This is a genomic window from Mycoplasma bradburyae (assembly GCF_024338845.1).
GTDB lineage: Bacteria > Bacillota_I > Bacilli_A > Mycoplasmatales > Mycoplasmoidaceae > Mycoplasmoides > Mycoplasmoides bradburyae.
In genome coordinates this window covers 807,399-865,069 of the sequence record NZ_CP101414.1, presented here as the reverse complement: position 1 = coordinate 865,069, position 57,671 = coordinate 807,399, and the positions used below count along the sequence as shown (strand labels likewise).

64 protein-coding genes and 1 rRNA gene (2 of these 65 cut by a window edge) are annotated in these 57,671 nt (G+C 28.3%); 53 read left to right on the top strand and 12 right to left on the bottom strand.

Annotated features, from left to right (window positions below):
• Nucleotides 1–651, top strand: partial view of a beta-phosphoglucomutase gene (pgmB, locus tag NMG68_RS03475; RefSeq protein ID WP_255034579.1) — the 3' portion only. Its footprint begins 15 nt before the window's first position; only the last 651 of its 666 coding nucleotides appear in the window; its start codon lies off the left edge, out of view; its stop codon occupies nt 649–651.
• A gap of 566 nt (nt 652–1,217) precedes the next feature.
• On the opposite strand, the gene dcm is transcribed toward pgmB, so the two are convergent.
• Nucleotides 1,218–2,399, bottom strand: a complete 1,182-nt coding sequence (dcm, locus tag NMG68_RS03470) for a DNA (cytosine-5-)-methyltransferase (protein ID WP_255034578.1) — start codon at nt 2,397–2,399, stop codon at nt 1,218–1,220.
• A gap of 79 nt (nt 2,400–2,478) precedes the next feature.
• Between dcm and NMG68_RS03465 the strand changes: the two genes are divergently transcribed.
• The 5 genes from NMG68_RS03465 (at nt 2,479) to NMG68_RS03445 (ending at nt 7,993) form a co-directional block, all read left to right on the top strand.
• Complete coding sequence (locus NMG68_RS03465) at nt 2,479–2,613, top strand: hypothetical protein (protein ID WP_255034577.1); 135 nt, start codon at nt 2,479–2,481, stop codon at nt 2,611–2,613.
• A gap of 182 nt (nt 2,614–2,795) precedes the next feature.
• The gene (locus tag NMG68_RS03460) at nt 2,796–2,975 is read left to right on the top strand and encodes a PDDEXK family nuclease (RefSeq protein ID WP_255034576.1); all 180 of its coding nucleotides are present in this window, start codon (nt 2,796–2,798) and stop codon (nt 2,973–2,975) included.
• A 5-nt stretch (nt 2,976–2,980) separates the two neighbouring features.
• Complete coding sequence (locus tag NMG68_RS03455) at nt 2,981–3,409, top strand: type II restriction endonuclease (protein ID WP_255034575.1); 429 nt, start codon at nt 2,981–2,983, stop codon at nt 3,407–3,409.
• Nucleotides 3,410–3,929: 520 nt separating this feature from the next.
• Nucleotides 3,930–5,780 (top strand): hypothetical protein, encoded by a 1,851-nt coding sequence (locus tag NMG68_RS03450; protein WP_255034574.1) that lies wholly within the window; start codon nt 3,930–3,932, stop codon nt 5,778–5,780.
• Nucleotides 5,781–5,992: 212 nt separating this feature from the next.
• A complete protein-coding gene (locus NMG68_RS03445; protein ID WP_255034572.1) occupies nt 5,993–7,993 on the top strand; it encodes a hypothetical protein in 2,001 nt (666 codons plus the stop codon).
• A 170-nt stretch (nt 7,994–8,163) separates the two neighbouring features.
• Here the strand turns inward: NMG68_RS03445 and NMG68_RS03440 are convergent, their stop codons facing one another.
• Entirely contained in the window at nt 8,164–8,715 is a 552-nt protein-coding gene (locus NMG68_RS03440) for a DJ-1/PfpI family protein (protein WP_255034571.1), read from the bottom strand.
• A gap of 90 nt (nt 8,716–8,805) precedes the next feature.
• Here NMG68_RS03440 and NMG68_RS03435 point away from each other — a divergent pair, with 90 nt between their 5' ends.
• The 7 genes from NMG68_RS03435 to NMG68_RS03405 all read left to right on the top strand — a co-directional run bounded on the left by NMG68_RS03435 (nt 8,806) and on the right by NMG68_RS03405 (nt 14,980).
• Nucleotides 8,806–9,450 carry a hypothetical protein gene (locus NMG68_RS03435; protein WP_255034570.1) on the top strand — a complete coding sequence of 215 codons (645 nt, stop codon included), beginning with the start codon at nt 8,806–8,808 and terminating at the stop codon, nt 9,448–9,450.
• Nucleotides 9,450–10,127: a (d)CMP kinase gene (gene cmk / locus NMG68_RS03430; RefSeq protein ID WP_255034569.1), complete on the top strand. Its 678-nt coding sequence runs from the start codon at nt 9,450–9,452 to the stop codon at nt 10,125–10,127. Before NMG68_RS03435 ends, cmk begins: the two co-directional genes overlap by 1 nt.
• Nucleotides 10,120–11,490, top strand: a complete 1,371-nt coding sequence (gene der, locus NMG68_RS03425; RefSeq protein ID WP_255034568.1) for a ribosome biogenesis GTPase Der — start codon at nt 10,120–10,122, stop codon at nt 11,488–11,490. The genes cmk and der overlap by 8 nt, the downstream gene beginning before the upstream one ends.
• Before the next feature lie 48 nt (nt 11,491–11,538).
• Nucleotides 11,539–13,275, top strand: coding sequence for a methionine--tRNA ligase (metG, locus tag NMG68_RS03420; RefSeq protein WP_255034567.1), 1,737 nt, complete (start codon nt 11,539–11,541; stop codon nt 13,273–13,275).
• A gap of 216 nt (nt 13,276–13,491) precedes the next feature.
• Nucleotides 13,492–13,956, top strand: a complete 465-nt coding sequence (locus NMG68_RS03415) for an RpiB/LacA/LacB family sugar-phosphate isomerase (RefSeq protein WP_255034566.1) — start codon at nt 13,492–13,494, stop codon at nt 13,954–13,956.
• A complete protein-coding gene (locus NMG68_RS03410; RefSeq protein WP_255034565.1) occupies nt 13,943–14,431 on the top strand; it encodes a hypothetical protein in 489 nt (162 codons plus the stop codon). The genes NMG68_RS03415 and NMG68_RS03410 overlap by 14 nt, the downstream gene beginning before the upstream one ends.
• 45 nt (nt 14,432–14,476) lie before the next feature.
• Nucleotides 14,477–14,980 (top strand): Holliday junction resolvase RecU, encoded by a 504-nt coding sequence (locus NMG68_RS03405; RefSeq protein WP_255034564.1) that lies wholly within the window; start codon nt 14,477–14,479, stop codon nt 14,978–14,980.
• Here the strand turns inward: NMG68_RS03405 and NMG68_RS03400 are convergent.
• A complete protein-coding gene (locus NMG68_RS03400; RefSeq protein ID WP_255034563.1) occupies nt 14,977–15,348 on the bottom strand; it encodes an HU family DNA-binding protein in 372 nt (123 codons plus the stop codon). The two genes, NMG68_RS03405 and NMG68_RS03400, sit on opposite strands and share 4 nt — an antisense overlap.
• A 134-nt stretch (nt 15,349–15,482) precedes the next feature.
• Here NMG68_RS03400 and NMG68_RS03395 point away from each other — a divergent pair, with 134 nt between their 5' ends.
• The 6 genes from NMG68_RS03395 to NMG68_RS03370 all read left to right on the top strand — a co-directional run bounded on the left by NMG68_RS03395 (nt 15,483) and on the right by NMG68_RS03370 (nt 17,644).
• A complete protein-coding gene (locus NMG68_RS03395) occupies nt 15,483–15,932 on the top strand; it encodes a DUF1951 domain-containing protein (protein WP_255034562.1) in 450 nt (149 codons plus the stop codon).
• Nucleotides 15,933–15,935: 3 nt separating this feature from the next.
• Nucleotides 15,936–16,163: a YqaE/Pmp3 family membrane protein gene (locus tag NMG68_RS03390; protein WP_255034561.1), complete on the top strand. Its 228-nt coding sequence runs from the start codon at nt 15,936–15,938 to the stop codon at nt 16,161–16,163.
• A gap of 179 nt (nt 16,164–16,342) precedes the next feature.
• A complete protein-coding gene (gene rplJ / locus NMG68_RS03385) occupies nt 16,343–16,831 on the top strand; it encodes a 50S ribosomal protein L10 (RefSeq protein ID WP_255034560.1) in 489 nt (162 codons plus the stop codon).
• A 32-nt stretch (nt 16,832–16,863) separates the two neighbouring features.
• Complete coding sequence (gene rplL / locus NMG68_RS03380; protein ID WP_255034559.1) at nt 16,864–17,229, top strand: 50S ribosomal protein L7/L12; 366 nt, start codon at nt 16,864–16,866, stop codon at nt 17,227–17,229.
• A gap of 50 nt (nt 17,230–17,279) precedes the next feature.
• Nucleotides 17,280–17,453, top strand: a complete 174-nt coding sequence (rpmF, locus tag NMG68_RS03375) for a 50S ribosomal protein L32 (RefSeq protein WP_255034558.1) — start codon at nt 17,280–17,282, stop codon at nt 17,451–17,453.
• On the top strand, nt 17,453–17,644 hold the full coding sequence (locus tag NMG68_RS03370; RefSeq protein WP_255034557.1) for a hypothetical protein: 192 nt from the start codon (nt 17,453–17,455) through the stop codon (nt 17,642–17,644). The genes rpmF and NMG68_RS03370 overlap by 1 nt, the downstream gene beginning before the upstream one ends.
• A 328-nt stretch (nt 17,645–17,972) precedes the next feature.
• On the opposite strand, the gene NMG68_RS03365 is transcribed toward NMG68_RS03370, so the two are convergent.
• Nucleotides 17,973–20,081, bottom strand: coding sequence for an MATE family efflux transporter (locus NMG68_RS03365; protein ID WP_255034556.1), 2,109 nt, complete (start codon nt 20,079–20,081; stop codon nt 17,973–17,975).
• 9 nt (nt 20,082–20,090) lie between these two features.
• The gene (locus NMG68_RS03360) at nt 20,091–21,263 is read right to left on the bottom strand and encodes a hypothetical protein (protein ID WP_255034555.1); all 1,173 of its coding nucleotides are present in this window, start codon (nt 21,261–21,263) and stop codon (nt 20,091–20,093) included.
• 403 nt (nt 21,264–21,666) lie between these two features.
• Here NMG68_RS03360 and NMG68_RS03350 point away from each other — a divergent pair, with 403 nt between their 5' ends.
• From NMG68_RS03350 to NMG68_RS03320, 7 genes are all read left to right on the top strand, one after another.
• Entirely contained in the window at nt 21,667–22,839 is a 1,173-nt protein-coding gene (locus tag NMG68_RS03350) for a DnaJ domain-containing protein (RefSeq protein WP_272404098.1), read from the top strand.
• A 191-nt stretch (nt 22,840–23,030) separates the two neighbouring features.
• A complete protein-coding gene (locus NMG68_RS03345) occupies nt 23,031–23,768 on the top strand; it encodes a hypothetical protein (protein ID WP_255034554.1) in 738 nt (245 codons plus the stop codon).
• Nucleotides 23,768–24,526, top strand: coding sequence for a hypothetical protein (locus tag NMG68_RS03340; protein ID WP_255034553.1), 759 nt, complete (start codon nt 23,768–23,770; stop codon nt 24,524–24,526). Before NMG68_RS03345 ends, NMG68_RS03340 begins: the two co-directional genes overlap by 1 nt.
• 678 nt (nt 24,527–25,204) lie before the next feature.
• Entirely contained in the window at nt 25,205–25,954 is a 750-nt protein-coding gene (locus NMG68_RS03335; RefSeq protein WP_255034552.1) for a hypothetical protein, read from the top strand.
• 3 nt (nt 25,955–25,957) lie between these two features.
• Complete coding sequence (locus NMG68_RS03330) at nt 25,958–26,746, top strand: hypothetical protein (protein ID WP_255034551.1); 789 nt, start codon at nt 25,958–25,960, stop codon at nt 26,744–26,746.
• A gap of 148 nt (nt 26,747–26,894) precedes the next feature.
• Nucleotides 26,895–27,638 carry a hypothetical protein gene (locus NMG68_RS03325; RefSeq protein WP_255034550.1) on the top strand — a complete coding sequence of 248 codons (744 nt, stop codon included), beginning with the start codon at nt 26,895–26,897 and terminating at the stop codon, nt 27,636–27,638.
• A gap of 12 nt (nt 27,639–27,650) precedes the next feature.
• Entirely contained in the window at nt 27,651–28,382 is a 732-nt protein-coding gene (locus NMG68_RS03320) for a hypothetical protein (protein ID WP_255034549.1), read from the top strand.
• A 163-nt stretch (nt 28,383–28,545) separates the two neighbouring features.
• On the opposite strand, the gene NMG68_RS03315 is transcribed toward NMG68_RS03320, so the two are convergent.
• The 3 genes from NMG68_RS03315 to NMG68_RS03305 are packed head-to-tail and all read right to left on the bottom strand — an operon-like array spanning nt 28,546 to nt 31,842.
• Nucleotides 28,546–29,592 carry a hypothetical protein gene (locus tag NMG68_RS03315; RefSeq protein ID WP_255034548.1) on the bottom strand — a complete coding sequence of 349 codons (1,047 nt, stop codon included), beginning with the start codon at nt 29,590–29,592 and terminating at the stop codon, nt 28,546–28,548.
• Nucleotides 29,593–29,621: 29 nt separating this feature from the next.
• Entirely contained in the window at nt 29,622–30,779 is a 1,158-nt protein-coding gene (locus NMG68_RS03310; RefSeq protein WP_255034547.1) for a hypothetical protein, read from the bottom strand.
• A complete protein-coding gene (locus NMG68_RS03305) occupies nt 30,769–31,842 on the bottom strand; it encodes a hypothetical protein (RefSeq protein ID WP_255034546.1) in 1,074 nt (357 codons plus the stop codon). Before NMG68_RS03305 ends, NMG68_RS03310 begins: the two co-directional genes overlap by 11 nt.
• Nucleotides 31,843–32,074: 232 nt before the next feature.
• Here NMG68_RS03305 and NMG68_RS03300 point away from each other — a divergent pair, with 232 nt between their 5' ends.
• The 5 genes from NMG68_RS03300 to NMG68_RS03280 all read left to right on the top strand — a co-directional run bounded on the left by NMG68_RS03300 (nt 32,075) and on the right by NMG68_RS03280 (nt 35,283).
• Nucleotides 32,075–33,151, top strand: coding sequence for a hypothetical protein (locus NMG68_RS03300; RefSeq protein ID WP_255034545.1), 1,077 nt, complete (start codon nt 32,075–32,077; stop codon nt 33,149–33,151).
• 121 nt (nt 33,152–33,272) lie between these two features.
• A complete protein-coding gene (gene rpmG / locus NMG68_RS03295) occupies nt 33,273–33,419 on the top strand; it encodes a 50S ribosomal protein L33 (RefSeq protein ID WP_222926288.1) in 147 nt (48 codons plus the stop codon).
• 12 nt (nt 33,420–33,431) lie between these two features.
• Nucleotides 33,432–33,806 carry a preprotein translocase subunit SecE gene (gene secE, locus NMG68_RS03290; protein WP_255034544.1) on the top strand — a complete coding sequence of 125 codons (375 nt, stop codon included), beginning with the start codon at nt 33,432–33,434 and terminating at the stop codon, nt 33,804–33,806.
• 53 nt (nt 33,807–33,859) lie between these two features.
• Entirely contained in the window at nt 33,860–34,663 is an 804-nt protein-coding gene (gene nusG / locus NMG68_RS03285; protein WP_255034543.1) for a transcription termination/antitermination protein NusG, read from the top strand.
• A 14-nt stretch (nt 34,664–34,677) separates the two neighbouring features.
• Nucleotides 34,678–35,283: a hypothetical protein gene (locus NMG68_RS03280; RefSeq protein ID WP_255034542.1), complete on the top strand. Its 606-nt coding sequence runs from the start codon at nt 34,678–34,680 to the stop codon at nt 35,281–35,283.
• 41 nt (nt 35,284–35,324) lie between these two features.
• Here the strand turns inward: NMG68_RS03280 and NMG68_RS03275 are convergent, their stop codons facing one another.
• Genes NMG68_RS03275 through mnmG form a run of 3 tightly spaced genes read right to left on the bottom strand, consistent with a single transcriptional unit; the run spans nt 35,325 to nt 38,596 of the window.
• Nucleotides 35,325–36,053 carry a ParA family protein gene (locus tag NMG68_RS03275; protein ID WP_255034541.1) on the bottom strand — a complete coding sequence of 243 codons (729 nt, stop codon included), beginning with the start codon at nt 36,051–36,053 and terminating at the stop codon, nt 35,325–35,327.
• A complete protein-coding gene (rsmG, locus tag NMG68_RS03270; protein ID WP_255034540.1) occupies nt 36,040–36,768 on the bottom strand; it encodes a 16S rRNA (guanine(527)-N(7))-methyltransferase RsmG in 729 nt (242 codons plus the stop codon). The genes NMG68_RS03275 and rsmG overlap by 14 nt, the downstream gene beginning before the upstream one ends.
• The gene (gene mnmG / locus NMG68_RS03265; protein WP_255034539.1) at nt 36,761–38,596 is read right to left on the bottom strand and encodes a tRNA uridine-5-carboxymethylaminomethyl(34) synthesis enzyme MnmG; all 1,836 of its coding nucleotides are present in this window, start codon (nt 38,594–38,596) and stop codon (nt 36,761–36,763) included. Before mnmG ends, rsmG begins: the two co-directional genes overlap by 8 nt.
• A gap of 294 nt (nt 38,597–38,890) precedes the next feature.
• Between mnmG and NMG68_RS03260 the strand changes: the two genes are divergently transcribed.
• Nucleotides 38,891–40,483, top strand: coding sequence for an MFS transporter (locus NMG68_RS03260; RefSeq protein ID WP_255034538.1), 1,593 nt, complete (start codon nt 38,891–38,893; stop codon nt 40,481–40,483).
• A 65-nt stretch (nt 40,484–40,548) separates the two neighbouring features.
• Here NMG68_RS03260 and def read toward each other — a convergent pair whose 3' ends face one another.
• Nucleotides 40,549–41,139, bottom strand: coding sequence for a peptide deformylase (gene def, locus NMG68_RS03255; protein ID WP_255034537.1), 591 nt, complete (start codon nt 41,137–41,139; stop codon nt 40,549–40,551).
• 105 nt (nt 41,140–41,244) lie between these two features.
• Between def and gmk the strand changes: the two genes are divergently transcribed.
• The 21 genes from gmk to pta form a co-directional block, all read left to right on the top strand.
• On the top strand, nt 41,245–41,814 hold the full coding sequence (gmk, locus tag NMG68_RS03250) for a guanylate kinase (protein ID WP_255034536.1): 570 nt from the start codon (nt 41,245–41,247) through the stop codon (nt 41,812–41,814).
• On the top strand, nt 41,814–42,608 hold the full coding sequence (locus NMG68_RS03245; protein WP_255034535.1) for a PP2C family serine/threonine-protein phosphatase: 795 nt from the start codon (nt 41,814–41,816) through the stop codon (nt 42,606–42,608). Before gmk ends, NMG68_RS03245 begins: the two co-directional genes overlap by 1 nt.
• On the top strand, nt 42,601–43,848 hold the full coding sequence (locus tag NMG68_RS03240) for a serine/threonine protein kinase (protein ID WP_255034534.1): 1,248 nt from the start codon (nt 42,601–42,603) through the stop codon (nt 43,846–43,848). The genes NMG68_RS03245 and NMG68_RS03240 overlap by 8 nt, the downstream gene beginning before the upstream one ends.
• Complete coding sequence (gene rsgA / locus NMG68_RS03235; RefSeq protein WP_255034533.1) at nt 43,848–44,672, top strand: ribosome small subunit-dependent GTPase A; 825 nt, start codon at nt 43,848–43,850, stop codon at nt 44,670–44,672. Before NMG68_RS03240 ends, rsgA begins: the two co-directional genes overlap by 1 nt.
• Nucleotides 44,673–44,705: 33 nt before the next feature.
• On the top strand, nt 44,706–45,992 hold the full coding sequence (locus tag NMG68_RS03230) for a glucose-6-phosphate isomerase (RefSeq protein WP_255034532.1): 1,287 nt from the start codon (nt 44,706–44,708) through the stop codon (nt 45,990–45,992).
• A complete protein-coding gene (locus NMG68_RS03225; protein ID WP_255034531.1) occupies nt 45,992–46,657 on the top strand; it encodes a ribulose-phosphate 3-epimerase in 666 nt (221 codons plus the stop codon). Before NMG68_RS03230 ends, NMG68_RS03225 begins: the two co-directional genes overlap by 1 nt.
• A gap of 117 nt (nt 46,658–46,774) precedes the next feature.
• Complete coding sequence (gene topA, locus NMG68_RS03220) at nt 46,775–48,928, top strand: type I DNA topoisomerase (RefSeq protein ID WP_255034530.1); 2,154 nt, start codon at nt 46,775–46,777, stop codon at nt 48,926–48,928.
• Between the two features lie 55 nt (nt 48,929–48,983).
• Nucleotides 48,984–49,286 (top strand): thioredoxin, encoded by a 303-nt coding sequence (gene trxA, locus NMG68_RS03215; protein ID WP_255034529.1) that lies wholly within the window; start codon nt 48,984–48,986, stop codon nt 49,284–49,286.
• Between the two features lie 155 nt (nt 49,287–49,441).
• Nucleotides 49,442–50,958 (top strand): 16S ribosomal RNA (locus NMG68_RS03210).
• Nucleotides 50,959–51,366: 408 nt separating this feature from the next.
• The gene (infA, locus tag NMG68_RS03205; protein WP_255034528.1) at nt 51,367–51,579 is read left to right on the top strand and encodes a translation initiation factor IF-1; all 213 of its coding nucleotides are present in this window, start codon (nt 51,367–51,369) and stop codon (nt 51,577–51,579) included.
• A gap of 13 nt (nt 51,580–51,592) precedes the next feature.
• On the top strand, nt 51,593–51,706 hold the full coding sequence (gene rpmJ, locus NMG68_RS03200; RefSeq protein ID WP_011113890.1) for a 50S ribosomal protein L36: 114 nt from the start codon (nt 51,593–51,595) through the stop codon (nt 51,704–51,706).
• Between the two features lie 3 nt (nt 51,707–51,709).
• Nucleotides 51,710–52,084, top strand: a complete 375-nt coding sequence (gene rpsM / locus NMG68_RS03195; RefSeq protein WP_255034527.1) for a 30S ribosomal protein S13 — start codon at nt 51,710–51,712, stop codon at nt 52,082–52,084.
• A 9-nt stretch (nt 52,085–52,093) separates the two neighbouring features.
• The gene (rpsK, locus tag NMG68_RS03190) at nt 52,094–52,459 is read left to right on the top strand and encodes a 30S ribosomal protein S11 (protein ID WP_255034526.1); all 366 of its coding nucleotides are present in this window, start codon (nt 52,094–52,096) and stop codon (nt 52,457–52,459) included.
• An 18-nt stretch (nt 52,460–52,477) separates the two neighbouring features.
• Nucleotides 52,478–53,455 carry a DNA-directed RNA polymerase subunit alpha gene (locus NMG68_RS03185; protein ID WP_255034524.1) on the top strand — a complete coding sequence of 326 codons (978 nt, stop codon included), beginning with the start codon at nt 52,478–52,480 and terminating at the stop codon, nt 53,453–53,455.
• An 8-nt stretch (nt 53,456–53,463) separates the two neighbouring features.
• Nucleotides 53,464–53,937: a 50S ribosomal protein L17 gene (gene rplQ / locus NMG68_RS03180; RefSeq protein ID WP_319023166.1), complete on the top strand. Its 474-nt coding sequence runs from the start codon at nt 53,464–53,466 to the stop codon at nt 53,935–53,937.
• A 55-nt stretch (nt 53,938–53,992) separates the two neighbouring features.
• Nucleotides 53,993–54,253 (top strand): 30S ribosomal protein S16, encoded by a 261-nt coding sequence (rpsP, locus tag NMG68_RS03175; RefSeq protein WP_255034523.1) that lies wholly within the window; start codon nt 53,993–53,995, stop codon nt 54,251–54,253.
• A 3-nt stretch (nt 54,254–54,256) separates the two neighbouring features.
• Nucleotides 54,257–54,961: a tRNA (guanosine(37)-N1)-methyltransferase TrmD gene (trmD, locus tag NMG68_RS03170; RefSeq protein WP_255034522.1), complete on the top strand. Its 705-nt coding sequence runs from the start codon at nt 54,257–54,259 to the stop codon at nt 54,959–54,961.
• A 5-nt stretch (nt 54,962–54,966) separates the two neighbouring features.
• Nucleotides 54,967–55,335, top strand: a complete 369-nt coding sequence (gene rplS / locus NMG68_RS03165; RefSeq protein ID WP_255034521.1) for a 50S ribosomal protein L19 — start codon at nt 54,967–54,969, stop codon at nt 55,333–55,335.
• Between the two features lie 35 nt (nt 55,336–55,370).
• Nucleotides 55,371–56,657: a YitT family protein gene (locus NMG68_RS03160; RefSeq protein ID WP_255034520.1), complete on the top strand. Its 1,287-nt coding sequence runs from the start codon at nt 55,371–55,373 to the stop codon at nt 56,655–56,657.
• A 6-nt stretch (nt 56,658–56,663) separates the two neighbouring features.
• Nucleotides 56,664–57,488, top strand: a complete 825-nt coding sequence (gene ylqF / locus NMG68_RS03155; protein WP_255034519.1) for a ribosome biogenesis GTPase YlqF — start codon at nt 56,664–56,666, stop codon at nt 57,486–57,488.
• 28 nt (nt 57,489–57,516) lie between these two features.
• Nucleotides 57,517–57,671, top strand: partial view of a phosphate acetyltransferase gene (gene pta, locus NMG68_RS03150; protein ID WP_255034518.1) — the start only. Its footprint extends 829 nt past the window's final position; 155 of the gene's 984 nt are visible here — the first part of the coding sequence; it begins with the start codon at nt 57,517–57,519; the stop codon falls past the right edge of the window.

The following is a 57,671-nucleotide window of genomic DNA, read 5'->3' as shown; positions in this document are numbered from 1 at the left end:
ATATTTGATCTAGATGGCGTAATAACAGATACTGCTAAATTGCATTATCTAGCGTGACAAGAGATTGTAAAAAAACTAAATATATCTTATTCTGAAGAAGAAAATGATAAACTAAGAGGTTTACCTAGATTAGATACTCTTAAAGCGATTCTTAAATTAAAGAAGATTAATCATTCTTTAAATGAAGATCAATTAATCGATCTTTGTAATCAGAAGAATGATTTGTACAAAGAATTATTAAAAAAAGCGATTAATAAAGATTCTGTTTTACCTGGGATTAGTGAATTGTTGCATAAAGCAAAACAAAACGGTATTAAGCTAGCAGTTGCTTCTAGTAGCTATAACGCACCAGTAATACTAGAAAAATTAGAATTAATTGGATTGTTCGATTATATAGTAAATCCTGGTGAAATTAAGAATGGAAAACCTGCACCTGATATTTATATAAAAGCGGCTCAAGGGTTAAATGTTGAAATTGATGAATGTATTGGGTTTGAAGATGCGATATCAGGTCTTGAAGCTATTAAATCTTCTAATATGAAAGCTGTAGTGATAACTCATGACAGTTTAGAAGATTTTTCTAAGGCAGATTTAATCTATAAAAAAACAAACGAATTAGAGTTTCATACGATCATAAATTACTTCAAATAATGAAAATAAAATTGTGCGTTAATAGCACAATTTTTTATTATTTTTACCGTTGATTTTGTTTATATTGAAATATTTATTTTTATTAAATTTTTTCTAAATTTAAAGACCATCTTAAATGGTAGTTGAAAACCGTCACAAATTTTTCAAAAATAAAGTAAAGAATTTTTTAAAAATATTCAAAAAATTGATTTAACTATCAAAATTAATTGCAAAACAGTTCTAATTAATCCTTAGAAACAACTATGACAGAGAATATAGTTAGCTAAATTGGAATCTTTTTAATGAATATAAAACATTTTCAAATGAAGTTTTTAATCATCGATTACATCATATCCTTAGTTATTTTTCTAAATTGATAAGTTATGTAAAAATCAGCATTTTTTCGATAAAATGGAATATTATCAATTATTTTATTTGCTTTTTTGTTTACTTTCTTGATATAGAAAAATAAAAACAAAACATTATTGAAATTATGTTTGATACGTTTGTTAAACATTTGTATTTAAATATTAAAAAATAGCATCGTGTTAAAGCGCGATGCTATTTTTCTTAATTAAGAATGATGCTTATTTTTTATTATTATTTTGATCTAGAATGGATAGAATTTCTTTTGCTATGGCGTTGATAACGCGAACGCAAACAGAATTACCAAATTGCTTATATGCTTGCGTATCGCTAACCGGAATAATAAATTCTTCAGGAAAGCCTTGTAACCTAGCAGCTTCTCTAGGAGTTATTTTACGAGGGTTTTTATTTTTTTGTTTAATAAGTATTTCGCTGCCATCCTTATAATATCTAGAAGATAATGTATTTGTATATTTATCGTTAGCAGAATATGTAGTATAGCCAAATCCATTCCCTTTAATTTTATGTTCTTCTTTTCTGCGTTTATGACCGTCTCACAATTTATCAGATAAAGTGTATTTATCATTTATATTCTTTTCTAAAATATCACCCAATTTTGTTTCTTCATTAGTGGGTTGTGGCATTGTAAATTCTTGATAATTATGAACTTGCTTTTTATCAAATCCTACAATGTATATCCTCTCACGGTTTTGTGGAACGCCAAAATCTCTAGCTTTTAAAACTTTATGTACAACATAATAATCTAGCTCATTCAATGTTTTTAAAATGACCTGGAAGGTTTTCTTTTTGTCGTGATTTATAAGATTTTTAACATTTTCTAGAAGAAAAGCCTTAGGTCTTCTATATTCAAGAATTCTTGCTATTTCAAAAAATAATGTTCCTCTTGTATCATTAAAACCTAACTTTTTTCCTGCTTGACTAAATGCTTGACAAGGAAAACCGGCAACTAAAATATCGTGCTTAGGTATATCTTTGTTATTGATTTTAGTAATATCTCCGAAAGGCTGATCTCCAAAATTAGCTTTATAAGTTTTAATAGCAAATTTATCTATTTCGCTAGAAAAAATCGATTTAACTTTATTGGTTAATTGAAAACCTAAACGTGTTCCGCCAATACCTGAAAATAAATCTATCATTGTGTATCTAGCGTTTTTTGGATTTTTAAAAATAACCTCTTCAGGAAAAGATAAAATAGCTTTTAATTCTGAAGATGTTGGTTTACTTTCACCTTTTTCTCAATTTCTTATATCTCTATCTCCATATTTATTTAATCCAATTGCATCAGCTAGTTCTTTTTGAGTCATATTTAATTTTTCTCTCTTTTCTTTTATAAGGCGAGAGCTGTCTAATGAACTAGATTTATTTAGATATATTTTAGCCATACTATGGTTATATTAAAATTGAATAGAGATTAAATTATCCTAATAATAACACAAATTAATAATTTAATTTGAGGTCAAAATGATAATAGATATAGAAGAATTTAAGGCTTTAATTAAGAGAAAAAGAAATGAATATTTCATATCGCCATATGATTTAATTTACGAAGTTTTTGTTAATTTTGGATATCACTTAAAAGAAAAACTTATTTCATAGAACAAGCTAGTGAAATAATCGAAAATATAAGAAAAAACTCTTGAAATATATACCATCCATTAGAAAAACGATTCACTATAGATATTTTAAAAAGTTTATGTGATGAAAATGAGATCAATAAAATGACACCAATAAATGCGATATCTCATTTTATAGCTGATTTTACCGAGCATATATACATATTGACTCTATCTAATACACAAAGTAGAAGATCGCGTGCAGGTAATGAATTTGAAGCAATTATTGAATTGATATTTATGGGAGCTGAAATACCTATGGATAGTCAAGGGAATATAGGTAAAAATATTTTTATTGAAAAAGAGTTAGGGAAACTAGTAGATATAGTTTGCCTGGGGTCATAGAATATATGATTAATAAAAGAAATACAATATTGATAAGCGCTAAAACTACATTAAGAGAAAGATGACAAGAAGTACCTGAAGAAATGATGAGAACAGGTGCTAGAGAAATGTTTTTAGTAACTTTAGATGAGCAAATAAGTGAATCTGTATTAGATAATTTATACCAGAGTAATATAAATGTAGTTACGACAAGAAATATCAAAAACGAAAGATATAAAAACAATCATAGAGTTTTAACTTTTGAAGAGCTTTTAGGTGTTTATGATGCTAACAAAAAATGTTGGGATAATTATTTTCATAACGCAGAAGAAAAAGAATTAATTAGTAACAATATTAAAAAACAAATTTTAAAACACGAAAACAAAGAATTTATTAAAAAATATTATCAAAAAAGACTTAGTGAAATTGATAAAAAATACGGTAAAAATGGCTAATTTTATTAAAAAAAATTTTACGAAGTATTATTTATTTAGCATTTAGTTTTTGATGTTTAGATATATTAATGCAGACTATTATTAGCCGCATTTTCTTTATTTATTAATTTGCGTATTTTTGAATACAAAATTCTATATAATTCGTTTTATAAAATTGAATTCATTAATCCTTTCAAATAGAGTAAACTTAAGCAATTTCATATACAAATCAGAATTTATATATTAGAATTAATAGATAGCTTTTGTTATATACAAGCTTAATTTTCATTAATATAAACTTGTTTATTAACAATTTAAAGAGTCATATATCTATATAAATACTATTAATATATATGAGTACTCTTAATCTAAGAAAACAACATTAAATACATATAAAATATTAGAATTAACATAATAATCTAGATATATTATGTTAGGTTCTAAATCTGATTATTAAAACGTTGTTTTAAGTTAGTAATCTAAAAATTACTAACCCTCTGCGTTGTAAAATGCGCAATAAAAAGAATGGTGGAATATAAATATGAAACGACATAATAAGAAACGCTTATTTACAACATTATTTGCATGTACATTACTAACAGGAACTATTTTAAGCTCTTGTAAAGATGAAGATATTAAAGCTCATAAAAATTCGAAAGAAACTACTGTAAAAACGGGAAATGGTTCAACTATAGAATCTAACGGATCTGATAATAGCTCAAATAATCAAACTAGTAATAGCCAAGATTCAAATAGTAATTCAAATACGAATGCATCAAATAATACAACTACCTCAACAGATATTAGCGTAAATAATAATGCAAGTTCAAATGCTGGATCTGTTACTGAATACAAAGAACCTGAAGTTGATATTCCAGAAACCGCTATACCTGAACCTGTAATTCCAGTACCGGTTGTAACTCCTACCGAAAACAAACCTTTAACAGAAAAAGAGATGTATATTAATAAGTATAATGCGCTTATTAAGAAAGTTGAGTTGTTCATATCTCGAATTCCTGGTGGTCAAGGAATAAGAGATAGTTATAAAATGGCTTTAGAACCATCAGTTTTAAAACCATTAAGAGATCAAGTAGAATCAATGAATAATAATTTTGATTCAGTTAAGAAAAGCGGCAAATTAGATTCTACATACCAACAAAAATTAAGTTATGTTAAAGTTTTTGCGAATGCGATGCGAATCAATTTTGATGAACTAGAAGAAGGAAAACTTACTGATTACGAAATTGAGGAAGCTAGAAGTGAAGAATACATTAAACTTCTAAATAATCAAAAATCGCAAATTCAAAACGCAAAATTTATACGCTTAATTGATGATAATGTTAAATCAATTCGCGACACTGTATCAGCAACACCTTCAGCTCCAACTTTAAAATCTTATAACGATAAGGACGGTGCTATTTATAATACTTTTGCTGATACATATAAAGCTGTTCAAAAACATATTGAAGAACGAAAAATAATCAAACAACGTATTGCTGAAAAGACAGCTGAATTTGATAGAGCTACAACACCTTCAACATTTAGTTGAGTTAATTACTCTGATAACAACAAAATTTTTGATCTGTCACCTTTAATGTATGAAAATATTGATGTTGGTGATTATTATGAACCAAGCGAAAATAATTTATCATACGATATGGTATTTAAAAACGCTAATTTAAAATCTGTAATTAACAAATATATCAATCTTTTCAGAGAAGAAATTAAGCAAGGTCGTGGAGAATATGACGCTAATTTAAACGCAAGAATAGAATTACAGGCAGGTGATATAAATACTCTTAAACCGTTAATTGCGTTTAATGATAAGTATGTTGAAACTCAGATTAAAAAATGAAATAAACTTCGTAAAAAACTTCATTTACCTGAATTGATTAATGCTAGCACTATTTTTGATGAAGAAGATAAAGCTAAGCTGATTTTACAAGGTATTCTAGGTTACACTAGAGGTAACTTTATAAGAAATAAAGAAGTTAGAAATGACGGTAAGATGTTATCTACTGGACACAGTTATAATGTCGCTACTCGTGAAACGGTTCAAAAACACAAACTAACATATGGTGAAAACTATTACGGATCATATAACTCACCATTATTATCACGCCCAGATTATGGACTTACAAGTGAATTCGTAAGTACGGTGTTATTCAAAAATGTATTAGGTGAAAGACATGCTTACGCTAAATACGGATTAGACGATGCGAGCAAAATTCGTGAATGAGGTCATTTATTAGGTGCGTTAGATAATAAATTTAAATACTTCTATGCTGTAATTATCGCAGAAGATGAAGGTGCTGATCCAAGCTTCAAAGAGTATAACCGCTATAGAGTTAATATTAATGATATGTTATTCTCTGTTGCCAGAAACCACTAAAACTAACAATGCAGTTTTAGCTAGAATAACAAATCATAAAAGTATTTTTAGTTTTCAAATCTAAAAATTAAATCACAATAAAATAATTAAAATCTAGATCAACTTATTAAAGTTAGTAATAACTTTATTACAACGGTCTAGATTTTTTAATATACTTAATATAAGTTTATAAATGCTTTTTGTTAGTTGATTAGTTGCTTTAAGGAGATGAAATGAAATTTAAAAAACGATCATTGTTAAGCGTTTTATTATTAATAAGTTCAACTACACTTACAGCATCATGTTTTTACGATAAAACTAAAGTAATCAAAAGAGAAGAAAATACCTATAAAGACGAATCTAACCTTAAAGAAGGAATGGTTAAAGAAGAAGATAAAAAAGAAGAAACTGAGAAAAATATACAAGAAAAAAATCCTTCAGATGATCAATCATCAATGAATGAAACAGAAGAAGTTGATCCAACAGAAAATAACAATGATCAAGAGGCTCTAGAAAATGAAAAAGCTAAAAACAAAGTTGTTGAAATAGAGAAAAATACCGATATTAACACCCAAACAACTAAAGAGAAACTTAAGGCTTTTAGTGATGAAATTGTAGATTCAGCTAAAAACGAATATCCATCAGTTTTTATTGGAAGAAATGCTTCGCAATATTTAATCTCTAGTTCTAATGCAATGCTTGCTCAGTTGGAATTAAGTAAAAATGATAAACAACCTTATAATGATATTATCTACATAATTGATACTGTTGTAAATGATTACGGGAAAACATTAAAAAATGAAAAACAAAGATTTAACTATAATGAGTTGCTAAAAACATATGGCGATACTGCTTTATTAAATGAAAATAATGAATTGACAAATATAGAAGACGGAAGATTAAGGGTAGTAGATAAACAAATATATTTAGACAACACAAAGAAAGGTTCAAACTATAGTGTATTCCCTAGAAGCATAGAAGAACTTAAAACTTATCTAAAAGGTTATATAGATAAAGTAAAATTATTTGATTTTTATATCCCTGACATATCATTTATAGATATTAATTATCCAATAAGAAATTGAATAATTACCCATGCTAACAAGATTGTTATATTAAGTGATGGTAACGCTCAACCATATAAATTTATTAATAATGATTACATACCTTGAGCTAAAAGACAAAGTAATCATTATTCTAAAGAAGAACTAACAGAATTTTGAGATAAAGGGATTAAAACTAAGAAATTAGATATCAATTTTAGATATTTTTATACACTTGAAGATAAGTTTAAAATTTTTAATTTAATCGGTGATTATTCGCAATATTTTAATAAAGAACTCGATTTGAATGATACGAGTTGAGCTAATTTAGATATTAAAACTTATCCGCTTAATTTTAAAGATTTTGCTAACAGCATTTCTGAATTAGATATTAGTAAATACTACGAAGAATATAGCACTCTTTTTCATTTAAAAGATAAAACAATTTTAGACTTTATAACTTATGGAAAAGATAATTATGATCCTAACAAAGAGAATCTAATCTTTATTGGTTCTAGTTTATTTAGAAAAGATGCTTCCAGCAAATGAAGATTAAGATTAGAATTTCCTACTGTTGCTACACGTGAGGTTCATAATTATATAGAAAAAATTCATGAATTGTACCCTCCTGAAAGATATAATTATTTTTACAAACTTCATCCAGTTTATAAAAATGAAGATGCGGTGAAATACATTCAATTATTAAATAACAGTAAGGAAAATAAAGGTATAATTCTAGATCCATCGGTTTCTTGGGAAAATATGCTAGCAATAGATTTAAATAACATTAGTTCTAATAAATCTGTATTCTTCAAAAGCGATGAGTTTAATAAGGATTCTGTTAAAACAAAATTATACGGTTTACAAGCAACAACTACAGTTCTATTAACAACTATAGCAATGCTACAAGAGTATTTCAATATTGATATGGAAGAAACCTTACATTTTGTAGATCTTAATAATTTCCCTATTCCTGAATCGTTTCATTTAATTCGTAGAGATAACTTCTTTTATGATAAAAAGAAAGGATATAATGCTAATTACGAAGAAATGATAAAAATTTATAAATACTTTGTATTTTCGCATAACTTCCCTTCAATTAAATCAATACCATCTATGAGCGAATTCCTTAAAAAAGAAGTAAAGAAAGATGAAATGAAAATGGATAGCGAGATAGAAATGCCTAAATAATTTTGTTGATAAAATATCTTAATTTTAAGTTTTATATCAAATCTGATTACAATTTTATTTTCTAAGAAAACGAAATCGTTTTATTTATACATAAAAAACCACCGAATTTACCGGTGGTTTTTATATTTTTAATTTCTTGGTAAGAATATATTTCTACTTTTCTAAATTAACTAAGCAACGCCTGTTAATTTAGCTCTTAGTTCATCGCTAAATTCTTTTGAGAATAATACTTCTAGAGTATAGAATGCTAATTCTAAAGTTGTCAATGAACATCTTGCTGTTATCAACTTATTCGAACAATTAAGTTGGGTATTAAAATCTTTAATACGATTAGCGCCATTCATTGTACCGTCACTTCAAGAAATGTATTTATCATCCTTATTAAGGATATTGTTTTCACTTAAAGCATTGGGTGCGTCACAAATAGCAATTACTCATTTATTGTTTTGAACGAATTCCTTAACACATTCAAGACCTTTTTGATTAGATCTTAAATGGATAGCTCCAACACCACCAGGTACATAAATAGCATCATAATCATTAACGTTAAATGATTTAATTGTTTTAATATGAGCTACATTAAATTGACCTACAACACTGTCTTGGTTATCAGGTGAGTAATAATCAATTTTAGAGAATTTATTACTAGCAGTAAGAATTGAAGCAAAGCTTACTAATTCAATGTCTTGGAACTCTTTAAGAGTTAATACAAGTAGTTTCAACTATTTAACCTTTCTATAATTTAATGATATGTAAATTATTTTATTTTAAAATTTACATATCGTGTGATTTAAGAACACATAATTTTAATAATGAGCCGATTAATTCAAAATAAATTTACTCGTGAAGCAAAGAAGAAACAAGCTCAATTAAAGAAAATTCTTGAACAAGAAAATGAATCTATATCTAAATATAAGAATGATTTAGATAAGATTAGCGCGAACATATTATTAGATTATCAAACTAATAAACCTGATTTATTAAGTTTAAAGATTAAATATTCATCTGAAAACCAAGCCCACATTAATGAATTAAAAGACTTTTTGTGATCTTTTGATAATAGTGATCTAATTAATATTATTGATCAAGCACGGTTTTTAAATGATTATTCGAAAGATGTTACTAACAAGAATTCAGATAAGAGTTGAATTTCAAGCGATGCTGGATTAAAAGAAATTAATAATATTAGAGAAAGATTCGAACAATTAAAAGTTCTGTCATCTAACTTTGTTAGTAATTCACATAATGATCTGTATAAGTTGCAACAGATTATTACATATGCTAAGAAAAAGATTAATGACGCTGAATTCTTTAAACCAGTTGAAAAAATTGATATTGGTACTAATAAAAACAAAGCTAAAAACTTCAAGATTTTATTAGGTTTATTAATTGGTTTGATAGCAGTTTGTTTAATTTTTTTATTTATTATTATTGGAATATTTAAGACATCAGAATAATGACGACAACTGAAATTAATAATCATCAGATAGCCATCGATGGACCAGCAGGAAGCGGTAAATCTACTGTTGCTAAACTAGTAGCTAATAAACTTAATTTTAACTACTTATCAACAGGTAAAATGTTTAGAGCATTTTATTATTTAATGAACCTTAACAATTGATCAGTGGATCAATTGTTAAATAACTACCACACTTACCAGTTTGAATTCAATGGTGATCAAGTTAAGATTGATAACAAGAATGTTTCTGAAGCTTTAAATGAATTAAAGATATCTATGGGTGCTAGTGAGATAGCTCAAAATGATAAGATAAGAAAACTAGCATTAGAATTACAACAAGATTATGCTTCTAAAAAACCAGTAGTAATGGATGGCAGGGATATTACTAGTATTGTTTTACCTAATGCTATTCTTAAAATCTATTTAACTGCTTCAGCTAAACAAAGAGCTATCAGACGCATTAAACAATTAAACCTGGAATTAACGGACGAAAAAATAGAAGAGTTTAGCAATGAAATTGCTAAACGAGATTATAATGATGCTAACCGTAAGTTAGCACCATTAATTATTGTTGATGATGCAGTAGTTATTGATTCGGATAATTTAACAATTGATGATGTTGTCAATCAAATTGTAAGTTTATATAAGAAAAGATTGGAGGTTAATAATGCTTAAAGTAGCTATCGTTGGTAAACCTAATGTTGGTAAATCAACATTATTCAATCGTTTAATAAAGAATCGAATTGCTATTGTTGATGATGTTCCAGGGATCACTCGCGACCGTATTTTTGGTGATGTTGAATGATTAACTAAAAGATTCCAAATTATTGACACCGGAGGTCTTACTACAGATAGTGATGTATTTCAAAAAGCAATTGAACAACAAGTTCAATTTGCTATTGATGAAGCCGACATTATCTTATTTGTATGTTCGTATAAAGAAGGTGTTAATGTTGATGATCATTATGCTGCCAAACTACTTAAAAAACATAAGAACAAAAAGATTCTTTTTGTTCTTAATAAGATTGAAAATCAAAATAAAAATGAACTTAATTTAAGTTCATACTTTAGTTTAGGGTTTGGTAAACCGTTAATTATATCAGCAGAACATGCGATCGGGATTGGGGATTTATTAGATGAGATTGTCAAATTAAAAGATCAATTTGACAACAAGAAAGAAGAAGAGTTGGCGGCAACTTTTTGTATTATTGGTAAACCTAATGTTGGAAAATCTAGTTTATTAAATCAGTTACTCAAAAAAGAAAGAGTATTAGTATCAGATGTAGCAGGAACTACTAGGGATGCTATTGATGCTACTTTTAGATATAATAAAGAATTATATAAAGTTATTGACACCGCAGGTATCAGAAGAAAAGGTAAGATAGCTACAAGAATAGAAAAATTCTCAGTTCAAAGAACACAACAAGCAATCTCAAGATCAAAATTTATTTTGTTGATGCTTGATGGTTCGGTTGAATTATCAGAACAAGACGAAGTGATTGGTGGGTTGTGTCATCAAGCTAATTTACCAACAATTATTGTGGTTAATAAATGAGACATTGTTAAAAAAGATGAGAAGACAATGAACTTATTTAAAAAAGAGATTCGTAATAAGTTTAAATATCTTCCTTGATCGCCTATTATCTTTATTAGTGCTAAGGAGAATTTAAGAATTGAGACGATCTTTGACACAATCAAGATGATTAAAGAACAACTTAATATTAAGATATCAACTTCTTTATTGAATGATGTAATCAGTAAAGCACAAATGATGAACCAAGCGCCAATATTCAATGGTAACCGTTTATCAATCACTTATACAACTCAAGCGCAAGGTCAAATTCCGACCTTTGTATTGTTTTGTAATAATCCTGATTATTTACACTTTTCATATGCACGGTTTCTAGAAAATAAAATAAGAGAAGCCTTTGGTCTTACTTATGTTCCGATCACCTTGTATTTCAAGTCGAAGAATGCAAGAAACCGTAAATTATCAAAAGATGTGAAATTTAAGCAAGTTGGTTATGATATAGAATAAAGTGATTTTCAAACTTTTTTAGATAAAATTAAAGAGATATTTAAAACTATGGCAAAAACAAAAAAATGTTATATTTCAACCCCGATATACTATGCTTCGGGACAACCGCATATCGGTCATGCTTATACAACAATTTTAGGAGATTTCTTAGCTCGTTATAAAAAACAAAGAGGCTATGATGTTTTTTTCTTATCAGGTACTGATGAATTTGGTAAAAAGATTGAAACTAAAGCGAAATCTTTAAATTTAAGTCCGATTGAAATGGTTAGTAGTTTTTCAGATAATTTTAGAAAATTATTTGAGCTTTTAAATATTGATCTTACAAGATTTGTAAGAACAACAGAAGAAAACCATCAAGAAGTAGTTAAAAAGGTTTTTGCCCTATTGTTTAAAAAAGGTTTTATTTACATCGATCAATGACAAGGGCTTTATTGTGTTGATTGTGAAGAAGGTTATACTTCATCTAGTGCGTTGAAAAAAGCTGATATAGCTGAAAAAATTAATGCCGATTTATCTAAGGATCCAGAAGATCAGCTTTATTGTAATGTTGGTCATAAGATTAGCACAATTAATGAGCCATCTTATTTCATTAAATTGTCAGAGTTTAGTGATTTTATTAAACAATCACTTGAAAGCAATAACCCAGTTGTATTCCCAGAGTCTCGTAACAAAGAGATGTTAAATAACTTTATTAATGTTGGGTTAAAAGATTTATCAATCACAAGAACTAGTGTTAATTGAGGAATTGATTGTCCGTTAAATAAAAGCCATAAGATCTATGTTTGATTAGATGCTTTGTTTTCATATTTATCATCAACTGGTTTTGCTTCACATGATGATAAGAACTACCAAGAATTCTGAAACAATGATGATAGTGAAAGAATTCATTTGATCGCTAAAGAAATCACAAGATTCCATAGAATTTATTGAGTAATCTTCTTGGAAATGTTGGGATTAAAACAACCAACAAAGATGATCTCGCATGGATGAATTGTTGATGAAAACGGTAACAAGATGTCAAAATCGCTTAATAACGTTATTGACCCTGTTGAGCTAGTTGATATCTTTGGTGTTGATCAAATTCGTTATTTCTTACTTAAAGAAGTAAGTTTAAGTGAAGATGGTAAGGTTGGTAAGCGTTTAATTCAAGAAACGCTTAACTCGGATTTAATTAATAATTTTGCCAACTTAGTTAATCGTTTAATACCAATGATTGAAACGCGTCAGAATTCGATAATTCTACCTTATAAACAAGGATTAGAAGTTGTTGATAATTACTTAACAGAGTTAGCTAAAGTTCCTGCTGAATTTGAACGATTAGTTGAACAAAATGATATTCGTGGCGCTATAAAAACATTGCTTAGTATTTCAAAAGAATATTCAAGTGTTATTGAAATTACCAAACCTTGAGAATTATACAAAAACAACCAAACACAAGAATTAGCTAATGTTTTATTTGCTGGAGCTTGTGCTGTTAGAAGTGTCTTTGTTTTACTTGAGCCTATTCTTACGATAAAGTCTAAAGAAGTTTATGAGCAAATGAACTTTACCCCTGAACAAATTAAGCTTGAAAACATTAATAATTTTGAACAATTGAATAATCACAAAATAAATCAAGCTAAGAAATTATTCCAAAGAGTTAATTTAACTTTACAAATTGCTGGAGAAAAATCAGAATCAGATCAAAAAGACAATAATAAAAAACAAAAAGATAAAAATAAAAAATCTAAATCTGAAAACAAAAAAGAAGAAGTTGCACAAGTAGAAGAAGTTAAATCTGAATAATTCTTAAATAAGGATTATTAAAGGTCATTTAAGTAATACCAATAATAAATTAAGCAGCACCAAGTGCTGCTTTTTATTTATCTTATATAGATTAATTGATTATCTGATTGATTTCTTAGAGATAAGCTATTATTTAAATAAACATTAAAAATATCTATTAGTTGTTTATCATTTAAAAAGATATAAGAATATAATTAATAAGTCATAACAAATATTATGAGTAAGAGAAAAATCGTATTAGTTGCAGATCATACTGGCGTTTTTTTAAAGCAAGAACTTATTAGTATGCTTAAAAGCGAATATCGTGATGAATTCGAAGTAATTGATCTTGGATCTGATGACGAAAAAGCGCCAGATGATTATCCTGATTTTGCTTTTTTGTTAGAAGACTATTTCAAGGACGAAAACACAACTAATTTAGGTGTTGCGATCTGTGGTACCGGAGTAGGTATCTGTATTGCTGCCAACAAAATCAAAAATGTTAGAGCAGGCTTAGTTTATGAACCTAAGTATGCAGAACTAGCTATCCAACACGACAAATGCAATGTTTTAGTTTTAGGTGCTAGAACAACTACAATTGATTCTAGTAAAGAGATACTAAGAAGATTTTTAGCAGCTGAATTTGAAGGCGGAAGACACCAAAGAAGGGTAGATAAAATTAGTGCTTATGAGAAAAAATAAAGTTAAAGATCCATTAAAAGCTAATTATTTTAAATGAGATTTAGTTCCTACAGAACTAAAACCATCAAGAAAAAAATCTTACATCTATCTTGTTTTGGCTGTTATTGCTTTAATAGCTTCATTAATCCTTGTAGCTTTATCAGCAGCTCCATATGAAGAAATTCTAAATAAAGGCGTAACACAGTCTGGCTTTATTGATTCGGTTTCTAAAGGTGGAATCTTTACCAAAATCTATACACCTGAAAATTCAGGTATTGAACCTGGTACAGTTGGTCTTGAGATTACTCCTTTAGTTAATAATACTAACTACACCCAAGCTGAATTATCAGATATTAGAATAGCTATTGGTAGCGTTTCTTTATTCTTATTTGTTTTATTCTTAATATTTGTAATCGTTTCTTATATGTATTTCTTAGGCTCTATTAGTATTAAGAAAACAGAACAAACAACAGTTTCTTTAAATAAAAATCTTTAATTTCAAGAAAAAATACATATATTGATTAAAGGCTTAATTCAATATATGCACCAAAATAGAGGAATGTTTCTTGAAACATTAATCAACAATACCATTAAACATAATGAATTAGCCCCTAAAGGGCTAATTTTTAAACGTCACTTGCCGATTAATGTTTATAGTTTTGCTAACACAAAAGTCTCTGGATGATTAAAAGAAAAAACCCAAACAGATTATTATGGTTTGTATAAAGGTTATTTCTTTGATTTCGATGCTAAGCAAAGCTCGCAATTAAATTATTCTTTAAAAAATATTAAAGAACATCAATTATCCCATTTAAGAAAGATTTATGATCAAGGTGGAATAGCTTTTATCTTGCTTTTAATAGTACCTAAGGAAGAGTTTTTTATGATTCCAATAAAAAAAATTGATTCTTGATTAGCAAATCAAGAATCAAAAACTTTGAAATATGAATGAATTAAAAATAATTCTTTTCAATTAGAGCTGTTTTATCCAGGAGTTATTGGAATTTTTGAAGGGCTCCAAGAATGGATAAATCTAATTACTTAGTCTTCGTTGTTATCGCGATTTTTGAAAAAACCACTTGGTTTTCTCTTAGGTTGAAGCAATTCGTCATCTTCGCTTACATATTTTCATTTAATAGTAGCAGTTGCTTCTTTTAAAGGTTTAGATGCTCTGAATTTAACCTTTGGTTTTGGAGGGATTCTTGTTTGTGCTCCAGTTTGTGGATCAACAGAAATTCTTTCACGACCTATTGTAACTCTAAAAGTTCCTAGATCAGGTAATCTTACTTGTCCTTCTGTTTTGATTTCTTTTTTTACTAAATCACCATAAACTTGGAAACAAGCTTTAACTAGCTTTGAACTAACTCCAGTACATTCAGCGATAATTTTGTAAATTTCAGATTTAGTTAGCATTTTGTCAATATTTTTAATGGTTATATTTTAATATTTTTTAATCAAAGAAAAGAAAGATTGAAAAATTATTTAATTCTTTTATTAAAATTTGATAATATAAACAAGTATATTTAAAATGTTAATAAATTTTATTTATGTCTAACAACGTATCTGAAGAACAAAAAAAAGAAACTGAATATCAACAAAGTGTTGATAAGGCTATAGGGATTTTCAACTCATTGTTCTCAAAAGAGCAAGACAAATTTATTTTTATTAGATCTGTTTATGAAAATGACGGGGTAGCAAACATGGAATACTCTCGTCAAAAATTAAATGAATTAATGAGTTTAATCATTAATGAACCAACTAAAAACTATGCAAGAAATTATTTTTTAAATTCTTGCTTAACAAAGATTACAGATTATGAAGAAATTGAAGATGTATTAAGCTTGTTTAAAAAGGATAAACAAATTCTTGACAAGTTTTGTTTATATTATTTATTGTTTAAACAATCTTTTGATTTTAACGACCCTGATCGATTTAAAGTAACAAAAATTTTATCAAACATTGCCAAGGAATTAATTGAGGTATTAAATTTAAATTAATATATGGCTAGAAGAGATAAAGGTATTGATTTAATTATATTTATCATATTATTGATTTTAGGGATCGTACCAGGTGTGCTGTATGCAATCTTCAAACTAGCTCAACCAAAGTTTAATTGAATAGCTTTTGTTGTATTATGTATTTTTTTCATATTCCCTGGAGTTATTTATTTACTTACTTGTTCAGATCTAATAATCTTTAATAAAAAAGAACTATCTAAAAAAGGTTAATCAAGATACGCTTTTATCTTTAAAAATAAAGTAAAAAGTAGTATACTAATACAAGCAATAACCAAAGACCATAACTGGTAGATAGAAATATCTCCTTAATTCGTTATGTAGGTTAGATAATTATATCTAATAAACAATCTTAGTTATTGTTTTCAATTTATATTGGATTTAAATACACAATGAAAGCAATTATTCAAAAAAAGATTGAACATGTGAATAAAATTGCTGCGTTGTTAAAAGATGCTAAATCTTTTGTAGTATTTGAATACTCTACAATGACAGCTAAAGAGATCACAGCTCTTAGAAGAAAAATTAAAACTACTTCTAACGAAATGTTTGTTTTAAAAAACAACATTTTAAGAAGAGCTATTAAAGAAGCTGGTATTGAAGGGTTTGAATCAGATATTAAAAACCAAGTTGCTGTAGTAATTGGTTTACAAGATGCATTTTTACCAATCAAAGCAGTTCATGAGTTCGTACAAGCTAAAGAAGCGATCAAATATGTTTGCGGATATTTAGAAAACAAAAAATTATCAGCAGCTGAATTGAATGAAATCGCTGTTCTTCCTTCAAGAGAAGAGCTTTACAGCATGTTCTTATCAGTACTTCAAGCTCCAGTTCGCAAATTCTTATATGCACTTAAAGCTGTAGCTGACACAAAACAATAATAATTAATCAAAAACAATAGGTAAAATTTACAATGGCAAAATTAACTAAAGAACAATTTATTGAAAGTCTAAAAGAAATGACTATCGTTGAAATCAACGATGTAATTAAAGCAATCGAAGAAGAATTTGGTGTTTCAGCTGCTGCTCCTGTAGCTGCTGCTGCAGCTGCTCCTGGTGCTGCTGCTCCAAGTGAAGTAACAGTTGTTTTAACATCTGCTGGTGATAAGAAAGTTGAAGTTATTAAACTAGTTAGAGAAATCACTGGTTTAGGTTTAATGGATGCTAAGAAAGCTGTAGATACTCCTCCAGCTACTCTTAAAGAAAACGTTAAGATTGAAGAAGCTAACGAATTAAAAGCTAAATTTGAAGCAGCTGGTGCTAAAATTGAGCTTAAATAATTAACCTAAATACCAATTAATTTAAATTTATAAATAAAGAATAAAACATCATGGCAGTACAACAAAGAAGATCCTCTAAACATAGAAGAGATAAAAGACGTTCACATGATGCTTTAGCAGTTAGCTTAATCAACGTATGTAAGCACTGTGGGAAATTCAAACGAGCACACAGAGCTTGCTCTTGTGGGATGTACAACGAATTAAGAATTACCAAAGCTAAATAATGAACGATAATTTATCACACAAATCTAAAGACTTAAATCTAACTTCAGTAAGTGAAGTTTCTAAATACCAAAACAGTAAAATTAAGGCTGGTTTGGATTGATTTAGTGCGACAGCAATTCTTTTATTAACCATAATTGGAATATGCGTTGGCATTTGTCTATCTTGTGTAGTTATCATTCATGCGTCTTAATTTAATAAGTAAATCAATTTATTAAAAAAATAAAACATCTATCACGATGATAGATGTTTTTTTATTTTCTGTATAACCTTCATTTTACTTGATCTTGATATTTTATTTGATGAATAATCTACAGTTTATGAGAATTGTTAATTTAAAAAATAAAGACACTCTATTGATGAAACAACTAAGCTTATTAACCAGTTTATTCTTTTTTAATTGTTAGTTAGATTTGCTTAGCATGTTTTGCTAATTAAATAAAATTAATAAAAAAAGACCATCTAAATGATGAATTAGATGGTCAAAGAATAAGTAAATAAACCAATTATTTTAAAGTGTCTTATAAATTATTTTTAACTTCTTTTTCGTGTTGTTCTTGAGGTGTTAATAAATTGTATTTCTTAGCTTCATTAATAAAGAAATTATATTGCATTAAGTCTAATTTGTTCATCTTACGCTCTTTGGTTTCATTATTAATATTCAAGTCTTTCTTTAGATAAACAATAGAAATACTAAACACAACTATTGATGTGATGAATGGTGATATTGCATAACCTCAAACATAAATTCACACATTCGCATTATTTTCTTTAGGAGCTATTAAAGCTATACCAAATAAAATGCCAAACACAAGATAAGCAATAAATACACCTTCGATAGCTGAAGCAATATATGATCTTATGATATTGTTAGTTCCTTGAAACAACATCATTCCGCAAATCGTAATAGAAAACATTACAATTCTTAACATTGTGATTCTTACATACTGAGTTACTAAATCTGCGTTATCAATTTGTTGCACCATTGGATTAATACTTGGATCTTGGAAATTAAATAAACCTACAAGAACAGGTTTAGCAGCAAAAAAGACGATTAAATAAGAAATAATTGAATAAGAAAAAGTAACTAATAAAGATCATCAAAATGTTTGATGTACACGTTTATAATTGCGATTAGTATAGTTATAACCTACAAGTGGTCTGCCACCATCTGATATCCCGAATAAAGAAACAAAAAATAAAACAATTAGTGGTGTTGATCCTGCATGGTAGTTTTGAAAATCCTGCCCTGAAATCTTGATTAATAATAAGTTATAAACCAAGAACATTACAGCAACCCCTATCACCCTAATGAACGATGATATCCCTAATATAATAATTGGAATAATAATCTTAATATTAAACCTAACTTTAAATAAATCATTAAAGTTAAGTCATGTTGCTTGTTTTTTATTAAAATAGATAACAAATCCAACATATAATAAGAGATTAATAACTCAACTAATAACAGAAGCGCTAGCGCCACCCACTAAACCTAGATTAAAATATTTAATAAAAATTCAATCTAATAGTACGTTTAATACATTAGCTACTATAGAAGCAATAGTAACAAAGAAATTTCGTCCCTCTGATCTAATCATGAATGATAATAAAGAGAATAAACCAGCAATCACAAATCCACTTATATAAATTCAGCTATACTGATTCCCTCATTCTGCTGAGATATCAGCAATCGCATTATCATAAGCAAGAATAACCTTAGGATATTGTTTAAAATCAGTAACACTAATAGAATTCATATCAATGTTATTGATTTTATTTATTAAGTTAGATGTATTATTAGCTTCAAAAGAAGCTAATATACCATTATCAAGATTAGCGGTACCTATAAGTTGTCTTTGCAATCCAGCGCCAACTAAAACAAAACAAACTAAGGTAACTGCTAAGCATAATATTAATGATGTTCAAAAAGACATCACTCAGATGTCTCTACCAGTTTTTTCATACTTATAACTAATTGCTTTAGTGTAATAAACACCCGCACCTACTGGTACTAGATAAATAACTGAACTACCTACTAATGTAACGCTTTGAAAAGAGTTTACTGCTTGACGAGCAATAACAGACACATTTGATAATTGTGAGATTTCGCCAACACCAATATCTTTAACTCTTGAGTTATAGACATTCTTAAACAACAAAACAATATTATCTAGTATTTGGTGGTTGTTAATATATTTTTCTAGTTCATCACGGTTTAATGTGATTGCTGGCATGCTTCTAATCGAATCGCTAAATACAGAAATAAAATCCTTATTAAAATAACCCTCAGGTACAGGCATACTTTGGGATGCTTGATAATATGTATTATCAATTACAAATATATTAGGAATACTTACAATGTTGCTACTTACAAAGATCTGATCAAATACTTGTTTATATACATTAGTATTTGAAAAATAAGTAGCATTATAAACATCATTTAATTTTCATACATCTGGAATTAATTTTTGGATCAAGATTTGATCCAAAAAACTATACAATCCACCAAAAAAGGAAGCTAATAGACCTGGAAGACAAACTATTCATATAGCTTTAGAAATAGCAGTTTTACCAAAAAGAGTATTTGCTTTTTCTTGTTTGTCGATGTGGCTATAACCCGTTCTCATATATTAGTTTTACATTCCTTCGTTAGGTTGCTGGTTTTGACCTATCTTAACAATGAATTCTCTAAAAATAGCGTTAGTGTGTTCATCACTTCCGTGTGTTTTTACTTGAACAATAAATTTTAGTTCGTTAGTATCTTCATTGTAAGTTGGATTTTGAGATGATGATAAGGTTATTTGGTAAGTGTTGTTATATTTGCTATCTTGGAATTTCACTAACCCTTCATTTCTTGCACCAATTGTTAGTTTTTCAATATCAACTGTATGATCACTAGTGTTATAAAAATAATTTAATGGTTTTTTAAACAACTCGCTGTCAGTATTAATAACAACATCATTGGCAGCTCTTGATAAATCAGAAGGAAAATCTAGTGTTATCATTTTTTCACTAGACAAAGCACTTCAAATCTGATTTTGTTTATTGTTATTTTCTAATTTATAAAATGGTTGTTTATTAGTGTTTTCTAACTTAGCTTTGAAGATAATTTCATTTGTTTCTAACTTCTTATCATCTCGTTGGTAAACCAAAGAAAGATCAAACCATTTACTTAAATAACTAAAATAATTGGTTTTATCATTATCGCTTAAGAATAAACCTACATCAGCAAAATTGCTAAGTTGTTGACTATTAGTAACCATCTTAAGATTCATTATTGAAGCATCAGTAGTAGTGGTTTTAACATTAGTTCAACCTATAGATAAACTAGCTAAGCGATTAAAATTAAATTCAACAGTTTTGTTAAAGCTTAATGACTTGTTATCGTTTATCTTAAGATCAAACGATAACTTTCCTTGTCGATCATCAATAAATAAGTTTTCTAGCTTAACATTTGCTCTATCTGCTTGATTAATATTGGTATCAAACTTTTCTCAATTAAGGGTGTAATTGTCATTTTGATTAATAACTAAATCTGAAGCGACAACATAATCAGACTTTAAAGTTAAACTTAATTCATTATTATCGTCATTCTTATTTGAATCACTTGGTTGATTATTATTTTGATTGTCACTTGGTTGGTTGCTTGAATCAATTTGATTCGAATCACTAGGTTGATTTGGATTTACGACAGGTTTGTTATCACCACCACCCTGATTAATTGGTGGTTGTACTTCTTGCTTAGAACAAGAAGTTAAACTAAATGAAATCAAACCACCTATCAATAAAAAGTTAAATATCTTTTTCATTCAATCTTATATTTCTATTATTATTCTTAATCAAAATAAATATGTTAACCTTTATTTGTAAAATAAATGTTAAATCTATTGTTATATTATGGATTTACAACCTCAATATTATTCTTATTAATAAGTTAATAAGAATAATGATGTTATCATTTATAATGAGGTTTAATTAAAATATCTTTGGTTTTAACCAACATCTTATATTAGTTAATAGTTATAAACTATAAACTAATAAATAAGCATATATAAAAATATCATTAATTTTTTAAAAATCAATAGATAACAATATATTAAAATACTATTAGTATTTAATTATATAAATATTGTCACTTTAGCTCTTAGAGTGCTAAAATATTAGTATGATTACTTTATAATAAATATAGAGTAGAACCATTAACCATCATTTATGTCTTCAAAAAGAGATTATTACGAAATATTAGACGTACCACGTTCAGCTACACAACAAGATATTAAAAAGGCATTTAGAAAACTTGCCATGAAATATCACCCCGATCGCAATAAAGAACCAGATGCAGAAGAAAAATTTAAAGAAGTAAATGAAGCATATGAAGTTCTAAGCGACGAGGAAAAAAGACGACTTTATGACACTTATGGTCATGAAGGTTTAAATGCATCTGGGTTCCATCAAAGTGGATTCAATCCATTTGATGTGTTTAACTCTGTGTTCAGTGGCTTTGATTTTGATGGTGGGTTTGGTGATGTGTTTTCCCAATTCTTTTCAGGTGGTGGTCAGCAAGGATATCATAACCAAGGTTATGTAGAAGAAATTGATGTAAATCTTGTTCATGAAATCAAATTGACATTTTTAGAAGCCGCTAATGGTTGTATTAAAAATATTAAATATACAAGACAAGTAACTTGTCCTGATTGTGATGGAACGGGATCAGCTGATGGTGATGTAAATACTTGTAACGATTGTAAAGGTGATGGTTTTATAATCGAGAATAGAAGAACACTTCTAGGGATGTTCCAAACTAAGAAAACTTGTCCTTCTTGTAAGGGTGAAGGTCAAGTTATCAAGAATAAATGTAAGAAGTGTAAATCTAGAAGAATGGTTGATGAAACTGTTGAAAGAAATGTTGCCATTGATTCTAATGTTTTCTATCAAGAGGTTGTGGTTGTACAAAATGAAGGTCATATTTTTAGAAATGTAGTCGGCGATCTTTATTTAAGAGTTAAAATTGAACCTTCTAGAGTTTTTGAACTACGTGATAACCATGTTGTAGTTAATGTTTTGGTAGATCCTATGGTAGCTATCGTTGGGGGAACAATATCAATTCCTACTCTAAAAGAAATCAAGGATATCAAACTAAAACCTGGAACTAAAAATGGTGATGTAATCACTATTGCTAATGGTGGTATCAACCTTAAATTAGATTCTCGCGCATACGGTTCTTCTTATAGTGAAAAAGGTGATCTTATTGTAGTCATCAACTGTGCAAGACCGAGAGAATATACTAAAGAAGAACTTGAAAAACTAAGAGAGTTTATCAAACCTAATAAAGAAGTTATCTTATACGAAGCTTTAGTTAAAAAAGAATTAGAAAACAAAGAATAACCTATTTATTAAATAGGTAATATAAAAAAACAAACCTCCAAATCTGATTTGGAGGTTTTTTATTCTTAATAAATAAGGTTATGTTGTTGATAATAAAAATGGTAAAAATAAACCCTTGATGATAAAGAAAATTTCTTATCTCGTTGTGCTTTTTGTATAATTTAGAAAATGAATTTTAAGGGTTTCTATCAATGAACAACTTTAAAACTATAAGAATTAGTAAAAGGCAATTGCTAATTCTTGGTCTATATTTATCAACCTTAATAATAGTTAGTATTAGCATTATTGCTTTGATGATTCAATCAGTAACTAATAGACAACTAGAATATACTAGCCTTGATAAAACTAATGTATTAATATCTTTAGTTTTACCAATTGTTTTCTTAGCTTTGTTTAGCATATCATCTGTTTGATTACTAATATCTGGTAATGATACTTATGAGTTTAAACAAACCATTAAGAATAACAAGAAGAAAATGAATTCTTATTTATTATTAATTGAATCACTTCAATTAATAGTATGAATCGCATTTATTAGTTTATTGATTCTTATATTCTATCCGATAAACCAAACTGATGATTTGTTTTTATCTTTTAATCAAAGGTTTACTGATGATAATCAAAAAATCACAGGTTTTTATGATGTTTATGTAAATAATGGTGATCTTTTAGCTAGTCTAAAAGAAGGATTGATTAAATACGCTAGCAGTTTTTCTTATCAATTCAATAGAGATTCATTAATTGGATGAAACTTTATCTACATAATATTTTATCTATCATTATTCTTAGCTTATGTTAAGTTGGGATTCTTTGATAATAAGAAAAGATTCTTAGCATTAATTCCGTTTGCAGGATTAATTAATAACCTAAAAACACCTAGTTCAATTCAAGTAATAAGAACTGAACAATTAATGAACAATGGTATTTAATGATGACAAAAACAAATCAAAAATATTTTAATCTTAAAATATCAAGCAAGATTATTTGATTGTTATCCTTTTACTTAGTTTGTATTTTGGTATTTGTTGGCTATTATATTTACAAAATAGTTACAGACAATATATTAATATATGAAAGAGATGGTGATAACACTTATTTATCAATAGACACAAAATCAAATCTAGTAGGTTACAAAGGTCATTTAGCTGTTCCTTTTGTTCTTGAAATTGTTTTATTACCATTGATGGTAATTGTGAGTTCTCTGGTATTTATCTTTGATAAAAATCCATTTGTTTTTTCGAACAAAATTAAGAATAAGAAATACGCAGTTCCTGGAATTTTACTTTTAAGTGAAATATCTGAAATCTTGATTATTGTGTTCTTATGATATTTCTTTATAGTTTTTAAATCGCCTATTAGAAATAATATCGCAGTAAATCATGGTTCTTATCCAAGTGGATGATATGAAACATCATCTAATAGTTTTTTAAACTTTTTTAACAACCCTGAGGTTAGTTTAAGTTATCAAAGTAACTTAATAATGACCACAATTATGATTTTAAGTTTATCTGCATCATTACTATTAAGTTATGTTAAGTGTAGTGTTTTTTCAAGAAAAACTAGAATATTATTTATTGTTCCCTTTATGTCATTAATATTCTTTTTTATAAACAATGCAAGAAGAAATAGCGAAGAAAAGAATATAGTTGAAAATTTAAAAACATTTACCAAGCTAGTAAGAATATAAAATTATATTTTCAAAAATTAAGCATCTTAAAAGATGCTTTTTTTATTGCTTTTTTGTTAATTTTAGTTAATAAAATAGCGATAAAAATAAAATTAGATATGTACAAATAAACTAAATATTAATAGAAAATTCTAAGCAAATTAGGCAGATTTAAAAAAACAATTATTTAAATTCAGTTTTTTTGTATAATAATTAAAATAGATTATTTGTTATTTTTCGATATTTAAATAATTGGTATTATCAACCGTTCTGAAAAACCATTTTTATTGGTTTATTTTTTTATCTACTAATTTTTGGTTTTTAACCTTATTTTTCGATAAAATTTGGAATGATTCTTAGATATTATTTTTATCTTATCTTTTGAATCAACTAAAGAATTATATATTGGTTTTTTAAAAAATCAAGTTATAGAACATAATGAATTTGTTTATGCCTATAATTCTTTTATTTATAAGTTTTAAAGTTAGGTAGGGTTGATAATAAAAAAATAATAACTATAAGAAAGTTTCTAATGGTAAAAATGCTAAATAGCGCTTTTAAATAATTTCGATACTTAACGGTAAATTTAATGAAAAACAATATTAATTAAAGGTGATTTTTATACCTTTAAAATATCGATTATTAAACAAACCTATCTAATTTAGATTCTTAAAAAACAAGACAACCAATTTAAAGTAAATGAAAAATTTAAAAATAATAAATGTTACTAGAAACCAGTTTATTATATTCTTGCTATACATAGCAACAATGTTGTTTTCAAGCATTGGCATCTTTGTTTTAATGCTTAAATCTACTGGTAACGAATGAAACACATACGTGTTTTTATCGAAAGAAAATTGACAAATTTCTTTATTCTTACCCTTATTCTTCCTTGTTATTTTTAGTGTTGTTTCACTATCGATTTTAATGTTCGGTAATGAACAATATGAATTTAGTGAAGAAACCAAGAAGAATACTAAAAAGTTAAGTATTTATTTAGGTTTAATTGAAACAGCTCAAATGCTTGTTTGGACCTTAATTCTTTTAATTTTAATTACTTACTTTTATCCTGTTGATCAAGGATATGAATCAATTTATTCGGATTTAAAAAATAATACAGATTGAAATAGAGATAAATTATCTAATGGTTTAGGTTCAGTTATTGCTGTTAACTACAATTTATTCCGGGATTTAAAAACATCGCTTATTAGATATTCTGTTTTATTCTCGTATTTCTATAACCGTGATTCAATGATAGCTTGAAACATTGTTTATTTAGTGTTGTATTTATCATTATTCCTAACTTACTTTAAGTTATCTTTATTTAAGAAGAAACTTAAATGATTAGCTTTAATTCCGTTTATTGGATTCATAATTTATATGAATGAATCAAGCGAAATCAACCTTAAATCTATTAATGAAAAAAGCGAAAGTTACAAATGGTACTAAAATATGTTGGGTTCTAAAAAAACAATTTTCAAATTAAAAATCCCGAAAGAAATATTATTCTTTTCGTTATTCTTTTATGCATGTTGTTTAATATACACAATTTATTGAGCAGTTCAAATATTAAACTATAGTCAAGGTAGAGCTATAAAACTATCTGAAAAAACTGATGGAGCTTATTCAATTGATTTTAGTGCAGATAACTTGCAAAGCAGTGAAAGTTCAATTTCGTTATATATGGTTATTTCAGCAATATGTTTGGTAAGCTTTTTAAGTTTTAGTTTATTAATAGCTATAATGGCTAATAAAAATCCTTTTGTTTTTAACAAAAGGATTCAAAACTCTAAGCGTAATCTAACATTAACATTAGTAAGCATCGAGATCTCTACAATTTTATATGCAACTATCTTATTCTTTATGTTTTCTGAACTGCTTCGTGGTATTCATAAAGATACAATTATATTTGAAAATCATTCCTCTAACGCTTTACAGGCTGGATTAATAACGCAAGCATTTGATATAACAAGTTATAACCACACTCTTTCAGACTTCTTGATTTACATAAATTGTTTCTTATTTTTATTGTATTTAGGTTGTTCTCTATCTTACTTTAAATCTGGTGTATTCCCTTGACAACTTAGATTCTTAGCTTTCATTCCATTTGCTTCATTATTCTTTGTTAATAGATATATTAAAAAAGGATTAGAAACAGGAACTAACAAAGAAAAAGATTCTAAGAATATAAACGGATTTATAAAAATATCTTATATTAACAACGAGATAATTAACTCTTAATAATAAGAAATCAAGATTGAAAGTATAGTTCTATATCAATTAATAGCGTTTAAAGAATGAAAATTCAACTCTTGATAGATAATATTAAAAGTTCTAAAAATGAGTCGCTATACTATTCAAACTATAAATAATAATTACGCTTCTAATCATGAACACTAAATTTAAAACTATAACAATTAGCAAAACAAATTTAGCTATATTCTTAACATTCATAGCAACAGGTTTTATTGTAGGCGCTACTTTATTTTCTTTAATGCTGCAATCCTTTAAATATGAAAATGTTTATATTGGTCTAGATAAAGAAAAGGCTTTAATTTCTTTAATATTACCTGTTGTTTTCTTTTTTATATTTTCAGTGGTATCTGCTGGTTTTTTAATTAAGAGTAAAGAAAGATACGAATTTAATGAAAACATTAAAAATAATAAGAAAAAACAAATGTTTTATCTGTTACTAATTGAACTACTTCAATTACTAATTTGAATCGGAACAATATTGTTACTTATTTTTGTTTTCTTTCCGATTGGTGAAAACAATAAATTGTTTGTATCGTATAAGGAATTTTTCGGTACAAGCCAAGGAAAAATTGTTGATTTTGATGATATATACGCATTAAATGCAAGTAATAATAATTCAATAGCGGCTTTAAAAATATCAATTATTCAATTCGCTAGCTTAGCATCATATCATTTCAATCAAGCTTCATTAGCTTGATGAACCTTTGTGTATTTAATTCTTTATTTATCGATATTTTTAGCTTATGTAAAGACAGGTCTTTTCAATAAACGATATCTTACACTTATTCCATTTACTGGATTATTTAATCATTTAAAAGAGCCTTCAAACTCTGTAAAAACGCAAATAGTTTATAGTGAAAATTTAAACAATATATAGTAGGTATTAAAAATGTTAAAAAAAGAACAAACAGCTTTTTCTTTTAGAGTTTCTAAAAAAATATTAAGCTTATCAATCTTCTATCTGGTGTCTGTCTTAGCTTTTATTATTTTAGTTGTAACTAAGATGTTAACTGATAATTTAACAAAATTTAAAATTTCTCGAATAAATGAGAATTATTATACTCAATATTTTAATATCAATGACTGAGATTCAATAATTAGCGCATCATTGATGTCATTAGGATTATTATTTGGTCTAGTTAGCTTTTTTGTGTTTTTATTAGATAAAAATCCATATCATTTTCCAACGAAAATAAAAAACAATAAATGATCTCAAGCCTTAATATTAGGATTCATAGATATCTACAAAATTCTTATAGGAACCCTTGGTTTCTTTTTTCTAGTAACTTTAATATTTAAAGATAATCCTCCTGTTGTGCCTACATGGTACAGACCAGATTTAAAAAGAACTATGATAGAAAACGCGGATCCTATTAAAACTTTCTTTAGTTATCGAAATACATATTTAACAAATGAAAGTTATTTAATAAATGGAACAATATTCTTATCCTTAATTATTTTTGCTTGTTTATTAAGTTATGTAAAAGCAAGTGTTTTTTCTAGAAAAACAAGAATATTAGGAGTTCTTCCGTTTGCTTCATTAATTGTTAACTTAATCAAAAATAATAAAAAACAAAATATAGTTGAAATTAGATTCAATCCAATTGTTAATCCCTTATAGTTGTTAATAAATAACTAATGCTTCGGATAATTTTTTAAAAAATCTTAATTAGATAAAGTTAAAGAATTTATTTGAACAATCCAAAGAAAACAAATGCAGCACTAAAAGTGCTGCTATTTTTTTGCTTAATAATTAAATTGTTTTTTTCTTGAATTGATAAAAGCTAATTAAAATCTGAACAGTAAGGTGTTGTTATCCCGAATGTTGGTTTATTAACACCGAAATCTTTCATTATTGCTAATCTAGTCTTCTTATTAATAAAATAAGATATTGTTATTACCACTGATCAATAAACCAAAGGGATAATTGTGAATGAAGCTGCGCATAATGGATCATTTAGATGATTCATATTATCAAAGACAAGCAAATCATTTCTTATATCAGTTAAGAATATAACATTCCCATAAACAAAACTAAATAAGTTAGATACAACCAATCCATTAACAAAAACAAAGAGAATTGCATTGATAATTCAATAAAGATATATCAATGGATTGATTCTTTTTATAATCTTAAAATCTAGCAATCTTTCCATAGTTTTTATAAACCCAAAATAAGTTGCGCTACTAACTCATAAAATTGGATTTTTAGGAAAGAAAAAACCAAGAACAAAACTTACAAAAGAAAAATGATTAAGAACGATAGAATTTAAGTTTTCTTCGGCTAATATTGACGTATTGTTGGTTACATAAAATACGAATGGGTCTCTTAAAAATTGATAATTTTCTCTAGCTAAATTAACAGAAGCATTATATAAAAATATCGCTCTTAACTCTTCAATATTTAATGGTATTTCTGGATTCTTATCCAAACAATCTTTATATGATCTATCTAGAATTGTTTCCTTAATTTTTCAAATATACAAAAAGTTAAATAAAGATAACAATAAATAAGCAATTACAAAAACAACAAAAGTATTAAATGGATAAGGTAAATTAAAAGTTTTACCTCTTTCTACTACCAATGTAAATAAAGATAAAAAAGGTATCACCATAAAATAAAAAAGTGTTGAAGCAACAGTAACATGACCAGGTAAGCTTCTAAAATGATATCTTATATCAGCAGATTTAAAAACACTAGACCATGCTCTAGATATATGAACGATAATCCATAAATTAATAATAGGTATCAGATAGAAAAATCAAGGAATCTTACATTCCTTGAATTTATCTAAATATCACAGGTCATTACCTGTTCTTTTAATATCCATCTTAATATTCATTTTTACCTACCAACAATCTAAATGTTTTCAAGAATTCTTTGGTATTCCACATTATGTTCTTGAATAATTTTCTGCTTAATCTTTTTAATCATAAATTTACCAAAAACCATGTTAATTATTCTTATTAAGACTGGTGCTACCACTCCAAACACAGGAATAAAAATCAATAAATTTAGATAGTTCAAATTAAGTAATCCTTCTAAGAATAATTCGGCATATCCGCTATCTGCTTTAACATGTCCATATGTTAAAGCAAGAATAGAAAAATGTAATCAAACTAATGATGCTAATATCCCAAGAGCTGTTAGTGATCAATATAGATAATATAGCAAGCTTATTTTGTTTAGAATCTTTATGCCTAATAAAGATTCAGCTGATTTAACAAAACCTAAATATGCGTATGTGCTGTTATAAAAATTTGCTTTATGTATTCTTGTAAAGAAGATTGGAAAAGCAAATCTTCTTGCACTGGTTCCAAAATTATAAAAACCAGTAGTTTCTAAATAACGTATATAAGGATTATTATGTACTGATTTTAATCAATGTGGCTTTCTTAAGCAAAGAGGACCTTTATCAAAAAATTCTTCTAATGTTTCACCTCTTTCAATATATTCTTTATTAGATAGGTCAGAATCATTTAAATTACCTTGAGTATAGTCATATGCTTGAAAGAAATTTCTAAATTCATAACTTACTCCATAGGTTATATTTAATAAAAAAGTTTTAGCATATACACCAAGCATTGCTTGAGGTAGATCATCTTTATCTAGACAATATTTTATTAACTTTTTATAAGCAATGTTTTTAAAAGTATAAGCAAGAATTACCGTAAAAATATGGGTTAGTAAATAGTTAAATGAAAAAGCAATATCTAAATATATGAAAGTATCTTTTTCAAGATTCTTAAGGTTGAATGAAAAAGGTATTAATAATGATATGAACAATATTATGTGAAAGAGAATAGGTAATAATAAAACGCATCAAATATACCTATTAAAACTTTTTCTAATATTGTCACTATAAAACGTCCTGCTTCAAGCTGTTGTTATATTTTTATATACAAAAACATTAGCAAAAGGGCAAAGCATAAAGAATGGATTAATCTTTAAATTCTTATACTTAACCAAATGTCAATAATCGTATTGTCTTTGAGCGGGATGTAATTTAATAGACATTTTTTAGTAAGTAATTTAATGATTCTACCGAAGAATATCAACCATAAATAGTATCCACTGCTGAAACAATAATATCGCATACTGTTAAAAAAATTAATCCAGTGGGTGCGGCTCAAGATGTGGCTGTTACAACACCTTTAATAGTTAAACTGATTTTTTGAGCATTTTTGAATATGGAAACCATTTCCTTTAGATTTTTAATGGAATTAACTATATTTTTAGTTAATGAATATGTACTAAAACCAGATGTTATAAGTGATGATTGTTGAAAAACAGAAGATCCTAAATTTACGTTATAGAGCGTTCGCAAATCGTCAGTGTTACTCAAGGAATTTACTGCAGCATATTGACTTCAAGTAATAGCGGTATTAGCTATACAAACAGCGGCTTGTGTAGTTGCTGCTACAGCGCTAGGCCATGTAGCAAAAAATATTCAGTATGCAGCTGCAACAGCTACGGCAGAAGTAGCTATAATTGTTTGAACTTCCGCACTTCTTTTTATTGAATTTACATATTCATTCATTTTTTCTTTAGAAATACGGTTGTAATAATAATTGTTGGAATAACTTGCCAATTTTAAGTTTGCATTAATAGGTTTGTTATCGTTGTTTTTAATATTTTCAATTTGTTTATTTACTAAACTACTATATTCTTTTGCGCTCAAACCTCTTTTTCTAGCTAATTCAAGTAAATCATTGTAATCAAATTTATTTTCTGCTATTAAAATTGCATACTCTTTAGCTTTAGAAGAAAAAGCTTCCTTTGACACATAATTAGTTTTAGGTTGGTCGTTAACTTGTATTGAACTGTGATTGATTAATGTAGGGCTACCAAAATTTAAATCCATTGAATCCATTGTTTCAAGAAGGGATTTTTTATTAATGTTTTTGTTTGATGAATTTAAATAATTCTTTACAACAGAAAAATCGTATTTAATGTTTTCATTCGATTTCTTTACATCTTCATTTGAAACAAAAAGGTTGCTAGATTTCGAAAGCGGTAAAACTATAGTTGAAAATCCTAAAGCAAAAACAGGTAGTATAAATCATTTATTTTTTTTCATTAATAATCTCCTTATAAATAGTTTTTCTTAAAAATAAATACTAACTTTTTCAAGTTAGTATCATTATATTAATGTATTCCGAAAAATTCAATATTTTTTAAAAAAATAATAGTTATTTGCTTATTTCTTGTTTTAAAATAAATATATATTTTTAATATATATCTATATTCCATTGAAAAAAAGATACAAAAATCTTCAATTTTTTTAATAGATATAAGTCAGATTAATAAAAATGAATAACGATAACAAATACGATTCTTGATACGTTGAACAATATAGAAAACTAAAAATTCCTGTATTGTTAATGCTTGCACCTTTTATCAATTTTTTTATTGTTCAAAATATAACTTTAGCATGATCTGGAACATTAAATAACAAGACGATAAGAGAGAAAATGCAAAAACTTTCTTTTCTTATGTTTATCATGGTATTTGGTTTTTTTATCATGATTGCATTTTGCTTATACTTAATAATTAAAACAGAGTTTGATCCTGATATAACCAATCAAGATAAAATAACCTATAACTTATTTTTTTCAGCTATTCCTTACATATACCTTTTATTAACTTCAATTACTTTTTCATATTTATTGAAATTCTTATCGTACAGATTAGCAATTAAACATTGTGTTGATAAAACGCCAATGACGATAGATCAAATCAACATTCATAAACAATATTTTTATAAGACCTTAGAATCTAAACTAAATCGTCAAGTTTATATGTTCTTTAATGATGTTGATTTTTGCCTTTTAGGGAGAGGTTTTTACACTTTCTGAGAAACAAGAAACAAAAGATCTGCTCAACGTGATTTTAATCACATTTTTAATGGTTCTAGTTTATCAGCTCCTACATCAAATTTATACATTAACTTTTTTATAAAAAGATCTGCATTATTGCTTTATGCAATTGTTTTCTCTGCTAATCAATTGTTGCAAACTAATAACAAACCTAAAATAAGTTTTTTATTGGTATTCTATTGAATATTCATTAGATTACTATACGCTTTTTTATGGGTTTTTGGTTTATTTTCTTTAACGCTTTTTGCTACAGCTTTACAAGATTTATTAAATGATTTTTATGCAAAATATTGAACGATGCCTATTGGTGACAACACCCCTTACCATGTTGCTATCGCTAAAATGCTAAGTTTATCAAAAGAATCATTGACAATCTTATCATTACTACCTTTTATATTTCTTCCTATTACATATCTTATTGATTTAACGGCTTCAATATTTATCAACAAGAAAAAACACAATCAATATCTAGATATTTTTAAATCAACAAACAACCAAGTAAATTTATAATTCAACTTATATTATGTTCATGTTTATAAAAAACAATAACCCAAATAATATAATTTAATGATATATAATAAAGATAAGTGCTTTTGGATATAAAAAAGCATTTTTTTAATATCTCACCATAATGCGTAAAAAAATTATTTTGATTTGCGAGCAATGCTTGAATCGTAATTACACAACTACAAGATCTAAGCTCGAAACCACAAGACTAGTTCTTAATAAATATTGTTCTACTTGCAATCAAAAAACCGTTCATAAAGAATCACACTAATAAATAATTATTATGGATAATAAAAACAAAAACATTAACCTAAGAAAATCGCCTAAGGTTATTCTTGAAAGTTATCAAGACGATAACATTAAAAAAGAACAACAAAAGATTAAAGAACAAGCTTTAGAAGAAAAGAAGCTTAAAGAACAAAAAGAAGAAGAGGAATATCAAGAACAAAGACGTAGAGAAAAAGCTAACAAAGTTGCTTTTTCTTATCGTCTAAAACGTTGATGATTCGGGATGGAAAAAGAATCTCGAAGAATTTCTTGATGCACTCCTAAGATGTTGGTTACGAACTTCTTGATAGTAATTGTTGTTGTAGCTTTATTAACAGGTTTATTATTTGGGATTGACCAAATATTCTATTCGGTGGGAATTTTGAAATAAGAAATAATTAATTATTTAAAGATATTTAGTTAAAGAGAAAAGATATAAAAATTATGAGTAAGAAATCAACTGCGCAATGATATATTGCGACTACAACTAACGGTAACGAAGATTCAGTAATTAAAACGCTTAAAGCAAAAGTTAGAGCATTGCATTTTGAAGATCAAATTCTTGATTGTAAAGTAATTAAGTTTAGAAGTGTTGAAGAAACTATTTTTGATAGTAACAACCCAACACATAATATTCCGGCAACAATGCGTAATAGCACTTATGTTAAATGAGTAACAGTTGATAATGGAGTATTCAAAAAATACAAAATTACTGATACAAACAAATATCCTGGTTATATTTACATCAAAATGGAAATGAATGAAGCTGCATGATTCGCTGTAAGAAATACAGTTAACATCACAGGGATCGTAGGTTCATCAGGTAAAGGTGCTAAACCAATTCCAATTTCATCTTTAGAAGAATTAGAATTACTTAATGGTGAATCATCTAATCCGGATTGTCGTATTGTAATTACTCCTAATGCTGTAATTGAAATGGATCGATTACTATTCAATGAACGCGGGGAATTAGTATTAGATTCAGAAGAAAACAAAACAGTTATCAATAAGAAAACTACCAACACAGAATCTATTTATGGTGATTTGGATAGCGAAAAAGAAGAATTCAACAACAAAATTGAATTTAAAGTTGGTCACACTGTTGATATCAACTCAGGTGATTATTCTGGTCTTAGTGGTCAGATTTCTAGAATTATTGATCAAGATGAGTTTATTGTTGATGTTCAAATTTTAGGTAAATTAGTAAACGTTAAACTAAACCGAAAACAACTTAAATTATCAAATTAATATAATGAACTATTATGGGAATTAATGATACAAAATTTGATATAGTTGAGAGAAAAGTAAAGTTTTTAAGATTAAGAATTAATAGTTTATTAATATATAGCTTGATTTGAATTATTCTAAACATCAGTTTAATCTTTTTAATAATTTTTACTAAAGGACAATATGCTGATGCTCAAATTGCTTTTCTTAAATCAAACACTCAACTTAACCAAGAAACTTTAAGTAAAACTAAAATATCTTTAATTTCAGTAAGTGTTTTATTTGCTTTTTTAAATATCATCTTTTTCTTGATCAAGGTGCTATGAACCAATTTTGCGATTAACAAAAATAAAGAATTGGAAGAACATTACAAAATGAATTTATCTAAATTAAATAAGGTAATGTCAATAGGTCGTTTTGTTCCCTTCTTAAGTTTTATTGCTTACGGTAAGATTCTTAAAAAAGCAAGTGATTTATGAGTTGAATTGCAATCGGCTCTCGTTAATAAAAAAGATGAAATTAATCTTGGTGATGGGGTGAAAGAAACAAGTAAATCAATCAAGAAAAAGCATAAAAAGTCAAAAAATAAAGATAAACACAAAGATGATAAAGCTATAGTTAGTGTTGAACAACCTTCTTAACTCATAATGAGAAAAGCAGATCGTATAATTACGATCTGCTTTTATTTTGATTCTAGAATGTATTTTTTAATTGGTTTGCAAAGTTTATCAACTCTTGTGTAATTATAGGCGTGGTCTATGCGATTACGCATAGCTCTAGAAGAATCAATTTGGTGATTGAATACAAAATCACCATAAATATATTTAAGGTTCTCAATAAACTTATGATGATCCACCATAAAGCGTTTAAATTGAGTTATTAATAATTTAATGTGTTCTTTTTTAGGAACTAATGATAAGAAAGCATTTATTTCTTGTTGGGTTATACCATCTTCGTAACGATCAACATTAATTGTAAAAAAACAATGATCGCTCATCTTAATAATCGCGTTATGAATAGGTTTATCCTTATAGTTCAAATCTATTACAACATAATGATATCTTTCATGCTTGATATCCTTAAAAAGTTTGCTTATAATTTTTGCTTGTTGTTTTTCTGTTATATCCTTAAGTCATTTAACGAGATCAGAATTGATATCAAACATATCAAAAGGATAGAAAGAATAAAAATGTCTCATAGCGCGATTAAGTGTAACTTTTTCTAGGATATAATCCTTAGCTAAAACTTGATCTTCCTCTTCATTTGGTAAAAAATTAAGTTTGTTATCAAATCCTAAATATAGAACCTTATAACCTTCGGTAACTAATGAAATAACCAAACCTATAGCAGTCGACGTTTTGGCTGAATTTTTTATTGTCGATGTTACTGTTATAAACTTAGTGTCTTGCATCTTCAATTAATTCTTTTTTAATTTTGCTTCATTCCCTTGGGTATTTATTTGAAGCTTCTGTTTTTTTATTATAAAAAACATTAACTAAAAAATAATTATTAAATTCATATGAATCACAAATATTTAACTCTAAACCTAAATCAATTAAATGATTGCTAGCAAAATTAATTTCATTTTGATACCCTTTTGATTTAAAGTGAATAACCTTCCCATTAATCTTTAAAAGTTGTGTTGAAAGTTCGTTTAAAACAGCTATATTTGAAACAGCTTGAGAAAAAACAAAATCAAAACTTTGTTTATATTTATTTAAAAATTCATTATCTTCTACTCTTGAATTTAGAGCAACAATATTACTCAAATTAAGCTTATTTATCGTCTCTTTAATAAAATTAACTTTTTTAGCGTTTGAATCCAACAAATAAACGTCTAGATTAGGATAGATTATTTTAATTATCAATCCAGGAATTCCTGCACCTGTTCCTATATCAATAACTTTTAGTTCATTATTGAAAAAATGGTTAACTAATGAATTAGCTATCAGAACACTTTTAACCCCTAACATTTCAACAATAAGTTCTTTAGTTTTATAACCGGTTAAATTAAATAATTTGTTATTTTTATAAATTTCTTCCAAAAAGAAACTTATATCAGTTAATTGTTTATCTGATAAAGAAATATTTAAATTGTTTAAAGAAGTTTTAAGCGTCTTAAGCATTTTGTTCTAAGTGAGTTTTTAACGAAATAATATCAGCCAAATTAATACCACTAATTCTTTTAGCTTGAGCTAAATTAAATGGTCTAATTTTATTTAATTTATCAATAGCTTCGATCGATAAATTTTGAACATTTCTATATACGATATCTTCTGGTATTTTGATGTTTTCTAAATTTTTTAAAGAGTTAACAATTCTTATTTCTTTATTTATATAACCTTCATATTTTACGGTAATTTCGATATTTTTTAATAACTCTTCATCGAAATTAGAGTAATCAAACTTAATAGTTTCTAATAAATTAACTAATTTAATTTCAGGACGTTTTAAGAAATCATAAAGTGAAAAATTAGTATTGTTTGTAAATGCTCTTAATTGTGAATACATACCAATTTTTTTATCTTTTAAGAATTCAATTAATTCATTCTTTTTTCTTAAATTTTCGTTATATGAATCTAATTGTTCTTTAGTTATAGTGCCTATCTCATAACCCTTATGAATTAATCGTTCTAATGCATTATCATTTCGTAATAATAATCTGTATTCAGCTCTTGAAGTTAATAATCTATAAGGATCAGTAACTCCTTTGGTTACGATATCATCGATCATAACGCCAATATATGCTTCATCTCTAGATAAAACTAATAACTCTTTATTATTGATTTTTTGGTTAGCATTTATACCTGCTATTAAACCTTGCGCAGCCGCTTCTTCATAACCACTAGTTCCATTAATTTGTCCGGCAAAAAAGAGGTTTTTTATTAATTTTGATTCTAATGAAGGATATAGTTGAATAGGGTTAATTGCGTCATATTCAATTGCATAACCATATTTCACAACTTCTGCTTTCTCTAGCCCTGGTAAAAGATGAATTATTTTATCTTGTATCGATATATCTAATGAACTTGAAAATCCGCTTAAATAAACTGTATCTAGTTCAAGAGATTCTGGTTCGATAAAGACTTGATGTCTAGATTTATCTGAAAATCTTACAATCTTATCTTCAATGCTTGGGCAATATCTAGGACCAACACCTGTTATATTACCTGAATACATAGCTGATAATTGAAGGTTATCGTTAATTAATTTATGAATTTTTTCATTTGTATGAATTAAATAACAAGGTAACTCGTAATTTATAAATCTCTCTTTTGATCAATGCGAAAAATATAAATCGATTCCATTACCTGGTTCAATTTGTAGATCTGAATAATTAATTGAATCTTTTTTAATACGAGGAGGAGTGCCTGTTTTTAATCTAATTAATTCGAATCCAACTTCTTTTAACCAATCAGATAAATTAGTGGAATTTTTAAAACCTTCTGGACCCTCATTATTTACATTTTTACCGTGAAATGTTAATGATTTCAGATACGTACCTGTTGTAATTATTACTGCATCTGCTTGTATTTTTTTATCACCATTTACTATAACACCTTTAGCGGTATTTTTATCAGTTAAAATGCTTGTTACTTCACCTTCAACAAGTTCAATATTTTCATTATCTTCAATTTGTTTTAAAAATCATTTTTTATATTGAACCTTATCGATTTGAAATCTTAAACATTGAACGCCAGGTCCTTTAGATGAGTTTAAGATTTTTCTTTGTAAGGCTGTATTATCAGCAGCTTTAGCTTGCATTCCGCCTAATGCATCTATTTCTCTTGTAACAATTCCTTTTGCTGGTCCACCAACAGAAGGATTACAAGGACAGTTTCCTACATAGTTTTTATCTAAAACGCATAAGTAAACTTTATTGTTCAATTTTGAAAGAATAAAAGCAGCTTCTAAACCAGCATGACCTGCTCCAACTACAACAAATTTATGCATATGTCATTAGATTTTGATTAAATTAATAATAATCTTATCTTAAAAAATAGATTAATTTCAAAAGAAAATTAACAATTTATTATAAAGATTTAATAAAATAATATACGAAGTTTAATATTTTTTTAAGTTATAAATCGAACTAAATATTAAGCGAGCTTTGAATAAATGGTGTTTTTAATTGTGTTTAATTATTCGTGTTTAGTAATTAAGCACAGTTTTTGAGTGCTTTTATCAACTTAATTAGGTTTTTGTCAATTTGATTAAGATAAGCTAATAAATAAAAAGAAATTTAATATGAAATTTAAACTATCTTCATCAGGTTTAACGCGTGAGCAGAAACTTGAGAATATAAAAAAACTTACGGATCGTGAGCTGATAGTGACTTGAGCAATAATCCTATTTGCTTATTTCCTATTTGTAGTAAACTGATTCTTAATCGATCAATTAGCAGGTAATTTCTCATATAACCCTAACGGTGATGTGAAAAATACTTGAGCAGGTTGATCTCAATCATTCTTTTTTAAAAATCCTGGGGCAATAGCAACAGCAGCAACTAACTGATCAATTACACTATTCCGTGGTGTTGGTTCATTCCTTGCTGGTTGATTTATTGGTAAATTAGGTCATAGAAAAACTGTTTTAACTATGATCGGAATTATGGCATTATCATTCCCGTTCATTGTTGTGGCTTATCCTTTCGATGGAAACAATGCCTTAGTTTTATCTGAAAGTAAAATGTTCTATGAAAAAACAAATGATGTTATAGGTCAAGGCGGAAGTCTTACTAAATTAACTGCATTAGGATACAGTTTATTCATCATCTTTAGAACTTTATTAGCCGTGGGTGGTACAGCTTTAATTAGTTATACTCAACCAGTTATTGCTAAGCTTTCTACAATTCAAAAGAAAACTACGCTTAGTATGATTAACCCATTTGGGTTCAATATGGGTGTCGCGTTCCCATTCTTATTGTTTGCTTTCAGTACACAAATTAAATTAGAAGCAACTAAAAATTGATATATTATTTGTGCTGCATTCATTCTAATTATTGTTGCTACTTGAATACTTTACTTTATCTTTGGTAAAGAAACTGTTTTACCAAATGAGAAGCATACTAAAATGGAATCTGATGTCACTATCAAATCATGTTTAAAAGATAAAAACATTATCAAATTATTCGTAATGTTTGGTGCATGATTAGTGGCTGTAGTATGATTCTTATCTGGAACATATTCAGGCATAGTAGCTTCATCTACTTTCAATAAACTTTCAACCGAAAAAGTATTACCTTGAGCGACAAGTTCGACTAAGATCGCATTCGTTCTAGGTCTAATAGGTGGGGTATTCTTATTAAGTCCATTTAATAAAACTAGATATGAAAGAAGAAGATACTTAATGACTACTTTCAGCTTAGGTATGATATTCATTATTGCTTCATTCTTATTTGGTTACTTAGGCGGTAACAAAAACCCTGGATTAGCAGCTGGACAAATCATTACTTCATTCTGTTCAGGTATCTTCTTATGAGGTATTCAATCAACAATCTTAATGATTCCTCATGAATTCAAAGGTGCTTCACCTTCTAAAGTTGGTACACAATTCGGACTTATCTGAGGTGTAGGTTATGTATTATATACATTATCTGACATCGTATTATCAGTTATTACACAAGGTCCTTCATTAGCTGGTGTTACTTACACTGCTGAACAAATTGACCCTGCTGGTCTTACAGCTGTTATATTGTTCATAATATTATCAATGAGCTTTGTAGCTATGGCTTCAATATTACCTAAATCAGGACGTATTGTTAATGGTGAATGAGTTCCATTTACTGATAAATGACCATTCATGTCATTCAACTTCTACAAAGGTGATATCTTTAAATAATAGATAACAAAACAAATAAAAAGGATTAGCGAATTGCTAATCCTTTTTATATTCCCTTAAACTAGTTATTTACATTCCGCACAATCTTCTTGTTCAACACAAACTCATTCTTCTTTTTTAAAGAAAGGTTTCATAGTGTTAATAGAATCATAATAGAATTTACCTTCAAGGTGATCCATTTCATGTTGCAAACACATTGATAATAATCCATGCGCTTTTATTACCACTTCTTTTTGGGTTAAGTAGTCAAAGCCTTTTAGCTTAACTTTTTCGCAACGAATAACATATCCATCTTTATCTGTAGGAACAGATAAACAACCCTCACCAGAACCTATATAAGCTTTATTAACGCTTTTTTCAATTCACTCAGGGTTCATTAAAAAGTATTTATGTTCTTTGTTACAAAAATCTGTAAAATGAATGTAAAACATTCTTTTATTTAAACCAATTTGGTTAGCAGCTATTCCAATACCAGGTCTTATATCGTATTGTTCTGCGCGATCATAAAAACTTTCATCAACATATGAGATCATTTTATCGATAGCTTCTTGAACTTCTTCGCTTATCGGAAAAGTCACAGGACTACATACTTCACGCATCTTTGGATTCTGGTCTGTAACTAATCAATCACTAGTCGGTTTTAGTTTACTTTTCATTTTAATAGTGTTCTAATAAATATAAATATTAAAATATTAAAAAGTATATAAGAAAGTAAATTTATCCGAAACAATACTGCTTATATCAATAAATTAGTTCAAAGTATGAGTAATAAACAAGGTTTAATTATCTTAATTTCAGGACCAAGTGGAGTTGGTAAAGGTACGATAGTTAATAAACTTTTATTAGATAACGAATTAAAACTAAACTTATCTATTTCAGCCACTACAAGAAAAAAAAGAGAAACTGAAATAGAAGGAACACATTATTTTTTTAAAACAAAAGAAGAGTTTCAATCTATGATTGACAATAATGAGTTATTAGAATATGCTCATTATGTTAACAATTACTATGGTACACCACTTTCGATTGTTAAAGAGATTATTGATAAAAACGAAAATTTAATTCTTGAAATCGAATATCAAGGTGTGATGCAAGTATTAAAAAAAGGGTTTAGAACATTAAGTATTTTTATAACACCACCATCTGAAGAAGAATTAATTAATCGTTTAAAAAAGCGTGGAACAGAAAGTGATGAAACGATTAAATATCGTTTAGAACAATCTGTTAAAGAATATGCTCACCAAAAATATTATGATCATATTATTGTTAATGACAATTTAGAGCAAACAATTGAAAAAATCAAGAAATTAATCCAAGAAAGTAATAGATAATGAAAAAGATATACGCAAGTTCAACTCATGTAGGTACAGTTCGTGAAGAAAACCAAGACGCAGTATTTGTTGGTACTAATCAGTATCACAATATAATTGCTTTAGTTTGCGATGGTCTAGGAGGATATAAAGGTGGGGCGATTGCTAGTAGTATTACTCGCGACTTAATCCGTGATATTTTTTTATCAACCAACTTTAATAATCTAAGTGATGAAAAGATGGAAAGTTGGTTTAAAAATGTTTTACTTAAATGTAAACAACAGATTTATAACTATATCGTAGCTAACGATGAAAAGTTTAAAAAAGAACATGAAAATGCATCGCTAAAACAAATGGCTACTACCATTGTTTTATCGATCATTGCTAATAATAAAATCTATACTTTCTGGGTCGGTGACTCTCGCGCTTATTTAATTGGTAAAGACAAAAAAGTTAGTCAAATTACGAACGACCACAACTTGTATAATTATCTTAAAAAGATTAATGCATCTGCTGTAACTTTTAAAGCTAATGAAAAAGAATTATTAGCTTTAACTAATATCGTATCTAAAGATACTGCTAAACTTGATTTTGATACTTCTTTTGATGTTATTCATAATGACGATGAATATCTATTACTATCATCTGACGGATTTTATAACTTTGTAATGCCTGAGAAATTTCATGATCTATTAAGTATTACTGATGATATGCAAAAAGTAGCTGATAACCTTCTTGAAAACGGTATGAGCGCTATGTCTAATGACAATTTAAGTGTTGTTGTAGTTAAATTAACTGAGGTTATAAATGGCTAATAATAACAAGCCAAACATTAACAGACAAACCGAAAAAAAATCAAATGTTTATCTAATTCCGAATGATAAGTTATTTAGTCAATATGTAATTGTCAAACAACTAACAGAAGGAGGTATGAACTCAGTCATTTATGTTGCTAAAAACATAATGGCAGAAACTGATAAGATTAACGGTGCCAAAAAGAGTTTGGTAGTTGTTAAGATTGTTAAAAAAAATCCAGCTGATAGTGAAGATAAATGAACTAAATTACGTCAAGAATTAATTACTTCTTCTAGAATTAGTCATCCCAATTTAATTACTACGTATGATATTTCAGATAACGAATTAATCTTTGAAAGAAATAATCATATAGTAAAAATTAAAGATATCGTTGTTATCGTAATGGAATACGTTCAAGGTGTTACTTTACGTAAACATATCTCAACTAAAGGAAGTTTATCTGTTAAGGAAGCTTTGTATTACTTTAGAAGAATGGTTGAAGGAATTCAAAAATTACATAACTATTCACATCAAATTATTCACAGAGACTTAAAACCTGAGAACTTGATGTTATCTAAAGATTTCAGAGAACTGAAGATAATCGATTTTGGTATCGCTTCTTCAATTACTACAGATGCTGCTTTAAAAATTCTTACTAATGAGCAAGCATTATTTGGAACCGAAGATTATATGTGTCCAGATGTTTTGGATAAAGAGATAGTTCGTGACGAAAACAATAAACCATTAATTAATCCTAAAACCAATGGTCCATTGTTGCGAAGAACACGTCCTACTGTTCAGTATGATTTTTATTCATTTGGTGTTATTTTGTTTGAAATGATAACTGGTCAAAAGCCATTTAATAAACAAAATAAAAAAGGGCAAGATGTTATTAAATTACCTAACCAATACGATGTCCCTTTAATGAAGACTATGGGTTTTGATGTTCCTAACTCCGTAGAGAACATTGTTTTTAGATGTATGGCATCTAAAAAAGAAGATCGTAAATATCGTTATAGTAGTTGCGAAGATATTCTTAAAGATTTGGATAATGTCGATAAAGAACAAGCGTTAATAAAACCTTACGAAAAAAGGGTTTTGCAAAAAGACGAGTTATTCAAACCAACTGAAATAACTGTTGATTCAGAACCTATTATTTTTAAGTATTGATCATTTTGATTAATTACAGGTCTTGTTATCTTAATTGTACTTTTAACCTTAGGTTTGATTATCTTTAATTTCTCATCACCACCAAAATAATGATTGCTAGAATTTTAGAAATTAATGCCAACGATCTATTTTGTGAAGTTAATAATGAGATAAAAAAACTTCATGCACCAGGTAAATGAAAATACCAAAAGATTAAATTGGTGGCTAACGATTTATTAGAACTTAATGAACGTAATGAGATCATTAAGTTAGTTGAACGTAAAAATTATTTGGTTCGTCCTAAGGTAGCTAACCTTGATTATGTTATCTTGGTTTTTTCAGTTAAAGATCCATTACTAAACTTAAAACAACTTTTTAAGTTTTTAGTTTATTTTGAATCAAAGCTTGAGTTCAAGCCGTTAATCGCTTTTTCAAAATTAGATTTAATTGATAACAGTGATGATTTTGAAGAAATATATCAAGCTTTGATCCAAACAGGCTATCAAGTTTTTAGATTAAATAATAACGATGATTTCTTAAATTTAAAAACAATGATATCTGACAAAATATCATTGTTTTGTGGTCATAGTGGAGTTGGTAAATCAACTTTAATTAAAAGGTTAGATAACACTCTTAATATCTGAACTCAAGAAGTATCTAACAAACTTAAAAGAGGTAAGAACACTACAACATCAACAAAGCTTTATAAATTCTTAAATGGATATATTGCAGACTCCCCTGGTTTTTCTATTTTTAATCTTGAAATTACTAAACAGGAATTAAGTTATGGTTTGTTAGAATTCAGGAAATACCAAACCCAATGCAAATTTAGGGACTGTATGCATTTAGAAACAAGTATTGATTGTTGTGTAAAAAAACAGATTAATTCATTAATCTATAAAATATATTTAAGTTTGCTTCAGTCGATATTTTAAAATTAAGCAATAAACCAAAAAAGTGAGAACACTATGATTAAATTAAAATTTGACCTTATTAAAGACTTAGATTACCAAAAATTATCAACTAAGTATCAAGCTAAATTAAATGATATATTTGATCAATTAAAAGATAAGAAAACTCCAAGTTCAAATATGTTAGGTTGAATTGATTATGTTAATCAAGACCAAACTGAAATATATCAAAAAATTGATGCTAAAATTGCTGAATGGGATCAATTAAAAGTAACGGATGTTGTGGTTATTGGTATTGGTGGTTCATACACTGGTATCAAAGCAATTTTAGATATCACATCATACTTACCAAGCCAACAAAAAAGAAAAATTCATTTTGTTAGAAGTTTAAGTGAAAACACTTTAATAAATATTTTAGAACAAGTTCGCGATAAGAATTGAGCGATTGTTGTTATATCTAAATCAGGTACAACTTTAGAACCATCTGTAGGATTTAAATTATTCCGAGAGGCTTTATATAAACAATACGATCAACAAGCAGCTAAAAGAATAGTCGCGATAACTGATCCACAAAAAGGTGTTCTACACGATTTAGCAGTTAAGAATAACTATGAAATGTTGCCGATTTATTCAGATATTGGTGGTAGATTTTCAACATTAACACCAAGCGGGTTGTTTGTTGCTGGTCTAGCTGGAGCTAACTATAAAGATTTAATTTTAGGTGCTAAGCAAGCTAACGCTGATTTATTTAGTTCAGCTAATTTAACTAAGAACACAGCTTATTGTTATGCCGCTCTTCGTCATTATCTTTACACAGAGCTTAAAAAAGATGTTGAAGTAGCTATTACTTACGAAGAACAACATGAATACTTGATGTTGCAACACCGTCAATTATTCGGAGAAAGTGAAGGGAAAAAAGAAAATTCTTTATTCCCAACATATTCAGTATTTACAACAGATTTACACTCTATGGGTCAGTTATACCAACAAGGTAAGAAGATCTTTTTTGAAACAGTTTTCTCATTTGAAAAAGCCAACAGCAATAGTTTAAAACTAAATAAGTCGCAATTTGATAACGATGACAAGCTTGATTATGTAACTAACAAATCAGTTAATGAACTTAACTATATTGCTTGCGAAGCTACCAAACAAGCTCATGCTAGTGCTGGCGTGCCAATTATTGAAATTGATATAGAACAAAATAATGGTTATGGTTTTGGTTATGTTTATTACTGATTATGCATAGCTACTTCTGTTTCAGCGCTATTATTAAATCATGATCCATATGACCAACCTGGTGTTGAGGATTACAAGCAAAGAATGTTTAAACTTTTAGGTAAATAATGAGCGACTTATTATTTTCGATTTTACCGATGCTTAATGACTATGATCAAGATAAATTAGCTCATTATAAGCAATTAGGTTTGAATAAAATTCATTATGATGTAATGGATGAATTCGTTAATAACTATGCTTTTGATGAACGTTATGTTGATTCACTAAAAGCGTTGGGTTATGAAGTTAATGTTCATTTAATGGTAAACAAAATTGCTAAGCATATCTTGACATACACAAAGACGAAGTGTGACAATATTAGTTTCCATGTCGAACCATTAAAAGACAATAAAGAATTAATAACTAAATATTTAGCTTACATAAAAAATAGTAATAAAAAAGCTGGATTAGCATTCAAATTTAATACTGATATATGCGAATATTTAGACCAAATTAAATTAGTTGATTATGTGACTTTAATGTCGGTTGAACCAGGTGCTGGTGGGCAAGAATTTAGTCCGCTTGTTTATAGGAATATTGCTAAACTTATTAAGTTCTTTCCTAATATTGAGATTGAAATTGATGGTGGTATTAATCTAGAGAAAGCATGCGAACTTAAAGGTTTAGTATCAAAATTTGTTTCAGGATCATATTTTTATAAATTGCTGGATGATGAGAAGAAAATGATGATTGAAACAATTAAGAGTTTCGATTCAAAAAATTCTTCTATTTAACAAAAAGATACATATCTTTATATATACATATATAAATAAAGGTATTTGTTTTCTTAACTAATTTTTAAGATAAAATAAACAAAGCAAGCTAAATAAAAACAACTAAGGACAAAAGCAATGGCTAATGAATGCTCAAAAATTTTGATAATCGAGTCACCAAACAAGATTAAGACCTTAAAAAAATATTTATCTGATGAGTATGATATTGTTGCTACAGTTGGGCATATTAGAGATTTACCTAAATATACCCTAGGTTTTAATACTGAGGATTTTGTTCCTAAATGAGAAATAATCCAAGAGAAAAAAACTAAGACAACAACCAAAGATAAAAAAAGTAAAACTGCTAAAAAGGTTACTAAAAAAGAGTTAATTAATGAGCTAGTAGATAAAGCTAAAAAAGCTGACGAAATTTATTTAGCAACCGACCCTGATCGTGAAGGTGAAGCTATTTCTTGACATGTATATGATGTTTTAAAAGATCGTGGTGTAAATGTTGATAAATGTAAAAGAATTGTTTTCAACGAAATTAGTGAAAAAGCAGTTAAAAATGCATTAGCTAATCCGCGAGAAATTCAAAAAGATTGAGTCGCTTCACAAATAACAAGAAGAAGAATCGATCGTTTGATAGGTTTTAAACTATCAAGTTTATTAAAATCAAAATTGAATGCCGATTCAGCTGGCAGAGTGCAATCGATTGCACTTAAATTTATTACTGAGCGTGAAGATTTAATAAAAAAGTTCGTTCCAAGATTTTGATGAACATTAGATGTTGTTCTAAAAGATGGAACAGAATTAATGTTAAGAAAAATTGATGATGAATTAAAATCTAAGCTATCTTTTAAAGAACTTGAAGAAGTTAGTGGAATTGATTTTAATTCTAAAGAAGATGCTGAAATCGTTAAACAACATTTAGGTGATAAATATAAAGTTTATGCCGTTGATGAACCAAAATTAAAACATTCTTATCCTAAGGATGTTTATAAAACATCAACACTTCAACAAGATGCAATTAATAAATTAAAGTGAAGATCAATGAAGATTACTTCAGTAGCGCAAGAGTTATATGAAGGTGTTAGCGTTGATAATGAACAGATCGCACTAATTTCTTATCCTAGAACAGATAGTACGAGATTAAGTCCAGAATATCGTAAAACAGTTGTGGATTTTATTACTAAAAGTTATGGGGATAATTATGTAGCAAAAGCTGAAAATGATATATCAAATAGGGAAACTAAAAAAGCTAAGAAAGAAAAAGTTAAAGCTCAAGACGCTCACGAAGCGATCCACCCTATTGACATCACCATAACTCCGCAATCGCTTAAAGGTAAAATTAGCAACGATCAATACAGTTTATATAAATTAATTTGAACTAGAACTGTTGCTCGTTATATGGCTCCGGCTGCTTATGAACTTATTAATATTCGTTTAATTAATAACAACAATAAGTTTTATGCAGTTAACAATGTACTAAAATTTGATGGTTATAAAAAAATCTATTCGCATTTCAATGACACAGATCACCAAAGAGAAATCAAATTAGAGCAATTTGAAATCGGTAAAGAATTTGAAGCTAGCGAAGTGATGATTAACGAACATCAAACTCAACCGACACCAAGATATACACAAGCAACTTTAATTGAATCATTAGAATCTGAAGGAATCGGCCGCCCTAGTACTTATTCAACGATTTTAGATATTGTTTTAAAAAGAAATTACGCTGAACTTACAAATGGTCGTTATTACAAAACAACAGATCTTGGTACCAAAGTAGCCAGCGAGCTAGATAAAAACTTCCCAACTATTATCAATAAAGAATTTACAAGAAATATGGAAGCTACTCTAGATGAAATTGCTCATGGTTCAATTGATGATGTTACTTATCTAAAATCTTTCTGAAGCAACTTTTCAGAAGTTTTAAACGAGGCAAAAACTAATATCATAAAACAAATTGAATATGTAGAAGGACGCAACTGTCCCGAATGTGATTCTAGATTAGTTAAACGTCAAGGGCGTTTTGGTTCATTTATTGGTTGTTCTAACTATCCTAAATGTAAACACATTGATAAAACAGATCAAAAACCTAAGGTAATTATTTACGAAGAAGGTGTAGAATGCGATTTATGTCATTCTAAAATGATTCGTAGAAAATCTTATAAAAAGAAAAATAACAACGAATTCTTGGGTTGTTCAAACTTCCCTAAATGTAAATTTACTAAAAATATTGATTCGGGAACTGAGTCTGATACGATTCGAGATTCAACAATTAATTAATATTTAATATAGATTATTAATATATACATAAAACTATTCAAAGATTTAAAAAACTATGAAACACGTAATTGAAAAAACTGAATTAGATGAAATTCTAAAATCTAACAAAAAAGTTGTAGTTGATTTTTACGCAGACTGATGTGGTCCTTGTAAAATGTTGGCTCCTGTTTTTGAAGAAGTATCTAAAGAAAAAACGGATTGAACTTTTGTAAAAATCAATGTTGATGAATCTAAAGAGCTTCCGATTCAATATCAAGTTAGTTCTATCCCTAATGTTATCACTTTTATAGATGGCGAAAAAACTAATAGCAGAATTGGATTTATTCCTAAAGATCAATTAATTGATTTATTAAAATAAAAATACATTTTTTTAAATAAATCTTGTCAAATTAATTTTTTTGTGATACTATTTATCAGGTTATCATTTTTATGTTAGAGTAGTTAATAATTATCTCTAACCTCCTTTAGATGATAGCTACCAAATGCTTCTTGAAAACTGAATAGAATCTGTCATTTTCTGAGAGTTTGATCCTGGCTCAGGATTAACGCTGGCGGCATGCCTAATACATGCAAGTCGATCGGATGTAGCAATACATTAGAGGCGAACGGGTGAGTAACACGTATCCAATCTGCCTTATAGTGGGGGATAACTAGTCGAAAGATTAGCTAATACCGCATAACAAGTTAATTATCGCATGAGAATAACTTTAAAGAAGCAACTGCTTCGCTATAAGATGAGGGTGCGGCATATCAGCTAGTTGGTGAGGGTAATGGCCCACCAAGGCGATGACGTGTAGTTATGCTGAGAGGTAGAATAACCACAATGGGACTGAGACACGGCCCATACTCCTACGGGAGGCAGCAGTAGGGAATTTTTCACAATGGACGAAAGTCTGATGGAGCAATGCCGCGTGAACGATGAAGGTCTTTTTAGATTGTAAAGTTCTTTTATTTGGGAAGAAAAGTCAGTAGAGTGGAAAGCTATTGACCTGACGGTACCATTTGAATAAGTAACGACTAACTATGTGCCAGCAGTCGCGGTAATACATAGGTTGCAAGCGTTATCCGGATTTATTGGGCGTAAAACAAGCGCAGGCGGATTAGAAAGTCTGGTGTTAAAAGCAATTGCTTAACGATTGTATGCATTGGAAACTTCTAGTCTAGAGTTTGGTAGAGAGTCCCGGAACTCCATGTGGAGCGGTGAAATGCGTAGATATATGGAAGAACACCAGAGGCGAAGGCGAGGACTTGGGCCAATACTGACGCTTAGGCTTGAAAGTGTGGGGAGCAAATAGGATTAGATACCCTAGTAGTCCACACTGTAAACGATGGATGTTAAGTGTCGGAGCGAATACTTCGGTGCTGCAGTTAACACATTAAACATCCTGCCTGAGTAGTACATTCGCAAGAATGAAACTCAAACGGAATTGACGGGGACCCGCACAAGTGGTGGAGCATGTTGCTTAATTCGACGGTACACGAAAAACCTTACCTAGACTTGACATCTTGGGCGAAGTTATAGAAATATAATGGAGGTTAACCCAATGACAGGTGGTGCATGGTTGTCGTCAGCTCGTGTCGTGAGATGTTGGGTTAAGTCCCGCAACGAGCGCAACCCTTATCGTTAGTTACTTTGTCTAACGAGACTGCCAACGTAAGTTGGAGGAAGGTGGGGATGACGTCAAATCATCATGCCCCTTATGTCTAGGGCTGCAAACGTGCTACAATGGCCAATACAAACAGTCGCAAACCCGTAAGGCGGAGCTAATCTGTAAAGTTGGTCTCAGTTCGGATTGAGGGCTGCAATTCGCCCTCATGAAGTCGGAATCACTAGTAATCGCGAATCAGCCATGTCGCGGTGAATACGTTCTCGGGTCTTGTACACACCGCCCGTCAAACTATGAGAGCTGGTAATATCTAAAACCGTGTTGCTAACCGCAAGGAAGCGCATGTCTAGGGTAGGGCCGGTGATTGGAGTTAAGTCGTAACAAGGTACCCCTACGAGAACGTGGGGGTGGATTACCTCCTTTCTATGGAGTATATTAATACACTAACACGATATACACCTGTTACATATAACGGTGAAATAATAAAATCCAACAAAAAGGTTAAACCCATTAAAGCAAATTTATTAACTAAAAGTTGTTGGTCAGATTCTGTTCAGTTATCAAGGGGCATTTGATGATAAAGTTCATTAAAATCCCTCAAATAATTGACCTAGTACGCTAGGTCTTTTTATTTATAAAAAACAGGATTTCGTGGTAAAATATATAACGGTTGTTTAAATATTGATTACCTTCATCAATATATATTTTTGAATATGATGTATTTGAAAATGTTTGAACAATTTTAAAATTGATCATACATATCCAAATAAACTATAAATATCTTATTTAACTAACCATAATAAAGGACAATTTAGCTAAACAGCATAATCAATGAAAGACACAAACCTCAGTATCAAAGGTGTTGTAAAAGAGATTATTAAAGGTGATAAATTTAAAGTATTGCTAGAAAATAATCTTTTGATTGAAGCGCATGTGTCAGGAAAAATTCGAATGCACAAAATTCGTATTTTGCCAGGTGACAGCGTGGAAGTCGAATTCAGCCCTTATGATCTAACAAAAGGGCGAATTATTTATCGTCATTAATTAATAAAAAACTATGAAAGTAAGATCATCAGTAAAACCAATTTGCAAGGATTGCAAAGTTATTAGACGCCAAAGGGTTGTTAGAGTTATCTGTAAAACCCCTAAGCACAAACAAAGACAAGGATAGAATATGGCTCGTATTTTAGGTATTGACATCCCGAATAACAAGCGCGTGGAAATTTCATTAACTTATATTTATGGAATTGGTAAGCCTCGTGCTCAAGAAATTTTAAGAAAAGCAAAAATTGACTCAAATAAAAGAGTTAAAGATTTAACAGATGAAGAATTAGCTTTAATTCGTTCTGTTGCTAGTACATACGTATTAGAAGGGGATCTTCGTAGAGAAGTAGCGTTAAACATTAAACGTTTAATGGAAGTTGGTTCATATGCTGGATTACGTCACAGAAGAGGGCTACCAGTAAGAGGGCAAAGAACTAAATCGAACGCTAGAACACGTAAAGGTCCAAGAAAAACCGTTGCTAACAAGAAAATTGAAAGTAAGTAATAATAAATTATGGCTAAAAAGAAAAAAACAGTTGCCAGCAATGGGATTGCTCACATTCACGCAACTTCAAATAACTCAATTATCACAATCACAGATATCAATGGTAATGCTATAACTTGATCATCTTCAGGTGCAATTGGGTACAAGGGTGCTAAGAAAAAAACACCTTATTCAGCTGGTGTAGCTGCTGAAAAAGCAGCCAAGGAAGCTATGGCAATGGGTTTAGCAACCATTAAGATTTATGTAAATGGTGTAGGTAGAGGTAAAGAAACTGCAATTAGATCTTTAGCTGCTTGTGGTTTAACTATTACTGAAATCCACGATGTAACACCTATTCCTCATAACGGTTGCAGACCTCCTAAAAAGCCACGTTAATTATTTAAGAGGAAAATTATGCAACAATTTTTGCGATACAATATCAACGTTATTAAAGAAGATAACGACAAAAATTATGGTAAATACATCGTTAAGCCTCTAGAAAAAGGGTTTGGTATTACTTTAGGTAATGCTCTTAGAAGAGTGATGTTAAGTCACCTTCCAGGATCTGCTGTATTCGCCCTAAAAATTAAAGGTATTTCACACGAATTTGGATTTATTCCAGGTGTTAAAGAAGACGTAACACAAATAATATTAAATCTTAAAAACTTAGTTGTTTGAATTAGCGATAATATTATTTCAGATGATACCTTAGTAGAAACACCAATTGAAAAATGACCGGTTATGACAATCCGTGCTAACAAAGCTGGTATTGTTAAAGCTAGTGATATTGAATGTCCATTAGGTTTTGAAATTCTTAACAACGACTTAGAAATTTGTACTTTATCTGAAGATACAGAAATCGCTATTGATATTTATGCAACTAGAGGTCGTGGATTCAAAACTGCAGCAGATAATCGTTCAGAAATTGGATCTTTATCAATTATTCCGGTTGATTCTAATTTCAATCCAATTATCAAAGTTGGATATCAAGTTGAAGAAGAAACATCAGATGTAATTACTGATAAGTTAGTTATCGAAGTTGGTACTAACGGTTTAATCAAACCTGGTGATGCAATTGGTATGGCTTCTAAAATTCTAGCTGATCACTTAAGACCATTAATTGATATCAACAAGTCATTACATGACATTCAAGTTCTTAATGAAAAGAATGTTGAAGAAAAAAACAAGAAGTTATCAATTCCAATTGAACAACTTGATTTAACAGTTCGTTCTTATAATTGTTTAAAGAGACACGGAATACAAACAGTTGAAGAACTAGTTACTCGTTCTAAATCTGAAATTGAAAACATTCGTAATTTAGGTAAGAAGTCAGTTCGAGAAATTAATAAAAAACTTAATGAACTGTACGATTTAAAACTTAAGAATAACTAATAATATCTATGTCATACATTAACAAAAAAGGTAAAACCACATCAACTCGTTTGATGATTATTCGTCAACAAGTTAGTGATTGCTTAAGTTATAACGAAATCAAAACAACATTAACTAAAGCAAAAGAAACTCAAAAGCATTTAGAAAAACTTATTACAGTAGCTAAAGAAGATTCAGTTGCAAATAGAAGAAGAGCTAAATCGATTCTTTTAAACACTCAAGTTTGTTCAGCTGATGAATTAGTTGCTCATCTATTTAATAAAGTGGCTCCTGTTTTCAAAGAAAGAAACGGTGGTTATACTAGAGTAATTAAATTAGGTGCTAGAATGGGAGATGCTACTGAAATGGCAATCTTACAATTCGTTGATAAAGTTCCTAAATACGTTGCTAAAAAAGCTAAACAAACTAAAAAAACTACTACTGCAAAAGTAGAAGCTAAACCAGCTACTCCTGTTGCTAAAGTTGAACAACCAGTTAAGTAATTTTACTTAACGATATGTTATAATATTCAAGCATAAATAATTAAGGAAAACAAACTTGGTAAAAATTAGATTAATGCGTTTAGGTCGTCACAAACTACCATCATATCGTATGGTTGTTGTAGATTCTAGAGTTAAACGTGATGGAAGTTATATAGAATTAATTGGTCACATCGATCCAATTAATGGAATTAATAAAATAAATGGAGCACTTGCAATTGAATGATTGAAAAAAGGTGCTCAACCTACTGATACAGTAAGATCAATTCTTTCTAAAGAAAAAATTTGAGAAAAATACACAGCTTCTAAAAAAGCTTAGTATATGAAAATCATTGTTTTATCGCTTTTTGATCAATTTGTAAAGTCGTATTTTGATTTTTCGATTATTAAAAACGCTTTAGACAAGAATGCTGTTGAATTAGAAGTAATAAATTTTAGACATTATGCTACTGATAAACACAAAACAGTTGATGACACTATTTATGGTGGAGCGGCTGGAATGTTGTTGAAATTAGAACCATTAGTAAACTGTTTAAGAGATATTAAAAAAAATAAATTTAAAGACCCCGAAAAAGTTAAAAGTTATTTATTATCCCCTCAGGGTGATGTCTATGATCAAAAAAAAGCTGAAGCTTTTAGTAAATCAAATAACGATTTAATTTTAATAGCAGGACGATACGAAGGGTTTGACGAACGCATTTATCATTATGTTGATGGAGCTCTATCGGTTGGTGATTTTGTGATTACTGGCGGAGAATTAGGAGCATTAATAGTGGTAGATAGCATCGTTAGGTTGTTACCTAATGTAATCAATAAAGAAAGCTTGGAAAGTGAATCATTTAATGATTACCTCTTAGATTATCCGATGTATACAAAACCTTATGATTTTGAAGGTTATAAAGTTCCTGATGTGTTATTAAGTGGTAATCATCAACGTATTAAAGAATTTAATAAACAAGCTGCGATAACCAACACAAAAAATAAACGACCAGATATGTATGATAAATACAAATCAAATAATAAGTAGTAACAATGAACAAACTAAGTAAACAATACATTATTAACCACGTTAATAATTTGCAATTAAAAAAAGATGTACCAAATTTCCAAGTTGGTGATACAGTATCAGTATCAATTAAGATTGCTGATGAAAAAAGAACCAGAATTCAAAAATTTGATGGTTTAGTTTTAAGAAGAAAAGGTTCTGGATTATCTGAAACTTTTATAGTTCGTAAAGAATCAAGTGGTGTTGGTGTTGAAAAAAACTTCCACGTTCACAACCCAAATATCCAAATTGAATTAAAACGTAAGGGTAAAGTTAGAAGAGCTTACATTTCTTACATGAGACAACGTTCAGGTAAATCTGCTCGTATTAAAGAAAAAGTAGTTAACAACAAATAGTTAGTTAACTTTTTTTATTCCCTTAGAGTAAATTTATGTCTCTAACAAAATCTAAAAATAAACTAGCAAACCTTTCTCAAGAATGAAATAAAGTAACGGTAACAAGAACGCGATTGCGTAGTTCGTTATTGATATTTGCTGGTTTATATGGTCCCAAAAAAATCTGAAACAGAATTGCGATTATTGTTTTAATATCGCTAATTCAAGGTCTAATTAGTCTATTTTTTATACGTAATTCAGGATTATATAACTTAGGTGTTTCTTCGTTAACTCAAGGGTTAGCAAGAATGCTTTTTGTTATTTTACCTACAGGATTACCAAAAGATTTAATTTTCAATCTAACATTCTGGATTTTATATATCGTTATTAATATACCTCTAATCATCTTTTCTTATTTTAAGGTTGGTAAGAGATTTACGATATTAACTGCAGTGTATGTTGTTATTGCTAATTTATTTGGTTTTGTCTTAGATAATATCCCTGGCATTTCTAAAGTTGGATTATTTACAATCAATACAGCAGAAAATAGTTCAATTATTTACGAAGTTGAAAAATTTAAATCAACTAATTTAGAAATTTATAGGATGTTTTTTGATGATACAGGAAAATTGACTGATCTCGGTAGAAAGATTGGTTATATTCCGTTGATATGACAAAATAACAATGAAGTTAATAAAATCTTATCAATGTTCTTGTATGCGATTATAGCAGCTGCATTATCATCATTCTTATACACAATGCTTTTTGTAATTGGGGCATCAACCGGAGGAATGGATTTTATTTCTCAATACGTTGCTAAGATAAAAAGAAAATCAATTGCAGGTATCTTGTTCTATACAAACTTTATAACATTATTAGTATCTGTAATAATTGGTTCGTATATTCCTTCTTCGCTTGTTTTGCAAGAGATACCAAAAGAGATTTTAGTTCCAAATTCAACTAAAAAATTTAGTGATTTAGCTTGAAATGTATCGTTGCTATTCTCGCCTAATTTTATAGGTTCAATATTATCCGCTGTTGTTGTATCAATGTTCTTAGAAGCCTTATTTCCTAGATATAAGATGGCTAAGATTGAAATTTATTCAGCAGATTGCGAAAAAATTCGTCAAGCATTATTATCAGATCACCATCCACATACTATGTCGATGTCAAAAATCACAGGTGGTTTTACAAAAGAAGAACGCGAGATGATCACAACAACTACAATGTTCGTTGAGATTCCTAGAATTATTAGATTAATCCGTAAAGTTGATAATGATTGCTTAATAGCAATTACCCAAATCAAGGGAATTGATGGATGGATGTATATAACTGAAGAATAATAAAGAATGAATCATTCCAAAATTAATTGATTCCCAGGTCACATGAAAAAGACCTTGGATGATATCAATAGAGTTAAAAAACATATTGATTTAGTTATTCAAGTTCTGGATGCTAGGGCAATTAATTTGACATCCAATCCTGATTTGTTAGATATTTTTAATAACAAAACAATTATTAATATAGCTCTCAAATCAGATTGAGCTGATCTTAATTATGAATATGATAAAAATACAATCATAACAAGTATTAAAGATAAGAATTTTAGTAGTTTTGTTATAAATAAAATCTATCAGATTCTTAATGATAAGATTAAAAAATTGCAAGCAAAAGGTTTAGTCACACCACACTTTAGTATTATGGTGATTGGTTTACCAAATATTGGTAAATCTTCATTGATAAATGGATTGATTAAAAAAAACCATAACAAAGTCGAAAATAAAGCTGGAGTTACTAAACGTCAAACCTTTGTTAAATTAAATAAAAATTTCACCTTGTACGACACTCCTGGGGTGTTGTATAAAAAAATTGATGATTTTGAACTAGGTGCTAAACTTAGTTTATTAAACTTAATCAATTTAGAAGTTATACCAATGCAAGAGGTTTTGGATTTTGGTTATAAATATCTAATTAAACATTATCCAAAACAGATGATAGAATGATCTGGCAATTCTGAATTACTTGAAGACTTTAATGATTTTATTAAGTTGTATGCTAATCAAAAAGGTTATTTAAATAAAGGTAACGCAATTGACCTTAATGCAACTTACATGAATTTTTATAAAGACATTTCTTTATCTAAAATTACTAAACTGAACTACGAAAAAAAATAATTTTTTATAATTTTTAAAATGTAAGACTATGAGTATATTAATTGAAGAACTTAAAAATAAGATTAAAGAATCTAAAAAAACACCTGAAATCCTTTTAGTAGAAGGATGACATCCATATGTTCAAGAAGCTGCTAAAAAGTTAGTTGCAGAAAAACTTGTTAAACCAGTTTTAATTTTTAGAAC